Raw genomic sequence first — 46,764 nt, 5'->3', positions numbered from 1 at the left:
CCCCCCCCCCCCCCCCCCCCCCCCCCCCCCCCCCCCCCCCCCCCCCCCCCCCCCCCCCCCCCCCCCCCCCCCCCCCCCCCCCCCCCCCCCCCCCGGGGGAGTCAGCCGCCCCAGGGGAAGCGCGGGGCGCGGCGCTCGGTGAAGGCGGCGACGCCCTCGGCGAGCTCGCCCGCGGCCGCGGTCTCCCGGTACCAGCGGCCGGCGAGCTCCTCGACCCGGTCCTCGTCGTCCCGGTCGGCGAGCGCGGCGGTGATCTCCTTGGCCGCCCGCTGGGTCAGCGCCGAGCGGGCGGCCAGCACCTCGGCGAAGCGCCGCACCTCGCCGGCGAGGTCACCGGCGGGCAGCAGCCGGTCGACCAGGCCGGTGCGCAGTGCGGTCTCGGCGTCGACCAGCTCGCCGGAGTAGAGGAGGTAGCGGGCCGTCGCCGGTCCCACCAGCCGGACGAGCTGGCGGGTCGACGTCGGGGTGAAGACGATGCCCACCTTCGCCGGGGTCACCCCGAAGACGCCGGTCGGGTCGGTGAACCGCAGGTCGCAGCAGGTGGCCAGCTCCACCCCGCCGCCGATGCAGTAGCCGCGGATCATCGCGATCGTCGGCTTCGGGAAGTCGCGCAGCGCGGCCTGCGCGGCGAGGTTGGCCTCGCGCACGTGCGCCATGGGGTCGCCGGCGTCGGGCCCGCCCAGCAGGTCGGCGATGTCGGCGCCGGCGCAGAAGACGGGCCCGGTCCCGGTGACGACGAGGACCCGCACCTCCGGGTCCTCGGCCAGCCCGGCCAGGATGCCCGGCAGCGCCGCCCACATCTCCGCGGTGAGCGCGTTGCGCTTCTCGGGACGGTCGATGGTGAGGGAGGCGACCGCGCCGTCGCGGCCGGTCCGCAGGGTCCCGGTCACCGGCTCAGCCCAGGTCGTCGGTGGCGAAGGTGTCGCACTGCGCCGGGTCGCCGGTCTCGTAGCCGGTGGTGAACCAGCGCCGGCGCTGCTCGGAGGAGCCGTGGGTGAACGCGTCCTGGTCGACCGTGCCACCGCCCAGGTTCTCCTGGATGAAGTCGTCGCCGATGCGCCCCGCCGCGTCCAGTGCCGCGTCGATGTCGGCCTGGGTGATCTCCTCGATCAGCGGGGCGCCGGACTCGTCGGGCACCGTCTCGGCGTGGTTGGCCCACGCCCCGGCGAAGCAGTCGGCCTGCAGCTCCAGGCGCACCGTGCCGCTCGTGGGCCCGGTCTCGCCCGGGGTCACCTGCTGGTTGGTCCCGAGCAGGTTCTGCACGTGGTGGCCGTACTCGTGGGCGATGACGTAGGCGTTGACGAACAACCCGCCCTGGGCGCCGAACTGGGTGCGCAGGGTGTCGAAGAAGGTCAGGTCGATGTACACGAGCTGGTCGGCCGGGCAGTAGAACGGTCCCGAGCCGCTGGTCGCCCCGCCGCACCGGGTCTGCACCTGGCCGGAGAAGAAGACCGTGTCGGTGGGCACGTACCGGTCGCCCAGCGTCAGGGACCAGTAGTCCTGGATTGAGTCGATGTCGGCGACGACGGCGCACTCGACCGACTCGTTGGCGTCGCCGCTGTCGTCGCAGGACTGCTCGAGCGCGGTGTTGTCGGCCGTCTCGCCCTCGGCCAGGCCGCCCGAGAGCGCCCCGAGCCCGGCACCGGCGCCGCCGCTCCCGCCGCCGAGCACCTGGATCAGCACGATCACGAGGATGCCGACCAGGCCGAGCCCGCCGCCGCCGACGGCGATCCCGCGCCCGCCGCCGAGCCCGCCGCGTCCGCGCCGGTCCTGGACCGACGACGTGTCGAGCCGCCCACCCTCCCTGTACCGCATCGCTCGACCGTGCCACCGGCTCCCGGGCCCCGCGACCGGGGAGCGGCTCAGCGGCGACGCCGCCGCTCAGGCGCGCTCGGCCGGCTCCGCTCCGGTGCGCGGGGCGGCGTCGCGGTCCTCGCGCAGGAACAGGTACCAGTACGACGTCCCGACGAAGACCACCGCGCCGACCAGGTTGCCCAGGCCCGCCAGCAGCCAGTTGGTCAGGGTGTCACCCCAGTTGGCCCCCTCGACGCCGGCGAACTGCGCGGCCGGGAGGAAGAACATGTTGGCGACGACGTGGTCGAAGCCCATCGCGACGAAGGCCATGACCGGGAAGAAGACGGCGAGGATCTTCCCGGCGACGCTCGTGGCCGACAGCGACATCCACACCGCGAGGCAGACCAGCCAGTTGCAGCCGACGCCGCGCAGGAAGACCTCCCACGCGGTGTGGGAGGTCTTGCCCTCGGAGATCTCCGCCAGCCGAGCGAAGGTCAGCCCGGCGCTGCCGGTGCTGTCCGGGTCGCCGATGACGCCGGTGGAGACGGCGAGGAAGTAGGCCACGAACAGCGCGCCGAGCAGGTTGCCGCCCAGCACCAGCGTCACGTTCCGGACGACGTCGGCGACGGTGATCTTGCCGTTCATCGCGCTCAGCGGGACCAGCATCATGTTGCCGGTGGCCAGGTCGGAGCCGGCGATCAGCACCAACACCAGGCCGAGGGTGAACGCCGCGCCCATGAACAGGGTGGGCAGCGTGCCCCAGGTGTCGGCGTCCAGCCCCGAGGAGACGGTGATCGCGACCAGCGCCCCGAAGGAGATGTAGGCGCCGGCGAGGAAGGAGCTGACCAGCACCCGGTCCCAGCTGCGGTGCACCTTCTTGGCGCCGGTCGCGGCGGCGACCTTGGCGATCTCGGCGGGTTCCCTGGCGGTCATCGCGCCTCCCCGGGGACGACGGCGTCGGTGCCCGGACCGTAGCGGCACAGGACCGTCCGCGCCGCCCGGCGGCCGTGCGCGGGCACGACACGCCTAGGGTCGGGGCGTCCACCGACGCGGGAGGGGTCCATGGCGTTCTCGAACCGGGTGCGCAGCGCGTTGACGACGACGGTGCTCGCCACCGCCGCCACCGGGTTCCTCGCCGGCTGCGGCAGCGACGAGGCCGACGAGCAGGTCGCCTACTGCACCGACGAGGACGGCGAGATCGTCGACGACGACTACTGCGACGACGACTACCGCGGCCCGGGCCTGTTCTTCCTCTACCTCGGCGCCTTCCGCACCGGCCTGCCCGTGGGCACGGTGCTGCCCGCGGGCGGCACCCGCGTCGACCCGCGCGACACCGTCGCCCGCCAGCGCTACGGCCTGCCGGCCGCCGGCGCGGTGGTGGCCGGCACCCGGGTGGCCGGCGGCATCGGCTCGGGCACCGCCGGCACCGGCAGCTCGGGCTCCTGAGGCGCGGAGCGTGCGGCGCGTCGAGAGCGGCGTCGTCCGGCCCGGCTGGGAGGCCGAGATCGAGGCGCAGGGGCTGGTCTACAACCGCACCACCACCCCGGGCGGCGAGGTGCGCAGCTACTGGCGCGAGGGCCCGTACTACGACTTCACCTCCGACGAGATCGCCCGGCTCGAGGGCTGGGTCGCCCAGCTGTTCGAGATGTGCGTCGCCGCCGGCGACCACGTGATCGAGCACGACCTGTTCGACCGGATGGGCATCCCGCTCATCGCCCGGTCGGGCATCCGCGCCACCTGGGAGTCCGAGCCGCCGAGCGTCTACGGCCGCTTCGACCTGCGCTACGACGGCTCGGGACCTCCCCGGCTGCTGGAGTTCAACGCCGACACCCCGACCGGGCTGGTCGAGTCGGCGGTCACCCAGTGGAACTGGCACCTGTTCACCGGGCAGGGCCGCGACCAGTGGAACGCGCTGCACGAGAAGCTGGTCGCCGCCTGGCAGCGCAACCTCACCCGCTGGGAGCGGCGCACCGGGCTGCGCCCGCGGGTGCACCTGGCCTGGAGCAGCGCGGACGCCTCCGGCGAGGACCGGATGACCGTCGCCTACCTCATGGACACCGTGGTGCAGGCCGGCTACGAGGCCGTCGAGCTGGTCGTCGAGGACATCGCCCTGGACTCCGGCGACGGGCGCTTCTACGACCCGGCCGGCCGCCACCTCGACGTCGTCTTCAAGCTCTACCCCTGGGAGTGGCTGGTCGACGACGAGTTCGGCGCTGCCGTCCTCGCCGACGCGGCGCGGCCCGGCGGCACGACGTGGATCGAGCCGGTCTACAAGATGCTGTGGAGCACCAAGGCGCTGCTGCCGGTGCTGTGGCGGCTCTTCGGCGGCGACCCCGTGCTCTCCGAGCTGCTGCTGCCGGCCTACTTCGCCGACGAGATGCCCTCGAGCTGGCGGGACTACGTGCGCAAGCCGCTGTGGGGCCGCGAGGGCGCCAACGTGCAGATCGTGCGCGACGGGCAGGTGGTGACGGCGCTGCCCGGCCGCTACGGCACCGAGGGGTTCGTCGTCCAGGAGTTCGCGCCGCTGCCCGACTTCGCCGGCGTCGACGGCCCGCACCACCCGGTGCTCGGCGCCTGGGTGGTCGACGGCGAGCCCGCCGGCCTCGGCATCCGCGAGAGCGACGGGCTGATCACCGACAACCTCAGCTTCTTCGTCCCGCACACCGTCGACGCCCGCTGAGCCCCCGGCTCACGCCGGCCGGTAGGTCAGCAGCGTGACGCCCGAGCGGAACGTGCGGCTGCCGGTGGCGGTGAGCCGGACGTCGGTGCCCTCGGGGAACAGCCGCCGGCCGCGGCCGAGGACCCGCGGGAAGACGAACAGCCGGTACTCGTCGACCAGCCCGGCGGCGACCAGCGCGTGGCAGAGGGTGATGCTGCCGGTGACGCCCACCTCGCCGTCGCGCTCGGCCACCAGCCGGCGCACCTCCTCGACCGGGTCGCCCGACAGCACGGTGGTGTTCGCCCAGCCCGGCTCGGTGAGCGTCCGGGAGACGACGGCCTTCTCCACCGCGTCCAGGTGCACCGAGATGCCGGTGGTGTCACCGGTCTGCTGCGGCCAGAAGCCGCGCATCTCCTCGAAGGTGCGCCGGCCGACGAGGAACACCGACTGCCCGGCCATGTGCCCGCGCACGACGTCGAGCTGGTCGTTGGCGTCGGCGCCGTCGTCCTGCGGGGCGAACCAGCCGCCGGTGGCCTCCACGACGCCGTCGAGGGTGGTGTTCTGCGTGATGACGAGCCGGCCCACGGGGCCTCCTGTCGGTCGGGGTCTGCCGAGGGGGGACCGGCCCGGCGTCGCGGACTCATCGGTCCTACGGTCGCGGCATGCCACTCGAGGGGGAGTACGAGCCGAGCACGCAGGGCTGGGTCCGTGACCAGGTGGAGCGCTACGAGGCCACCGGTGGCCGGGAGGCGAACACGCTGCGCGACACCGGGCTGCCGGTGGTGGTCTTCTCCACCCGGGGCGCGCGGACGGGGAAGGTGCGCAAGCAGCCGCTCATGCGCGTGGAGCACGAGGGCGCCTACGCGATGGTCGGCTCCCAGGGTGGCGCGCCGAAGGACCCGGCCTGGGTGGCCAACCTGCGCGAGCACCCCGACCAGGTGACCGTGCAGGACGGCCCGGAGCCGTGGGACGGCGTGGCCCGGGAGGTCACCGGTGAGGAACGGGCGCAGTGGTGGGAGCGGGCCGTGGCCGCCTACCCGGCCTACGCCGACTACCAGCGCCGGACCGACCGGGTGATCCCCGTGTTCGTCGTCGAGCGGAAGCGGTGACGAGCCTTAGGTGAGGCTGCCCTAAGGTCCTTTCCCGGTGCCGGACGGTCCGGCGCCGGGAGGAGGGCAGTGGTGCTCTGGGGACGGACGGGACGCGGTCGGGTGGCCGGCGCGGTGCTGGCGGTGGCGGTGCTCAGCGGGTGCGGGTCGACGGGGGCCGTGGCGGGAGCCGAGGCGGCGCCCGCCGAGGAGACGCGCACGGTCGAGCACGCCATGGGCGAGACCGAGGTCGCCGGCACCCCCGAGCGGGTCGTCGTCCTGGACACCGGCGAGCTCGACGCCACCCTGGCGCTGGGCGTCACGCCGGTCGGCGCGGTCCGCACCGACGTCAGCGACGAGCTGCCCGGGTTCGTGACGGCGGCCGGTGCCGACCCCGCCGACATCGCCGCCGTGGGCACCATCGCCGAGCCGGACCTGGAGGCCATCGCGGCGCTCGAGCCCGACCTCATCCTGTCCAACTCGGTGCGGCACGCCGACGTCTACGAGCAGCTGGCGGGCATCGCCCCCACCGTCTTCGCCGAGACGATCGGGGAGAGCTGGCAGGAGAACCTGCTGCTGGCCGGCGAGGCGCTCGGTCGCGAGGAGCAGGCGCAGGAGCTGCTCGACGCCTACACCTCCCGGGCCGCGGAGGTCGGCGCCCTCTACGGGGACCCGGCGGCGACGGAGGTCAGCGTCGCCCGGTTCCTCGACGGCACGCTCGTCCGGCTCTACGGCGAGGGCTCGTTCATCGGGTCGGTGCTGGCCGACGTCGGCTTCGCCCGGCCGGAGGTGCAGCGCACCGCCGAGACCTTCGTCGAGGTCTCGCCCGAGCAGGTCACGCAGGCCGACGGCGACCTGCTGTTCCACGGCGCCTACGGGGAGGCGGGGGCGACGGCTGCCGCGCAGGTCACCGGCGGGCCGCTGTGGCAGTCGATCCCCGCGGTCGCCGAGGGGCGGTCCTTCGCCGTCGACGACGACCGCTGGTTCCTCGGCCTCGGCCCGCTCGGCGCCGGCCTGGTCCTCGACGACCTCGAGGAGCTGGCCGGCCGGCCGGCCTGACGCTCCCGCGCCGTCGCCGGCGGCTCAGAACCCGGCGACGGCGTGCGGGGTGTAGGGCTCCTCGAGGCGCGCGACCTCGTCGTCGGTGAGGTGCAGGTCGACGGCGGCGACGGCGTCGTCGAGGTGCCCGACCTGCGTGACACCGACGATCGGTGCGGTCACGACCGGCTTGGCGAGCAGCCAGGCCAGCGCCACCTGCGCCCGCGGGACGCCGCGCTCGCGGGCCACCTCGGCCACTCGCTCGACGATCGCGCGGTCGCTGCGCTCGTCGTAGAGGCGGTTGCCGAAGGCGTCGTTGCGCGAGCGGTGCGTCGTCTCGTCCCAGTCGCGGGCGAGCCGGCCGCGGGCCAGCGGGCTCCACGGGACCACGCCGATGCCCTGGTCGGCGCACAGCGGCAGCATCTCCCGCTCCTCCTCGCGGTTGAGCAGGTTGTAGTGGTCCTGCATCGACACGAAGCGGTGCCAGCCGTGCTCGCCGGCGGTGGACAGCGCCTTGGCGAACTGCCAGGCCCACATGCTGCTCGCACCGAGGTAGCGGACCTTGCCCGAGCGGACACACGCGTCCAGCGCCTCGAGCGTCTCCTCGACCGGTGTGTGCGGGTCCCAGCGGTGGATCTGGTAGAGGTCGACGTGGTCGACCTGAAGCCGCCGCAGGCTCGCCTCGAGCTCGCGCAGGACGGCCACGCGGGACAGCCCGCCGCCGTTGGGGCCCGGGCGCATCCGGCCGTGCACCTTGGTGGCCAGGACGACGTCGTCGCGGCTGGTGAACGCGCGGATCGCCCGCCCGGTGATCTCCTCGCTGGAGCCGGCCGAGTAGACGTTGGCGGTGTCGAGGAAGGTCACGCCGGCCTCGAGGGCGCGGCGGATGAGCGGCATCGCCTCGTCCTCGGGCAGGCTCCACGGGGTCATCCCGCGCTCCGGCTCGCCGAAGCTCATCATCCCGAGGCAGATCCGCGAGACCTCCAGGCCGGTGGCGCCCAGCCGCGTGTACTGCATGCGCCCACCCTGCTGCGGCGGCCGGTCGCCCGCGACCGCGCCCACGTGCGCCTTGCCGGGGTCGAGGGCGGCGCTCCTGCGGACATCCGTCGGCGCTCCTGCGGTGTTCTCGACACTCCTGCGGTGTCACAGCACCGCAGGAGTGCGCGCAGCACCGCAGGAGTCGGCGTGGACCCTGCGGCGGCCGGTCGCCTGCGACCGCGCCCGCCCGGGTGCGCGTTGCCGGTGTTCCTCGTGTATTGCCGGCCCTGCAGCGCCCGCAGTGCACGAGGAACGCGGGCAGTGCGGTGCTCAAGGCAACCGCCCGGGCAGTGCGGCGCTCCGGGCAGCTGCGCGGGCAGTGCGGTGCTCAGGGCAGCTGCGCGGCCAGCTTCGGCACCCGCTCGGCAACGCCGTCGGGGAAGGCGGTGAAGGGCTCGGCGGTCACCGTCCGCTTCGCGCCCGTGCCCGTCCACCGCCACGTGCCGACCGCGCAGCCGCCGGTGATCACGGTGGGGCGGAAGACACCGTTGCCGCCCGGGACGATCCGGTCGGCGTGCTCGGCGGGCACGGTGCAGGTGCGGTCGGCGTAGCCCAGCACCACCTCGTCGAAGCCGGGGAGCAGGTGCACGCCCTCGGCCTCGGCGCGACAGGCGGCCAGCCGGTCGGGGGTCTCGGGGTCCATCAGCATCTCGGTGCCGTCGACGTCGACCGCCGCCAGCCGGTCGCGCACCAGCGCGAGGCCGGCCCGGACGTCGCGCACCGTCGTCCCCGCCCAGCGGACCAGGTCGGCGACGGTGGCCGGCCCGTGCCCGGTGAAGAAGCGCAGCGCCAGCTCCCCCCGGGCCTCCTCGCCGGTGAGCCGCCGGGGCCGCGGCACCCACTCGTCGAGCAGCACGAACGCCTGGTCGCCGCCCTCGGGCGGGCCGAGGACCAGCGTTCCCGTCTGCGCGAGGTACCACAGCGTGTGGTAGCCCTTCTGGCCCGCGACGTCACAGCCGCCCTCGGCCAGCGCGGCCAGCAGCTCCCGCCGGCCCAGCCGCCGCCCGCCGGTGAGCGCGGCCACGGCCGTCCCCCGCGAGCGCTCGAGGTCGGCCTCGGTGAGCCCGACGACCGCCCGTCGCCTGGCCGCGCCCGCGAGCGGGCGGGCGCCGAGCAGGTCGAGCATCCAGTGCAGGTCCTCGGCGGCAGTGAGGTGCAGGGTGCCGCGCATCGGCCACGAGCGGACGACGGCGCCGGTCTCCAGCGCCGCCTCGACCCCGGCCCGCGACCGGTCGGCGGTGCGCAGCGCCACCGACGTCACCGCGCCCGGCCAGTCCTGCCCCTGGACGGCGAGCAGCCCGCGGACGGCGGCCGCGGCATCGGGGAACGGCGCACCGGCCACCCGCTGGGCCACCAGCCGCAGCAGCGCGACCTCGCTCAGCGGGACCGACGGCGTCGTCATGGCGCGACCCTGCCACGGGGCACCGACGCACCGGCGCGGTCAGCGCACGAGGTGCAGGTGGACCATGTCCTCCGCGTCGGGCTCGGTGGTCAGCGGCGTGAACCCGGCGGCGGCCGCCGCGCGCAGGCTGGCGGTGTTGTCCGGCTCGATGCCGAGGACGAACTGCTCGACGTCGGCGGTCGCAGGTGCTGCGACCAGGGCCCGCAGCGTGGCCGCGCCGATCCCGCGGCCGCGGCGGGACGGGGCGACGACGTAGGCCGCGCCCATCGTGCGCCGGGGGTCGGTGGACAGGACCCGCTCGGCCGCCGGGTCCCACTCCGTCCAGCGGTCGTAGACGTCGCCGCCGACCTGCGCGACCACCACGCCGTCGCCGTCGAGGGCGACGAAGGCGCACGAGCGCAGCACCCGCCGGCCGCGGAACTCGTCGGTCCACACGGTGCTGCGCAGCGCCAGCTCCCGGGCGGGCCAGTCCCGCCCGCCCAGCCGGCGCCGGGTCTCCGCGTCGTCGAACCACGGCAGCGCCCCGGGCAGGTGCTCCGGCTCGAACGGGACCAGCCGGACGGTGTCCACCCGTGCCAGCGTGGCCCGGGCCCGCACCGCCCGCACCCGCGGCGCTGACAGACTGCCGCCCGTGCAGGCGGAGGACTGGGACGCGCGCTACGCCGAGCGGCAGCAGTGGTCGGGGGAGCCCAACCCGCTGGTCGCCGAGCTCGTGGGGGACCTGCCGTCGGGCGACGCGGTCGACCTGGCCGCGGGGGAGGGGCGGCACGCGCTGTGGCTGACGCGGCTGGGCTGGCGCGCCACCGCCGTCGACTTCTCCGCCACCGGGCTGGCCCGCGGGCAGGCCCAGTCCGGCGCCGACCGGGTCACCTGGGTGATCGCCGACGTGACCACCTGGTCGGCGCCGCCCGGATCGACCGACCTCGTGCTGGTCGCCTACCTGCACCTGCCGGACCCGGCGATGACCGACCTGCTGCGGCGCGCCGTCGGCTGGCTGCGGCCCGGCGGGCGGTTCCTGCTGCTCGGCCACGACGTCGACAACCTCGCGCACGGCGTCGGCGGGCCGCAGGACCCCGCGATCCTGCACAGCGCCGCCCGGCTGGCGCCGGTGGCCGGGCTGCTCGACGTCGACCGGCTCGAGCAGGTGCGCCGGGAGACCCCGGCCGGCACCGCCCTGGACACCCTGCTGTGGGGCCGGCGACCGGGCCGATCCGTCGGCTCCGGCCGGTAGCGTCGCGGGCGTGATGGGGATGGGCGGGGCCGGCGGTCCGGGAGCCGAGCGGCGACGGCGGCTGGTGGCCATCGTCGTCGTCGTCGCGCTGGTGGTGGCCGCGGGCGCCACCGTGCTCAGCCTCGTCCTGCAGTGAGGAGGTCTGCCGTGACCGACCCGATCGAGGAGTGGTTCGCCGCGGCCGGTCCGCGGGCCGACGAGCTGCGCCGCGTCGACGCGCTCGTGCGGGAGGCCGCGCCCGGGCTCGACCGGCAGCTCGTGCCCGCGGGCTCCGGGCGGGTGCTCGGCTACGGGCTGATGCCCTACCGGCCGCGGTCGGCGAAGGAGACGACGTCGTGGCCGCTGGTCGCCCTCGCGGCGCAGAAGCGGCACCTGTCGCTGTACGTCTGCGCCGTCGTCGACGGGCAGTACCTGCCCGAGACGCGCGCCGAGCGGCTGGGGAGGGTCTCGTGCGGTCGCAGCTGCGTCCGGTTCACCTCCCTCGACCGCGTCGACGCGGGGGAGCTGAGCGCGCTGGTCCGCGACGCCGCGGCGGTCACCGCGGCCGGCGACAACGCCTACTTCTCGATCTGATCGCCGCCGGGTGGACCTTGGTCCCTGGTGCCGCTGGGACAGGAGGGCCAGTCTGGTCCCACGGGGAGTAACGGAACCGCAACGGACGAGAGGGCGCGCCTGCGCATGACCGCGAGCACCGAGCACGCTCCCGCCGTCGACACGTCCGTCGTCGAGGCGGTCGCCCGTCTCGTGGAGGAGTTCCGTCCGCGGGTGCGACCGCACGTCGTGGGCTCGGTCGTGGCGTCCTGCCGCCGCGACCTCAGCGGCGTCCCGGTCACCGCGCTGCCCGAGCTGGTCGAGCGGCTGGCGCGCACCCGCCTGGAATCGGTCCGCTGAGAGCCGTCGGCTGAATCCGCTTGCCCCGTCGCCGACGATGACCGGGTGGGTTCCGTCGACGTGAGCGGGGTCCGGCACACGCTGCCGGACGGCCGGGTGCTGCTGGACGACGTCTCCTTCCGCGTGGGGGACGGCGCCCGCGCGGCGCTGGTCGGGGAGAACGGCGCCGGGAAGACGACGCTGCTGCGGATCATCGCCGGGGACCTCGTGCCCGAGGCCGGGGCGGTCGCCCGCAGCGGCGGCCTGGGCGTCATGCGGCAGTTCATCGGCTCGGTCCGCGACGACACCACCGTGCAGCGCTTCCTCGTCGACCTGTCCGCCCCGGCCGTGCGCGAGGCCTGGCACGCCGTGGAGGCCGCCGAGCTGGCCCTCATGGAGACCGACGACGAGCCCGCGCAGCTGGCCTACGCCGACGCGCTGGCGCAGTGGGGCGACGCCGGCGGCTACGACGCCGAGGTCACCTGGGACACCGTGACCGTCGCGGCGCTCGGCGTGCCCTACGACCGGTGCAAGTACCGGGAGCTGTCCACGCTGTCGGGCGGCGAGCAGAAGCGGCTGGCCCTCGAGGCGCTGCTGCGCGGGCCCGAGCAGGTGCTGCTGCTCGACGAGCCGGACAACTACCTCGACGTCCCGGGCAAGCGCTGGCTGGAGGAGCGGCTGCTCGAGACCCGCAAGACGGTGCTGTTCGTCAGCCACGACCGCGAGCTGCTCGCGCGGGTCGCCGACCGGGTGGTCACCGTCGAGGGCGGGACCGCGTGGGTGCACGGCGGCGGCTTCACGACCTACCCGGAGGCCCGCGCGGCGCGGCACGAGCGGATGGCCGAGCTGCGGCTGCGCTGGGACGAGGAGCACCAGCGGCTGATCGACCTGGTGCGCACGCTGCAGCAGCAGGCGGCCAACTCGCCGGACATGGCCTCGCGCTACCGCGCCATGCAGACGCGGCTGGCGAAGTTCGAGGCCGCGGGCCCGCCGCCGGACCGGCCGCCGGAGCAGAAGGTGGCCATGCGGCTGCGCGGCGGCCGCACCGGGCAGCGCGCCGTCATGACCGAGCAGCTGGAGCTGACCGGGTTGATGCAGCCGTTCGACCTGGAGGTCTGGTACGGCGACCGGGTCGGCGTGCTGGGCGCGAACGGCGCGGGCAAGTCGCACTTCCTGCGGCTGCTGGCCGGCCAGGACGTCGCGCACACCGGGTCCTGGCGGCTCGGCGCCCGCGTCGTCCCCGGCTTCTTCGCCCAGACCCACGCGCACCCCGAGTGGCTCGACCGCACGCCGGTGGACCTGCTCTGGCACGGCGAGCCCGGCCGGCCGGGCGTCGACCGCGGCCGGGCGATGGCGGTGCTGCGCCGCTACGGGCTCACCGACTCCGCCGACCAGCCGTTCCGCACGATGTCGGGCGGGCAGCAGGCGCGGTTCCAGATCCTGGTGCTGGAGCTGTCGGGCGCCACGCTGCTGCTCCTCGACGAGCCCACGGACAACCTCGACGTGATCTCGGCGGAGTCGCTGGAGGAGGTGCTGGCCGCCTTCGACGGCACCGTGCTCGCGGTGACCCACGACCGGTGGTTCGCGCGCTCGTTCGACCGGTTCCTGGTCTTCGGCGCCGACGGCCGGGTGTACGAGTCGGCCGAGCCGGTGTTCGACGAGACCCGGGTCGTCCGCGCCCGCTGACCGCTGTCAGGCTGCCTGGACAGTCAGGGCAGCCTGACGGATGCTGGGGCATGGACGTCGACGAGCTCGAGCGGCAGCACACCCTCGCCAGCGCCGTCCGGCGGTACGACGAGCTGCGGGCCCGCGACTCGCTGGCCGACCCCGACGACCCGGCCGGCCCGCGCCCGCTCACCCGCGGGGAGGCGCTGGAGCTGCTGGCCCTGGGTGAGGTCATCGCCCGCCGGGCCGCCCAGGGCCGGCAGCTCACGGTGCGCACGGCGCGGGCCACCGGTGCGTCGTGGGCGCAGATCGGCCGGGCGTTGGGATCCACCCGCCAGTCGGCGTGGGAGGCGCACCGCCGGTGGATCGACACCCAGGTCCACCACCCCGAGGGCTCGGGCGGGTTCACCGAGGACGAGGCCGCCGAGGCGAGGGCCCTGCTGGCCAACGACGCCGATTGACGAAGGCGTCTCGTCGATCATCGGGTGTGTGCACGTCCGAGCGGCGTGTCCGGCCGTGTCGCGTGCACGCATCCGATGATCGACACGGAGGGCCACCCGCAGCGTCAGCCGAACGCGCGGCCCTCGCCCCGGTAGGTCGGGACGGCGCCGGTCAGCCGGTCGCCGGCCAGCGTGTGCAGGACGTCGACGTGCTCGCACAGCTCGCCGGCCTTGGCGTGCCGGAACCACACCCGGTCGCCGACCGCGAGCCCGCCGGCGCCCGGACCCCGCAGCGGCGTCTGCACCTCCCCGGCGCCCTCGGTGCCGAGCAGTCGCAGCCCCGCCGGGTGCACCGGGCGCGGGGAGCGGTCGGGGCCGGGCGGGCCGGACGCGATCCAGCCCCCCGCCGCCACGGTGACGATCCCGGGTGCCGGGCGGCGGGTGACCGGCAGCGCGAACAGCAGGGCCGGCTGGCCGCGGACGGCGCGGTAGCCGTCGAAGAGCGTCGGCTGGTAGAGCCCCGACCCGGCGGCCACCTCGGTCACCGACGGGTCGGCCGCGGTCCGTTCCAGGCTGCCGGTGCCGCCGCCGTTGACGAACTCGAGCGGCGCCACCGCCGACACGGCGGCCACCATCGCGGCGCGCCGCCGCACCAGCTCGCGCATCGACAGCGCCTGCACCCCGCGCACCGCCAGGGCGCGCACCGGCCGCCCGGGCGGGGCGTCGGGGACCCCGGCCACCTGCGCCTCGTAGGCCATCAGCCCCACCAGCGTGAACCCGGCCCGGCCGTGCACCGTGCGGGCCAGCGCCGCGGCACCGGCCGGGTCGTGCACCGGCGACCGGCGCACGCCGAGGTGGACCCGCCCGCCGCCGGCGCGCAGCGAGGCGTCGAGGTCGAGGCACACCCGCACCGGCGGGCGGGTCCCGGGGGCGGCGAGGGCGTCGACGAGGTCGAGCTGGTCGGGGGAGTCGACCACCAGCGTCACCCGGGCGGCGAGCGCCGGGTCGGCCACCAGCCGGCGCAGCGCGGCCCGGTCGGCCGAGGGGTAGCCGACGACGACGTCCTCGCACACCGGGTCCTCGCCGCCGGCCAGCCACAGGGCCTCGGCCAGCGAGTAGGCCAGCACGCCCGCGAAGCTCGGCCGCGCCAGCACCCGCCGCAGCACCGCGCGGCTGCGCACGGACTTGCTCGCCACCCGCACCGGCCGCCCGCCCGCCCGGCGGACCAGCGCGGCGGCGTTCGCGTCGAGGGCGTCGAGGTCGAGGACGGCGAGCGGCGGGTCGAGGTCGGCGGTCGCGGCGTCGAGCCGGGCCCGCGCCGGGGCGGTCACGGCACCGGAGCCTCCCGGGCGGGAGCGGAGCGGGGCAAGGCCCTCGACGGGTGGAGCCGGGCCGGACACACTGCCGCGGACACCGGAGGAGGACGACGTGGCGGGCAGCCGACGCACGGGCACCTGGCGCAACTGGGCGGGCGACCAGCGGGCGACCGGGCTCACCGTCGTCACCCCGGCCGACACGGAGGCGATCGCCGCGGAGCTGCGGGCGGCCGGTGGCGCGGGCCGCCGCGTGACCGCCCTGGGCAGCGGCCACTCGTTCAGCGGCATCGGCCGGCCCGAGGACGTCGCGCTGAGCCTGCGCCGGCACGCCGCGCTGCTCGACGTCGACGACGCCGGCCTGGTCACCGTGCAGGCCGGCATGTTGCTGCACCGGCTGGGCGCCGAGCTCGCCCGGCGCGGCTGGGCGCTGACCAACCTCGGCGACGTCGACCGGCAGACCGTGGCCGGCGCGGTGTCCACCGGCACGCACGGCACCGGCGCCCGCTTCGGCGGCCTGGCCACCCAGCTGCGGGCGCTCGAGCTGGTCACCGCCGACGGCGCCGTGCTGCGCTGCTCACCGGCCGAGCACCCCGACGTCTTCTCCGCCGCCCGCGTGGGGCTCGGCGCGCTGGGCGTGCTGAGCACGGTGACGCTGCAGGCCGTGCCGGCCTTCGCGCTGCGGGCCGAGGAGGGCCCGGCGCGGCTGCCGGACCTGCTGGCCGCCTTCGACGAGGTCATGACCTCGACCGACCACGTCGAGTTCTACTGGTTCCCGCACACCGACCGGTGCGTGACCAAGCGCAACACCCGGGTGCCACTGTCGGAGCTGGCGCCACCGTCCCGGGTGCGGGCGCTGTGGGACGGCGAGGTGCTGGCCAACGCCGGGTTCGCCGCCGTCGTCGCGACCGGTCGCCGGGTGCCCGCGCTGGTCCCGCCCCTCGCCCGCCTCTCGGCCGGCGCCTTCAGCAGGCGCCCCCGCACCGACCTCGCCCACCGGGTGTTCGTCGCGCGCCGGCGGGTCCGGTTCCGCGAGATGGAGTACGCCGTCCCGCGGGCGGCCGCCCCGGGGGTGCTCGCCGAGCTGCGCCGGGTGGTCGACGCCGGGCCGTGGCGCATCCCGTTCCCCGTCGAGGTGCGGGTCGCCGCCGCCGACGACGTCCCCCTGTCGACCGCGTTCGGGCGGGACACCGCCTACGTCGCCGTCCACGTGCCCGCCCGCAGCGAGCCCGGCGGTTACTTCTCGGCGTTCGAGGCGATCGCCGCCGCGGTCGGCGGACGGCCGCACTGGGGCAAACAGCACGGCCTGGACGCGGCCGCGCTGGCCGCCCGGTACCCGCGGTTCGGCGAGTTCACCGCGCTGCGGGCCCGGCTCGACCCCGCCGGCGTGCTCGGCAACGCGCACCTCGACCGGGTGCTCGGCCCGGTCGCGCAGCCCGCCGGGCGGACCTGAGCGCCTCAGAGGTCGACGTCGGGCTCGCCGGTGCCGCCGATCCGGTCGAGCTCCTCCATCTCGGCCGGCCCGAGCACCCGTGCCGCGGCCTGCAGGTCCTCCTCCAGGTGCGCCACCGACGAGGTGCCCGGCACGAGCAGCAGGTTGGGGGAGCGGGCCAGCAGCCACGCCAGCGCCACCTGCTCCGGCGTGGTCTCCAGCCGCCGGGCCACGGTCTCCAGCGCCGCCGTGCGCAGCGGCGGGGACCCGCCGAGCGGGCCGCAGGGCACGAAGGCGACGCCCTCGCGGGCCAGCGCGTCGACCATCGGGTCGTCGTCGCGGTGCAGCAGGTCGTAGCGGTTGTGCACGCACACCACCGGCGCGATCGCCCGCGCCTCGGCGAACTGCTGCGTCGTCACGTGGGAGACCCCCAGGTGGCGGACCAGGCCCTCCTGCTGCAGCTGCGCCAGCGCCCCGAACGGCTCAGCCAGCGAGCGCTCCACGGGCCCGGCGGAGCCGGGCATCCGCAGGACCACGACGTCGAGGACGTCGGCACCGAGGTGGTCGAGGTCGTCCTGCACGGCCGAGCGCAGCTCCTCCGGGGTGAGCGCCTCGTGCCACGCGCCGTCCGGGGTCCGCCGGGTGCCCACCGCGGTGACGATCGTCAGCTGCTCCGGGTACGGGTGCAGCGCCTCGCGGATGACCTCGTTGGCGACGTGCGGGCCGTAGGAGCCGCTGGTCGCGACGTGGTCGACGCCGAGCTCCACGGCCCGGCGCAGCAGGGCGACGGCGGCGTCCCGGTCCGCGGGCGGGCCCAGGGCATCCGGTCCGACCAGCCGCATCGCGCCGAGGCCGATCCGGTTGACCGTGCGGTCCCCCAGCGGGAACTGCCCTGACCTCTCGGCGTGGAAGACCGTCATGGCCCACGTCCTACCCGGTCGGCGCCGCCCGACCCGCGGTGCTCAGGCGGCCCGGTCGAGCCGGTCGCCCACCTCCTGGCGCCACCGCCGGACGTCGGCGGTCACCCGCGCGCGCTCGCGGCGGTCGGCCCGCCGGACCGCCAGCGCCAGGCCGCTGCCGACCAGCGCCAGCCCCGCCCCGACCCACATCGGCGCGGCGTAGCCGAGGTCGAGGGACAGGACGAGCGCGCCGAGGGCCGCTCCGAGCGCGTTGGCCACGTTGAACGCCGCCTGGTTGGCCGCGGACACCAGGCTGCCACCGCGCACCCGGGCCGCCTCGATGACGCCGTTCTGGACGACCGGGCCCATCGCGAAGGCCACGGTGCCGAAGAGCACCAGCAGGGCGATCGCCGCGGCGGGCGTGCGGGCGAGCAGCGCGAACGCCCCCAGCAGCACGGCGGTGACCAGCAGGCCGGCGGCGACGAAGGAGAACCCGAAGCGGTCGCCCAGCCGCCCGCCGGCCAGCGTGCCGACGGTCGTGCCGACGCCGAACAGGGCCAGCACCGGGGTCACCCAGCCCTCGGGCAGGCCGGCCAGCTCGGTCAGGATCGGGCTGACGTAGCTGTAGACGGCGAACAGCGCGGCGAACCCGACCATCGTCAGGGTCAGGACCAGCCACACCTGACCGCGGCGGAAGGCGGCCAGCTCCGAGCGCAGGTCGCCGCGCTCGCCGGTCCCGGCCGGCAGCCAGGCCAGCAGCCCGGCGATGGTGACCAGGCCGATCCCGGCGATGGCGCCGAGGACGAGCCGCCAGCTCAGCTGCTGGGCGACGAAGGTGCCCAGCGGCACACCGACGACGTTGGCCAGCGTCAGGCCGGTGATCATCAGGGAGATGGCCTGCGTCGCGCGCTCCGGTGGCACGAGGCGGCGGGCCGCCACCGCGCCGACGCCGAAGAACGAGCCGTGCGCCAGCGCGGTGACCACCCGGGCGGCGACCAGGGTCTCGTAGGTCGGGGCGAGCGCCGACAGGGCGTTGCCCACGACGAACACGCCCATCAGCGCGACCAGCGTCTGCCGGGGCGAGAAGCGCACCCCGAGCGCGGTGAGCGTCGGGGCGCCGAGGACGACGCCGACCGCGTAGGCGGAGATGAGCAGGCCCACCGCCGACACCGACACCCCGAGACCGTCGGCGATCTCGGGCAGCATGCCCATGACGACGAACTCGGTGGTGCCGATGCCGAAGGCGCCGATGGCGAGGGCGAGCAGGCCGCGGGGCACGGGAGGACTCCAGGGGACGACGGCGGGCGAGCGGGAACGTGCGGACGTCGTCGTCCGTGCGGGTCCTACCCGGGGACAAGGAACCGGCCGCGCGGGACATGCCCCGCGCGGCCGGTGGGTCCGGTCACAGGACCGGTCAGGGCTGCAGGAGCACCTTCACCGCGCCGTCCTTCTTCTCGCGGAAGTCGGCGTAGGCCTGCGGTGCCTGCTCCAGCGGCACCCGGTGGGTGGCGAAGTCGTCGACACCGAGCGGGTCGCCCTCGACCAGCAGCGGGAGGATGTCGGGCACCCAGCGCCACACGTTGGCCTGGCCCATCCGCAGCTGGATCTGCTTGTCGAACATCTTCGACAGCGGCATCGGGTCGGTGGCCCCGCCGTAGACGCCCGACAGCGAGATGGTCCCGCCGCGCCGGACCGCCTCGATGGCCGTGTTCAGCGCGGCCAGCCGGTCGATGCCGGCGACCTTCATCACCGGCGCCATGATCGCGTCCGGGACGACGGCGGAGGCCTTCTGGGCGATCTGCGCCAGCGGGGAGCCGTGCGCCTCCATGCCGACGGCGTCGATGACCGCGTCGGCGCCGCGGCCGTCGGTGCGGTCGCGGATCTCGGCGACGACGTCGTCCTGGTCGGTCGAGCGGATCACCTCGGTGCCGCGGGCGGTGGCGCGGGCGAGCCGCTCGGGGACGACGTCGACCCCGACGGCCCGGACGCCGAGGTGGGCGGCGATCCGGGTGCACATGTCGCCGATGGGTCCCAGCCCCAGCACCAGCACCGTGCCGCCGGGCGGCGTCGCGGCGTACTGCACCGCCTGCCAGGACGTCGGCAGCACGTCGGAGAGGTAGACGAACCGGTCGTCGGCCGGCCCGTCGGGGACCTTGATGGGCAGCGTGTTGCCGAAGGGCACCCGCAGGTACTCCGCCTGGCCACCGGGGACCTGCCCGTAGAGCTTGGTGTAGCCGAACAGCGAGGCACCGAAGCCCTGGTCGCGGTTCTGCGTGGTCTCGCACTGCGACTGCAGGCCCTGCGAGCACATCCAGCAGGTGTTGCAGGAGATGTTGAACGGCACGACGACGCGGTCGCCCGGCTTGACGGCGGTCACCGCGGACCCGACCTCGCGGACGACCCCCATCGGCTCGTGGCCCATGACGTCGCCCTTGGACATGAACGGCGCCATCACCTCGATCAGGTGCAGGTCCGACCCGCAGATCCCGCTGGAGGTGATCTCGACGACGACGTCGGTGTCCTCCTGGATCGTCGGGTCGGGGACGGTGTCGACCTGTACGTCGGCACGTCCGTGCCAGGTGACTGCGCGCATGAGTGGGCTCCTCAGTTCCTCGTCAAGGGGTTCCGCCACGGGCTCCTGCCCCACGTGAGGCTCGTCGCGCTGGTCGTGCAGCCTCGGCGGCGCGTCCCTCACCATCCGTAGAGGACCGGTACACCCTCCGTCGAACGACATCCGTGCGATCTCGTGACCCACGCCACCAAACCGAGTATCGATACCCCTCGACTCAGATCACGAAACCATCACGGCGTGTTTACATGGGCCCCGCCCGCTCCCCCGGGCACCGCACGACGACCCCGTCCCCGACGAGAGCCAGGTGTATGTCCGAGCGCCACCCCGACCGCCTCTCCGACGGAGGGACCCCGCGCGACCCCGCGGGCAGGCCCTCCCGACAGGCCGCAGCGGCATCGCCCTCCCGGCGACGCGCCCCGGCCGGGAAGGCCCAGCGGACGGCCCCGGAACGGCGTCAGGGGGAGACGTCGCCGGCCGGGAAGACCACCGCCACCCGTTCCGCCCGCCCCCGGCCCACATCGCGCCCGCGCTCCAGCGCCGCGGCCGGCTCCACTGCCACCGGCCTCGAGGTCCGCACGGTCGTCGTCACCGGCAACACGGTCGTCGACGACCGCGTCCCGGCGCCCGCCGACGTCGTCGAGGAGGTCCTCGCGGCCGAGCCGGTGACCGCCGTCGCCGACACCACGGAGCTCGTCGAGGCCGCCGACGCGCAGGCCCTGGCCGCCGTCGTCGTCCCCCGCGAGGAGTCCGGGCCCGAGACGGCCGGGTGCGAGACCGCCGAGTACGAGGCCGCCGAGCCCGAGGACGGCCGGCCCGCCGTGGTCGGCGGCCACACGAGGCGCCGTACCCTCCGCCGGCTCCGGCCGCCGCGCCGCCGCCCGGCCTTCTACCTGGCCGCCGCGCTCGTCGGTGCGGTCGGTCTCGGCACCTCCGCCACCGGTGACCGGGCGGCCCAGGCCGTCGGCACCGAGTCGGTGAGCTCCTCGGTGAGCGTCGCCCAGGAGCTCGGCCTGGACCGCGAGGAGTCCGCCGGGGCCGCTGAGCTGCGCTCCGATGCCGCCCTGCTCGGCGAGCTGGCCGCCAGTCGCACCGCGCGCGAGACCGAGGAGGCCGCAGCCGCCCAGGCGCAGGCCGAGGCGGAGCGGGTCGCCGCGGAGGCGGCCGCCGCCGCGGCGGCGGAGGCAGCCCGGCCCGAGGCGGTCCTGCCGGTGGAGGGCGGTCGGCTCACCAGCGGCTTCGGCGCGCGCTGGGGCAAGCTGCACGCCGGCATCGACCTGGCCGCCCCCATGCTCACGCCGGAGTACGCGGCGGCCGACGGCGTCGTCCTCGAGGCCGGCCCGGCCAGCGGCTACGGCAACGTGGTCTACATCCAGCACGACAACGGCGACGTCACCGTCTACGGGCACATGGAGGAGATCCTCGTGCAGCCCGGCCAGGTGGTCCGCGCCGGCGACACCATCGCGCTGCTGGGCAACCGCGGCCAGTCCACCGGGCCGCACCTGCACTTCGAGGTGCACGTCGGCGGCATCGACGGGCAGAAGATCGACCCGCTCCCGTGGCTGCGGGAGCGCGGCGTCGCCATCTGAGCGAGGACGCCTCGACACGCCCCCTCCCGGTAGGTCCGGGCAGGGGGCGTGCTCGTGCGGGGACACTGCCGGGGGAGGGGAGGTGGCGCCGATGGGAGCCGGGCACGCGCACGGCCACGGCACCGCTGCAGGCGCGTCCCGCGGCCGGCTCGCGCTGGTCCTCGCGCTCACCCTCGCGGTGGCCGGGGCCGAGGTCGTCGGCGCGCTGGTGTCCGGGTCGCTGGCGCTGCTCGCCGACGCCGGCCACATGGTCACCGACGCGCTCGGGATCGGTCTGGCCCTCGGCGCGGTCACCCTGGCCCAGCGCCCGGCCCGCGGCCGGCGCACGTTCGGCTGGCAGCGGGTGGAGATCCTGGCCTCCGTCGCCAACGGGCTGCTGCTCACCGGGGTCGCCGTCGTCGTCGTGGTCGAGGCCGTCCGCCGCATCGGTGACCCGCCCGAGATCGACTCCGCGGTGGTGCTCGCCGTCGCCGCCGCCGGCCTGCTGGCCAACCTCGTGGGGCTGGCGCTGCTGCACCGGCGCCGCGGGTCGCTCGCGGTCCGCGGCGCCCACCTCGAGGTGCTCGGCGACGCGCTCGGCTCGGTGGCGGTCCTGGTCGCCGGGGGCGTCGTCGCCCTGACCGGGTGGACGCCGGCCGACACCGTCGCCGCGCTGCTGGTCGGCTGCCTGGTGCTGCCGCGGGCCTGGGCGCTGCTGCGGGAGTCCCTCGACGTGCTGCTCGAGGCCGCACCGCGCGACGTCGACCTCGACCGGGTCCGCGCCCACCTGCTCGGGGTCGAGGGCGTCATCGGCGTCCACGACCTGCACGCCTGGACGATCACCTCGGGCCTGCCGGTGCTCTCGGCGCACGTCGTGGTCACCGACGAGGTGCTCGCCGACGGGCACGGCGGGCGGGTCCTCGATGCGCTGTGCGCCTGCCTCGGCGACCACTTCGACGTCCCGCACTGCACCTTCCAGATCGAGGCCGAGGCACATGCCGGCCACGAGGCCCCCGTCCACGATTGACGAAGGGCCCCGCTGCAGGGCCCGCCACTCGCACGCTCGCGGCGGGGCCCTGCAGCGGGGCCGTTCCATCCCGTCACCTGGTGGGACAGTGGGGTGGACGACCGCGGAGGACCGGAGGTACAGGTGGAGCACGGGCACCACTCGGGCATGTGGGTGCCCAGCGAGCCACCCACGTGGGGACGGCTGTTCCTGCCGCACCTCGACGCCTGGTCGGTGCTGCCGGTGCTCGCCCTGCTCGGGCTCGTGGTCTACCTGGTCGGCGTGGTCCGGCTGCGGCGCTCGGGCGTGGCCTGGCCGTGGTGGCGGACCGCGACGTGGGTGGCCGGCTGCCTGTCGCTGTTCGCCGTCACCGGGACGTGGCTGAACGGCTACGGCATGGTGCTGTTCAGCGTGCACATGGCCCAGCACATGGTGCTGTCGATGGTCGCGCCGCTGCTCCTGCTGCTCGGCCGCCCGGTCACCCTCGCGCTGCGGTCGCTGCCGCGGGGGAGGGGACTGGCCGGGGTGCCGCGGGCGCTGCTGCTCGACGCCCTGCACAGCAGGGTCGCTCGCTTCGTATCACACCCGCTGTTCACGCTGCCGCTGTTCCTGGTCAGCCTCTACGGCGTCTACTTCACGCCCGTGTTCGACGCCCTCATGGGCGACCCGCTCGGGCACCAGTTCATGCTCGCCCACTTCACCGTGACCGGGCTGCTGTTCTTCGGGCCGATCCTGGCGCAGGACCCGTGGCCCCGGCAGGTCGGCCACGCCGGCCGGATGCTCGAGCTGCTCATCCCGATGCCGCTGCACGCCTTCTTCGGCGTCGCGGTCATGATGTCGTTGTCCCTGGTGGTGCAGTCCTTCGCCGACCCGCCCGCCGGCTGGGGCGTCGACCCGCTCGCCGACCAGAACACCGCCGGCAGCATCGCCTGGTCCTTCGGCGAGCTGCCGACGGTCTTCGTCCTCGTCGTCGTCCTCTACAGCTGGATGGGCTCGGAGGAGCGCCGCGGCCGCCGCATCGACCGGGCCGCCGCGCGCACCGACGACGCCGAGCTGGAGGCCTACAACGCCCGGCTCCGGGCGATGGCCACCCGGCCCGGCTCCTGACGCGACACCGCCCGCGTCCCCGGGGTGGGGACGCGGGCGGTGTCCGCCGTGCCGCGGTTCAGCCGACGTGGACGACGGCGTCGCCGGCCGGGATGTCGTCCTTGGTCGCCTTGATCAGCAGCGCGGCCACGACCGAGCCGGCGACCAGCAGGGCGGCCGCCCAGGTGAACGCCGTCGTGTAGCCCTCGACCTGCCCCTGCAGGCCGACGGCCGGGTCCTGCGGGTCGGCCCCGGAGGTCAGCGCGTCGGCGGTGTAGGCGCTGATCGCGCCGACCGACAGCGAGGCGAGGACCGCGGTGCCGATCGAGGCGCCCACCTGCTGGGTGGCGTTGAGCACCGCGCTGGCGGCGCCGGCGTCGTGCTCCCCGGCGCCCACGAGCGCCAGGTTCGACAGCGGTACGAACGTGAAGCCCAGGCCCAGCCCCAGCAGCAGCTGCCCGGGGAAGGGCAGCGTCCAGAAGCTCGTGTCGAGCCCGACGAACGACAGCGTGAACAGCCCGGCCGCGGCCAGCAGCCCGCCGACCACCATCAGCGGCTTGGGCCCGGTCCGTGGGGTCAGCGCGCTGGCCGCGCCTGCGGAGACCAGGATGCCCAGTGTCGTCGGGAGTGAGGCCAGACCGGCGATGACCGGCTCGTAGCCGAGCACCTGCTGGAAGTACAGGCTCAGGAAGAAGAAGGCGCCGATCAGCCCGGCGCCCACCAGCGTCGAGGTGAGGTAGGCCCCGCCGCGGTTGCGGTCGAGGACGATGGGCATCGGCAGCAGCGGGTTGCGGGTGCGCAGCTCCAGCAGCACGAAGAGGACGACCAGCACCAGTCCGCCGACGATGAACACCCAGGCCAGGCCGTCGGTCCAGCCGCTCTCGGGCGCGACGAACGTCGTGCCGCCCTGTGCCGCCGCCGCGTTGGCGGCCGCCGCCTCCGCGGCGTTGGTCTGCGAGGCCTCCGCGACCCGGGTGAACCCGTACACGATCGACGCCAGGCCGAGGGTCACCAGCACGGCACCGGGGATGTCGTACCTCGTGTCCCCGGGGGCCTTGCTCTCCGGGACGATCGGGACGGCCAGGACGACGGCCAGCAGGGCTACCGGCAGGTTCACCCAGAAGCACCAGCGCCAGTCGGCGTACTCGGTGAGCACCCCGCCGAGCAGCAGGCCGACCGCCGACCCACCGGCGGCGATGGCGCCGTAGACGGCGAAGGCCTTGGCCCGCTCCCGGGCGTCGGTGAACAGCACGGTGATCAGTGCGAGCGACGCGGGCGCGAGCAGAGCCCCGAAGACGCCCTGCAGCGCCCGGGCACCGAAGAGCATCGCCTCGTTCTGCGCGATGCCGCCCAGCGCCGAAGCGAGGGCGAAACCGCCCGCGCCGACGAGGTAGGTGCGCTTGCGGCCCCAGAAGTCGGCGATGCGGCCGCCGAGGAGGAGGAAGCCACCGAAGGTCAGGGTGTAGGCGGTGACGATCCACTGCTGGGTGGCGGCGCTGATGTCCAGCCCGCCCTCGGACTCCGGCGCGGAGACGGCGGGCAGCGCGATGTTGACGATCGTCGCGTCGAGGATGACCAGCAGCACGGTCATCGCGATGACGCCGAGGGCCAGCCAGCGCTTCTCGTAGGGCTCCGCCGCCGCGGCGTCCGGGCGCGGGGGAGTGGACGGGTGGGTCATGGGGGTCCTCGGGGACTCGAGCGGGAGGCGGCCGAGGTCGTCGGCCGGGACGCAACGTAACGCCCTGCGACGATGGGATGGTGCCCCTCTCGCTGGTGGTGACGGCCGACACGCACTGGCCCAAGCGTGCACGTGACCTACCTCATTCCCTGTGGGCCGCCATCGACGCCGCGGACCTCGTCGTGCACGCCGGCGACTGGGTCGACGTCGCCCTGCTCGACCGGTTCGAGGCGCGGGCGCGGCGGCTGCTCGCCGTCCACGGCAACAACGACCACGGGCCCCTCCGCGAGCGCCTGCCCGAGGTCGCCCGCGCCGAGGTGGAGGGGCTGCGCGTCGCCGTCGTCCACGAGACCGGTGACGCGAGGGGCCGCGAGCGCCGCTGCGCCGCCCGGTTCCCGGACACCGACGTGCTGTTCTTCGGCCACAGCCACATCCCGTGGGACACCGTGGCCCCCGCGGCCGGCACCCCGGCCGGCCTGCGGCTGCTCAACCCCGGCTCGCCCACCGACCGCCGCCGGCAGCCGCACGGCACGTTCCTCACCGCCGTCGCCGACGGCGGGGTCCTCACGCGGGTGACCCTCCACCCCGTCCCCCGGTGACCCGGCGGCCCTGGCCACCGCGGGCGGTCGCGCTGCTGGCCTGCCCGGTGTGCGGGGCGCCGCTGTCGGCGCTGCCCGGCGACACCGGCCTGCGCTGCCCGGCCGGGCACGCCTTCGACCGGGCGCGGCAGGGGCACGTGACGCTGCTGCCACCGGGACACACGCCGCCCTCGGGCGACAGCGCGCAGATGGTGGCCGACCGGGCCGAGGTGCTGGCGGCCGGCACCTACGCCGGGCTGACCCGCGTGCTGGCCGACGCGGTCGCCGCGGGCGGGGGGCCGGTCGGCTCCGTGCTCGACCTCGGCGGCGGCACCGGCCACCACCTGGCCGGAGTGCTCGAGCGGCTGCCGGACGCCGTCGGGGTGGTGCTCGACTCCTCGCGCTACGCGGCGCGCCGCGCGGCCGGCGCCTCACCGCGCGCGCTCGCCGTCGTCGCCGACACCTGGGCGCGACTGCCCGTGCGCGACGGCGCCGTCGACCGGGTGCTGGTGGCCTTCGCCCCGCGGAACGGTCCCGAGACCGCCCGGGTGCTGCGGCCCGGCGGCCGGCTGGTGGTGGCGACCCCGGCCCCGGACCACCTCGCCGAGCTGGTGGGGCCGCTCGGGCTGCTGCGGGTCGACCCCGACAAGGCCACGCGGCTGGCGGGGTCGCTGGAGCCGCACCTGGCGCCGGCCGGGGCGGGAGCGCACCGCGAGGAGCTCGAGCTCGACCACCGGGCCGTGGCCGCGGTGGTGGGCATGGGACCGCACGCCCGGCACCTGTCACCCGGGCAGCTGGCCGAGGCGGTCGCCGGTCTGCCGCCGCGCGTGCGGGTCACCCTGGCCGTCGACGTCACCACCTGGACGGTCTGACCCCCCCGCGCACGACGGAGGGGCCCGGCCGACACGGCCGGGCCCCTCCGCACACCGCACCACCGGGCGTGGAGCCCCCAGGGGTCGGGAGCCCCTCGCCCGGTCAGATGCGCGAGCGGGTGCGTCCCCGGGTGGCGAACACGTAGACCAGCAGCACGATGATCGCGCCGACGATCGAGCCGATGATCCCGGCGGTGCCGAGCTCGAAGCCGCGGCCGCTGATCAGGCTCCCGAGCAGGTTGCCGACGAACGAGCCGATGATGCCGAGGACGATCGTCATGCCGACGCTCATCGACTGCTTGCCGGGGACGACGGCACGTGCGATGAAGCCGGCGATGGCGCCGACGACGATCAGCACGATGATGTTCCAGAGGATCTCCACGGTGGACCTCCCACGAGGGCTGGCCGAGGCGGCCGGGGTTCCTGGGATCTCCAGGGCCAGACGGTCCTGTTCCCCCTCTGAGCAGGGCGGAAACCCGGAGTGATCATGATGTGATCCGGGCGTGCCCTGGCCCGGGTCCCCGGGCACCGGCGCGCCCACCGGTGGGCCCCGACGCACCCGGCGTGCACGGTCTAAGCTGCGGCCGTGACGATCGCGCCTGCACCGATCGTGAGCCGGCCGAGCCCGGCTCGCGAGGTCCAGCGGGGTGCGCGGCTCTCGAACCTGCTGCGGACCACGGACCACAAGACCATCGGCCTGATGTACATGGCCACCTCGTTCGCCTGGTTCGTCGTGGGTGGCTTCATGGCCATGCTGATCCGTGGCGAACTGGGGCAGCCCGGCCTGCAGTTCCTCTCGCCGGAGCAGTACAACCAGCTGGTGACCATGCACGGCACGGTCATGCTGCTGATGTTCGCGACGCCGCTGTTCTTCGCGTTCTCGAACCTGATCATGCCGCTGCAGATCGGTGCGCCCGACGTCGCCTTCCCGCGGCTGAACGCCTTCTCCTTCTGGCTGTTCTTCTTCGGCAGCCTGATCGCGGTCTCGGGCTTCCTCACCCCCGGCGGAGCCGCCGACTTCGGCTGGTACGCCTACGCCCCGCTCTCCGACGTGGTGCACACCCCCGGCGCCGGCGTGAACATGTGGTTCACCGGCCTGGCGGTCAGCGGTCTGGGGACCATCCTCGGCGCGGTCAACTTCACCGCCACGATCGTCTGCCTGCGGGCGCCGGGCATGACCCTGTTCCGGATGCCGATCTTCACCTGGAACACGCTGGTCACCAGCCTGCTGGTGCTGCTGGCCTTCCCGATCCTCACCGCCGCCCTGCTGGGCATGCTGGCCGACCGCAACCTCGGCGCCCTCGTCTTCTCCGACGAGAACGGCGGCCCGATGCTGTGGCAGCACCTGTTCTGGTTCTTCGGCCACCCCGAGGTCTACATCATCGCGCTGCCGTTCTTCGGCATCATCACCGAAGTCATCCCGGTGTTCTCGCGCAAGCCGCTGTTCGGCTACAAGGGCATGGTCGGCGCGACGCTGCTCATCGGTGGCCTGTCGCTGACGGTGTGGGCGCACCACATGTACGCCACCGGCGCGGTGCTGCTGCCGTTCTTCGCCTTCCTGACCTACCTGATCGCCGTGCCCACCGGCATCAAGTTCTTCAACTGGATCGGCACCATGTGGCGCGGCCAGCTGACGTTCGAGACGCCGATGCTGTTCTCGATCGGCTTCCTCGTCACCTTCCTGCTCGGTGGGCTCACCGGTGTGCTGCTGGCCAGCCCGCCGCTGGACTGGCACGTCAACGACAGCTACTTCGTCGTCGCCCACTTCCACTACGTCGTCTTCGGCACCGTGGTGTTCGCCGCCTACGCCGGCATCTACTTCTGGTTCCCGAAGATGGCCGGCCGGATGATGGACGAGCGGCTGGGCAAGCTGCACTTCTGGCTGACCTTCATCGGCTTCCACGCCACGTTCCTGGTGCAGCACTGGCTGGGCACCGAGGGCATGCCGCGGCGGTACGTCGACTACCTGCCCACCGACGGGTTCACCACGCTGCACGTGATCTCGACCATCGGATCGTTCATCCTCGGCGCGAGCACCATCCCGTTCTTCTACAACGTGGTGAAGTCGTGGAAGTACGGTCGGCTGGCGCTGCGCGACGACCCGTGGGGCCACGGCAACTCGCTCGAGTGGGCCACGTCCTCGCCGCCGCCGCGGCACAACTTCACCGAGATCCCGAAGATCCGGTCGGAGCGCCCGGCGTTCGAGGCGCACTACCCGCACCTCATCGAACGGCTGCAGCGCGAGGCCCACGTCGGCAAGCGGCACGAGCCCTACGGCGGCGTCAGCGAGCTGGCCGGCGGGACCGGACCCCGGCAGGGCCCGAACGACCCCGACCCCTTCTGAGTCCAGCGCGACAGCACCTCTCGGCGATGCCCCGCCGGCCTCGGGCCGGCGGGGCATCGCCGTGTCCGGGGTCGGGCTCCGCACCGGTCGCCGGACCGGCCGGGGCGGTGCGGCACGATGGCCGCCGTGTCGCTCGACCCCGCGCCCCGTGTCTCGCCGCAGCCCGTCGGGGAGGGGCCCCGCGCGCTGCTCACGGTCACCGGCGCCGACCGGCCGGGGGTGACCGCCCGGCTCTTCGGCGCGCTGGCCGACGGGAGCGCGGGCGTCCCGCCGGTGGAGGTGGTCGACGTCGAGCAGGTCGTCGTGCACGGCCACCTGGTGCTCGGCGTCGTCGTCGGCGCCGCGCCGGTCGAGGGCCGTGCCGCCGGCCCGCTCGACGAGCCGGCCTTCCTGGCCGGCCTGTCCCGGCTGGGCGCCGACGTCGCCGCGGCCACCGGGGTGCGGGTGGCGGTCGAGTCGGCCTCCGACCGGCGTCCCGACCACGGCCGCCCGGGCCGGCCGCACCACGTCATCCTGCTGGGGCGCCCGGTGCCGCCGGGCGCGGTCGCCGGAGCGGCCACCGCCATCGCCGGCGTCGGGGGCAACATCGACGCGATCCGGCGGCTCTCCGACTACCCCGTCACGAGCCTGGAGCTGACCGTCTCGGGCGCCGAGGCGACCGCACTGCGCACCGCGCTCGCCGTCGTCGCCAGCACCACGGGCGCCGACATCGCCGTCGAGCAGGTCGGGCTGGCCCGGCGCAGCAAGCGGCTGATCGTCCTCGACGTCGACTCGACGCTGGTCCGCGGCGAGGTCATCGACGAGCTGGCCGCCCGCGCCGGCCGGGCCGCCGAGGTCGCCCGCATCACCGCCGCCGCGATGAACGGCGAGCTGGACTTCGCCGAGTCCCTGCGCGCGCGGGTGGCCACGCTGGCGGGGCTGCCCGTCGAGGTGCTCGACGAGGTCCGCGAGCACCTCGAGCTCACCCCGGGGGCGCGCACGCTGATCCGCACGCTGCAGCGGCTGGGGTTCCGCTGCGGGATCGTCAGCGGCGGGTTCACGCAGGTCACCGACCCGCTGGCCGAGTCCCTGGGTCTCGACTTCGCCGCGGCCAACACCCTCGAGGTGGCCGACGGCCGGCTGACCGGGGGGCTGGTCGGCGAGATCGTCGACCGCCCCGGCAAGGCCCGCGCGCTGGCCCGCTTCGCCGCCGAGCACGGCATCCCGCTGGAGCAGACGGTCGCCGTCGGCGACGGCGCCAACGACCTGGACATGCTCAACGCCGCGGGCCTGGGCATCGCCTTCAACGCCAAGCCGGTGGTGCGCGAGCAGGCGCACGCCGCGCTGAACCAGCCCTACCTCGACGCCGTCCTGCAGGTCCTCGGCTTCACCCGGGACGAGGTCCTCGACGCCCTGTGACCTGTCGGCCTACCGGCCGACACCGCGTCCCCGGCTCACCTCGCGGGACGGCTCACCTCGCGGAGCGGCTCACCTCGCGGGGCGGTGGACCTCGCCCTCCAGCTCGACGCCGGCGGTGCGGAGCTGCTCGAGCGCGGCGGTGGTGGAGGCCTCGGCGACGCCGGCGGTCAGGTGCAGCAGCACCCTGGCGGCGAAGCCCTCCGCGACGGCGTCGAGCGCGGTCGCCCGCACGCAGTGGTCGGTGGTCAGGCCGGCGATGTCCACGGCGTCCACCCCGCGCTCGCGCAGCCAGTCGGCCAGCGCGACGCCGTCGGCCCGGCCCTCGAAGCCGGAGTAGGCCGCCGCGTACTCGCCCTTGTCGAAGACCGCCTCGAGCAGCGACCGGTCCAGCGCCGGGTGCAGCTCCACGCCCCCGGTGCCGACCACGCAGTGCGCCGGCCAGGTGTCGAGGTAGTCCGGCTCGTCGGAGAAGTGGCCGCCGGGGTCGACGTGGTGGTCGCGGGTGGCGACCACGTGCGCGTAACCGCCGGACCGGACGTGCTCCGTGATCGCAGCGGCCACCACGGAGCAGCCCGACACGGCCAGGCTGCCTCCCTCGCAGAAGTCGTTCTGCACGTCCACCACCAGCAGCGCGCGCCTCACCGCGGACCCCCGATCACGAGCTCACCGTCTCCAGCGCCGGTTCCCCGCGGGAGAGCGCCCACGCCTCGGCCGGCAGCGCCTCGCGCACCCGCCGGTGATGTGCGGCGGCCGCCGACAGCGCGTCGGCCGGCGACGACGGCGCCACCACCGCACCGGCGCGCACCAGCGGGACCACCAGCTGCCGGTCGCCCTCGCGCGGCTCGATCGGCCCGCTGCTGACCACCTCGGCCACGGCCGTGCCGTCGGCGTCGTGCCGGCGGACGGCGGACTTGCGCCCGCCGGTGGAGTTCTTGCCCTCCGAGCGCTTGGCCACCGGCACGCCGTCGCGCTCGACCAGCTTGTACACCATCCCCGCCGTCGGCGCCCCCGAGCCGGTGACCAGCGCGGTGCCCACGCCGTAGCCGTCGACCGGTGCGGCCATGAGCCCGGAGATCGCGAACTCGTCGAGGTCGCTGGTCACGAGGATCCGCGTCCGCTCGGCGCCCAGCTCGTCGAGCTGCTGCCGGGCGGCGGTGGCCAGCGTGGGCAGGTCGCCGGAGTCCAGCCGGATGGCGCCGAGCCCGGGCCCGGCCACCTCGACGGCGGTGCGGATGCCCTGCACGACGTCGTAGGTGTCCACCAGCAGCGTGGTGCCGACGCCGAGGGTGTCGACCTGCGCGCGGAAGGCGGCGGCCTCGTCGTCGTGCAGCAGGGTGAAGGCGTGCGCGCTGGTGCCCGTCGTCGGCACGCCGTAGCGCCGGCCGGCCTCCAGGTTCGACGTGGAGTCGAAGCCGACCAGGTGGGCGGCCCGGGCCGCCGCCACGGCGGCCTGCTCGTGCGTGCGCCGCGAGCCCATCTCGATGCACGGCCGCTCGCAGGCGGCGGCCACCATGCGCGCGGCCGCCGAGGCGATCGCGCTGTCGTGGTTGAGCACCGAGAGCACCAGCGTCTCGAGCAGCACGCCCTCGGCGAAGGGCGCGCGCACGGTGAGCACCGGCGACCCGGGGAAGAACAGCTCGCCCTCGGCGTAGCCGTCGACGTCACCGGAGAAGCGGAAGTCGGCCAGCCAGTCCAGCAGCCGGGTGTCGGTGAGCCCCTGCTCCCGCAGGGTCGCGAGCTCGGCGTCGCCGAACCGGAACCGGGGGAGCAGCTCGAGCAGCCGGCCGGTGCCGGCGACGACGCCGTAACGCCGGCCGTGCGGCAGCCGGCGGGCGAAGACCTCGAAGACGCAGTCGCGGGAGGCGGTGCCGTCGGCCAGCGCGGCGGCGACCATCGTCAGCTCGTACCGGTCGGTGAACAGCGCGGGACCCGTCGGCATGGGACGGGAGCCTAGGTCGGCCGCCGCGACCTCACCCGGGATGACGGGGGCCGGCCGTCCTATGGTGGTCGCGTGGCCGGACCACTCGCCCCGAGCCGGACGACCGAGCCGACGGTCGACGAGGTCGAGGACCTCGACCGTCCGTGGGTGACCATCGTCTGGAACGACCCCGTCAACCTCATGACCTACGTCACCCACGTGCTGCGGGAGCTGTTCGGCTACGACGAGCCGACGGCGACCACCCTCATGCTGCAGGTGCACAACGACGGCAGGGCGGTGGTCAGCTCCGGGCCGCGGGAGCGCATGGAGCACGACACCAGCCGGCTGCACGCCTACGGGCTGTGGGCCACCTACCAGCAGGACGCATGAGGCCGTTCCGGAGGAAGGGCGGCGACGTCGTCGCCCGGCTGGAAGCGGCCGAGTCCGGCGTCCTCGGGCTGCTGCTCGACCAGCTCGAGCAGCTGCTCGCCGCCGACCCCGACGACGTCGAGGGCGACCCGGTGATGACCCGGCTGCTGCCCGCCGGGCACCGCAGCGACCCCGGGCTGGCCGCCGACTACCGGGAGCTCACCGAGGCGGCGCTGCGCAGCGGCAAGACCGACGACCTGGCCGCCGTCCGCGCGACCCTGCCCGACGGCGGCGGGGAGGTGCGCCTGGACCCCGAGCAGGCCGGTGCGTGGCTGCGGACCACCAACGACCTGCGGCTGGCGCTGGGGGAACGGATCGGCGTCACCGAGGAGACCGAGCCGCCGGAGGACCCGACCGGCGACGAGGGCCAGCAGCTGGCCGTCTACTACTGGCTCACCGGGCTGCAGGGGTCGCTGGTCGACGCGGTCGCCGCCGTCCGCGACGCCCGAAGGTGAGCAGCACCAGCACGGCCAGCAGCAGGTCGAGCAGGAAGAACACCGGCACCAGGCCGGGCAGCTCCAGGTCGCGGACGATCGCCCCGACGGCGGACACGAGCGTGACCGCGGTGAGGGCGAACACCAGCAGCAGCACCAGCAGGCGGAGGGTGACCAGCAGCACGAGCGAGGCGCGGTCGGCGGAGGCGTCGCTGCTGTAGTGCCCGGTGCGCAGCGTCAGCCCGCGGACGCCCAGCCACAGCGCCGGCAGTGCGACGAGCAGCAGACCGGCGACGATGAGCAGCTCGAGCAGCACGGGTCGGCACGTTATCGGTCGGCGAACGGGGGGTGTCGGCCCCGGTCGGGCGACCGTCGCCGGGGCCCTCCGCGGCGCCGCCTAGACTGGATCCGTGCTGCGCATCGACCGCGCGACCTACGACGCCATCGTGGCCCACGCCCGGGAGGACCACCCGGACGAGGCCTGTGGCGTCGTCGCCGGACGCGAGGGCAGCGACCGCCCCGAGCGGTTCATCCCGATGCTCAACGCCGCGCGGTCGCCCACCTTCTACGAGTTCGACTCGGCCGACCTGCTGCGCCTGTACCGGGAGATGGACGACCGGGGCGAGGAGCCGGTGGTCATCTACCACTCGCACACCGCCACCGAGGCCCACCCGTCGCGCACCGACGTCAGCTACGCCTCCGAGCCGAACGCGCACTACGTGCTCGTCTCCACCCGGCACCACGGCGGCCGGACCGGGCTCGAGGGCGACGACGTGGAGTTCCGCAGCTTCCGCATCGTCGACGGCGAGGTGAGCGAGGAGGACGTCGAGGTCGTCGAGTCCTACCTGTTCGGCCACTCGCCGACCACCGTCGTCTACGACTGAGACAGGACCCCGTCCTGCCCACCCCTCGCGAGCTCGGGGCGGTGCCCTGGACGGGGCCGCCCGCGGAATGGCCCGTCACCAGCGGGCGTTGCCCGCCACAGACACGCTCACCGAGCGTCCCCGCACGTCCCGTCCTCCCGAGGAGAACCGCACGCCATGGCCATCGAGGTCCGGATCCCGACCATCCTGCGCACCCACACCGGCGGCAACAAGACCGTCGAGGGCAGCGGGGACACCCTGGCCGCCCTCGTCGACGACCTCGACGCCAAGCACCCCGGCCTCAAGGGCCGCCTGGTGACCGAGGAGGGCAAGCTGCACCGCTTCGTCAACGTCTACGTCAACGACGAGGACGTGCGGTTCACCGGCGCCCTCGACACCCAGGTCAAGGACGGCGACCAGGTCACCATCCTCCCGGCGGTCGCCGGCGGCTGCTGACGCCGCACCCCCCGTCCCTCCCGATCTCCCGGAAGAGCTCTGGCATGGCCCGCTTCGCCTCCCTCGTCGACTCGCTCGGCGGCACCCCGCTCGTGGGGCTGCCGCACCTGTCGCCGACCCCCGACGTGCGCCTGTGGGCCAAGCTCGAGGACCACAACCCGACCGGGTCGATCAAGGACCGCGCCGCGATCTCGATGATCGAGGCGGCGGAGAAGGAGGGGAAGCTCGCGCCGGGCGACACCATCCTCGAGCCCACCAGCGGCAACACCGGCATCTCGCTGGCGATGGTGGCCCGGCAGCGCGGCTACCGGCTGGTGTGCGTCATGCCGGAGAACACCTCGATCGAGCGCCGGCAGCTGCTGCAGATGTACGGGGCGCAGATCATCAGCTCGCCGGCCGCGGGCGGCTCCAACCAGGCCGTGGCGATGGCCAAGGAGCTGGCCGCCGAGCACGACGACTGGGTGATGCTCTACCAGTACGGCAACCCGGCCAACGCCGAGGCGCACTACACCGGCACCGCGCCGGAGATCCTCGCTGACCTGCCCTCGATCACCCACTTCGTCGCGGGCCTGGGCACCACCGGCACGCTCATGGGCTGCTCGCGCTACTTCCGCGAGCACAAGCCCGGCGTCCAGGTGATCGCCGCCGAGCCGCGCTACGGCGAGCTCGTCTACGGGCTGCGCAACATCGACGAGGGGTTCATCCCCGAGCTCTACGACCCCGAGCTGCTCGACTCGCGGTTCTCCGTGGGACCCGAGGACGCCCTGCACCGCACCCGCCAGCTGGTCGAGCGCGAAGGCATCTTCGCCGGCATCTCGACCGGGGCGATCCTGCACGCCGCCCTGGGCGTCGCCGACCGCGAGGTCGCCGCCGGGCGCCGGGCCGACATCGTGTTCATCGTCTGCGACGGCGGCTGGAAGTACCTGTCCACCGGCGCCTACGCGGGCACGCTGGAGGAGGCCACCGCGGCGCTGGAGGGCCAGCTCTGGGCATGACGCTGCCCGCCCGCGGGCTGCTGTTCGACAACGACGGCGTGCTCGTCGACTCCGACGCCGCGGTCACCACCTCGTGGTCGCGGTGGGCGCTCGAGCACGACCTGGTGCCGGGGGAGGTGCTGGCCGTCGTCCACGGCCGTCGCGCCGCCGACACCGTCGCCGCGCTGCTGCCCGAGGAGCGGCGGGCCGTCGCGTCGGCGCTCATCGACCGCTACGAGCTCGAGGACGCCGGGGAAGTACCCGCCGTCGCGGGCGCGGCCGACCTGCTGGCGTCGCTGCCGGCCGGCGTGTGGGGCGTGGTCACCTCCGGTACGCCCGCCCTGGCCGCCGCCCGGCTGGCCGCAGCCGGGCTGCCGCTGCCCGGGGTCCTGGTCACCGGACACGACGTGCGCACCGGCAAGCCCGATCCCGAGGGCTACCTGCTCGGCGCCCGCCTGCTGGGCGTGCCGCCGGAGGAGACCGTCGTGGTCGAGGACAGCCCGGCCGGCATCGCCGCGGGCCGGGCCGCGGGCGCGCGGGTCCTGGGCATCGGCGCGCGGGCGCTCGGCGCCGGCGCCGACGCCGTCGTCGCCGACCTCACCGGGCTGTCCTGGGCCGACGGCGTCCTGTCGGTGCCCGCGGACCGCCTGCTCGAGCCCGGCGGCTAGCCTGGCCCCCGCCATGGCGAGCACGCCGGGGACCGTCGGGCGGGAGAGTGTGGAGTGAGGCTCACGGTGGTCGGCTGCTCGGGCAGCGGACCCGGTCCCGCGTCGGCGGCCTCCTGTTACCTCGTCGAGCACGACGGCTTCCGGCTGCTGCTCGACCTCGGCAGCGGCGCGTTCGGGCCGCTGCAGGCGCTGGCCGATCCCGACACCGTCGACGCGGTCTTCCTCTCCCACCTGCACGCCGACCACTGCCTCGACGTGGCCCCGTTCGTGGTCTGGCACCGCTACTCGGGCCGCGCCTCTGGCCGGCGGGTGCCGCTGATCGCCCCCGAGGGTGCGTCCGAGCGGCTGGCGAGGATCTACGACGCCGGCGGCGCCCCGCTGACCGACGTCTTCAACTTCGCCGTCACCCCGGTCTCGGCCGTGCTCGGGCCCTTCCGGGTGCAGACCGCGCGCACCGCACACCCGGTCGAGTGCCATGCCATCCGGCTCACCGCCCACGGCTCCTCGCTGGTCTACACCGGCGACACCGGACCGTCGCAGACCGTCGTCGACCTGGCGTACGGCGCGGACGTGCTGCTGGCCGAGGCCGCCCATCCCGAGCAGGACGGACTGCCGCCGGACCTGCACCTGACCGGCCGGGAGGCCGGTGCGGCCGCGGCCGCTGCGCGGGTGCGCCGGCTGCTGGTCACGCACGTCCCGGCGTGGGTGGACCCGGCCGCACAGTTGGCTGCCGCCCGGTCGGTGTTCCCGGCCGCCGAGCTGGTGCGCCCGGGCGCCACCTACGACGTCTGACGGGCGGGGCGCGCCGGGATCAGGTGACCTGATCGTCGGGCGTCCTCCCTCACGTCCCACCGCGGGGGAGGACGCCCTGCGGTGAGGGAGGACGGCGGGATGCCCGCGCTGCCGGCCCGCGCTTGCCCGGCGCCGCGTCGACCGGCACGGTGGGCCGGTGGTCGACGACGAACGGGACGGCGTCCGGCTGACCAGCCTCGACGCGCCGCTGGGCGACGGGCTCGAGGTCACCAAGGGCGACCTGGTCGAGCACCTCGACGCGTTCGCCGACCGGCTCGTGCCCCAGTTGGCCGGCCGGCCGCTGTCGGTCAAGCGCGTGCGGCCGGGCCAGGAGCCGTTCATGCAGCGCAACGTCGCCAAGGGCGCGCCCGAGTGGGTGCGCACCGTCCCGGTCTGGTCGTTCGGCGCCCACCGCGAGGTGCGCCAGGTGCTCTGCGACGACCGCCGCACGCTGCTGTGGCTGGCCAACCAGCGGGCGGTGGAGTTCCACGTCCCCTTCTTCCGGGCCGGCGCCGAGACCGAGCCGACCGGCATCGTGCTCGACCTCGACCCGCCGGAGGGGGCCGGGTTCGACGTGGTGGTGCGGGCCGCAGACCTGGTGCGGCGGGCGCTGGCCGACGCGGGCCTCGCCGGGGCGGTCAAGACCAGCGGGTCGAAGGGGGTGCACGTCGTCGTCCCGGTGCGCGGCGTGGGACCCGAGGACGCCGCCGCCGCGACCCGCGCGCTGGCCGCCCGCGCGGCCGCGCTCGACCCCGACCTGGCCACCACCGCCTACATCAAGGAGGACCGGCACGGCCGGGTCTTCCTCGACTCCACCCGCTCGGGCTCCTCGACGATCGTGGCCGCCTACAGCCCCCGGATCCGCCCGGACCTGCCGGTGTCGGCACCGGTCGCCTGGGAGGAGCTCGCCGCGATCCGGCCCGGCGACGTCACCGTGCGGACGGCGCCGCAGCGGCTGGGCGACGGCGACCCGTGGACGGCGCTGCTGCCCGACCCGCAGGAGCTGCCGTCCGACGTGGTCAGCGAGGGGCACACCATCCCGGTCGCGCGGGTGGCCGCGATGCACGAGGGCAAGCGGCGGGCGCGGGCGAAGCGGGCCGCCGAGGACTGAGGGGCCGACGATCCGGGCGCCGCCGTCCACAGCCGGTCCCGCCGTCCACCGCCGGGGAACCGCCGCGGCGTCCTGTCGGTGCCCGGCCGCAGGCTGCCGGCATGACGCCCGATCCCCAGACCACCGCCTGGCTCGACCAGGAGGACGCCCACCTGGCCGCGGTCATCCGCCGCGCCCGCTACGCCGTGCAGTACGTGGGGCCCGGTGACCTGCCCGGCGAGCCACCCTTCGGCTACACCATCGGGCTGTTCGGGCTGGGCCACCCGGAGCTGGTGGTCGTCGGGCTGGGTGCCGTGGCCACCCACGCGCTGCTCGACGCGGTCGCCGGCGAGGTCGTCGGCGGCCGGTCCCTGGTGCCCGGCGAGATGCTCGAGGGAGCCGGGGACCGCTGGGACCTCGTGGTCGAGGAGTGCCCGAACCCCGGCGAAGTGCTGCTGGGGGCCAACCGGTGGTACCAGCGACCGGTGGAGCACTCGGTCCCGGCGCTGCAGCTGACGTGGGCCTCCCCGCCCGGGTGCTACCCCTGGGACCCGGGCTGGGACGGCGGGCGCCACGACCAGCCCCGCCCGGGCACGTGGACGGCCTGAGCCGTCCCCGCTGCGCGCGTCCCCGTGCCGGCCGGCGCTCAGGCCAGCCCGAGGTCGCGGCGCAGCTTGGCGACGTGCCCGGTCGCCTTGACGTTGTAGGCGGCGCGCTCGACCCGGCCCTCGGCGTCGATCACGAAGGTCGAGCGGATCACGCCCTGCACCTCCTTGCCGTACATCTTCTTGGTGCCGAACGCCCCGTAGGCGGTGAGCACCCGCTTGTCCGGGTCGGACACCAGGGTGATGCCCAGGCCCTCCTCCTCCCGGAAGCGCTGCAGCTTCTCCGGCGGGTCGGGCGAGATGCCGATGATGTCGAGCCCCGCCTCGGCCAGCTCCCCGGCGGCGGCGGTGAAGTCGACCGCCTGGGTGGTGCAGCCCGGCGTCAGCGCCGCGGGGTAGCAGTAGACGATCACCCGGCGGCCGCGGTGGTCGGCGAGGGAGACCGGTCGGCCGTCGGCGTCGGCCAGCGTGAAGTCCGGCGCCGGGTCACCGGGCGCCAGGCGGACGGGTGCGGGCGCGGTCTCGGTCATGCCCGGCATCCTGCCGTGCCCCGGCGGCGGGTCACAGGCGGGGGCGCGTCAGCCGCGGAGGAAGGACAGCCGCACCTGCCGCTGCGGGTTGTCCCGGTTGGGGTCGACCAGGCAGATGCGCTGCCAGGTGCCCAGCTGCAGCCGCCCCCCGAGGACGGGCACCGTCGCGTGCGGGGGCACGAACGCCGGCAGCACGTGGTCGCGGCCGTGCCCGGGGCTGCCGTGCCGGTGCCGCCAGCGGCCGTCGCGCGGCAGCAGCTCGTCGAGCTGGGCGAGCAGGTCGTCGTCGCTGCCCGCGCCGGTCTCGATGACCGCCAGCCCCGCCGTGGCGTGCGGGACGAACACGTGCAGCAGGCCGTCGCCCTCGTCCCGGACGAACTCCTCGCACTCGCCGGTGAGGTCGACCACCACCGGCTCCCCGCCGGTCCGCACCGTCAGCAGCTCCGATCGCATGACGGCATCGTCGTCCTACCGGACGACACCGCGGCCACGTGCCCTCCCCGGCCGCCGTGGAGCCGGACAGCCGCCTCGTCGCGGGACCCTCCGGGCCCCACTCCTCGACGGCACCGCGCGACCTCGACAGGGGGAGCGGTCACCGCTGGCGTCGATAGGCTCGGCGTCCGTGACCCGCCCCGACGGCCGCGCGGCCGACCAGCTCCGTCCGGTGACCATCACCCGCAACTGGCTCGACCACGCCGAGGGCTCCGTGCTCGTCGAGTTCGGCCGCACCCGCGTGCTGTGCGCCGCCAGCGTCACCGAGGGCGTCCCGCGCTGGCGCAAGGGGTCGGGGCTGGGCTGGGTGACCGCGGAGTACGCGATGCTGCCGCGCGCCACGCACACCCGCGGCGACCGCGAGTCGGTCAGGGGCCGCATCGGCGGGCGCACCCACGAGATCAGCCGGCTCATCGGCCGCTCGCTGCGCGCCGCGGTCGACCTCGGCGCCCTCGGGGAGAACAGCATCGCCATCGACTGCGACGTCCTGCAGGCCGACGGCGGCACCCGGACGGCGGCGATCACCGGCGCCTACGTCGCCCTCGTCGACGCCGTCTCGTGGCTGGGCGACCGCAGGAAGCTGGCGAAGAAGACCCCCATCGTGCAGTCGGTCGCCGCGGTCAGCGTCGGCGTCGTCGACGGCGAGCCGCGCCTGGACCTGGCCTACGAGGAGGACGTGCGGGCCGGCACCGACATGAACGTGGTGTGCACCGGGGACGGCGGGTTCGTCGAGGTCCAGGGCACCGCCGAGGGCGCGGTGTTCGACCGGGCCACCCTCGACCGGCTGCTGGACCTCGCCGTCGCCGGGTGCGCCGAGCTCACCCGCGTCCAGACCGAGGCCCTCGCGCGATGAGCACCCGCCTTCTGCTCGCCACCCGCAACGCCGGCAAGCTCGCCGAGCTGCAGCGGCTGCTGGCCAGCGCCGTGCCCGGCGTCGAGGTGGTCGGCCTGCGCGACGTCCCCGAGTACCCCGAGGCCCCCGAGACCGGCGCGACGTTCACCGAGAACGCGTTGCTCAAGGCCCGCGAGGCGGTCCGGTACACCGGCCTGCCCGCCGTCGCCGACGACTCGGGCATCACCGTCGACGCCCTCAACGGCATGCCGGGTGTGCTGTCGGCGCGGTGGTCGGGCCGGCACGGCGACGACGCCGCCAACACCGCGCTGCTGCTGGCCCAGATCGCCGACGTCCCCGACGAGCGGCGCGGCGCGGCCTTCGTCTGCGCCGCCGCACTGGTCACCCCCGACGGCGCGGAGTCGGTGCTCGAGCGGCAGTGGCGCGGCCGGGTGGTCCGCGAGCCGCGCGGGCGCAACGGCTTCGGCTACGACCCGGTCTTCCTGCCCGACGGCCTCGAGGTCACCTCGGCCGAGCTGGAGCCCGCGGAGAAGGACGCCCGCAGCCACCGCGGGCAGGCCTTCGCCGCGCTGGTCCCCGAGGTCGCCCGGCTGCTCACCCCCGGCTGACCGCCACCGGCCGCACGGCGCTCGGACGCGGCCCGGGAGGTCCCCCCTCGACGTAGGGTGCCGCCCGCGACGGGCAGCGGCGTCCGCGGCAGGAACGGGGGACACGTGGACCGGCGGGTGTGGATCGGGGCGCTGCGCCCGGGGCCGGTCGGCTACCGGCGCACCGAGGTGCTGCGCGGCGGCCTGGGGGCGCTGCTGGGCATCGCGCTGGCCGGGGCGACCGCGCACGCCGTCCCGGGCGGTCCCGCGGGCCTGCCGTGGATCGTCGCGCCCATGGGCGCCACCGCCGTCCTGCTGTTCGCCGCGCCAGCCAGCCCGCTGGCCCAGCCGTGGCCGGTGCTCGCGGGCAACACGGTGTCCACGCTCGTCGGCGTCGGCGCCGGGAAGCTGGTCGACGACGTCACGCTGGCCGCCGCCGTCGCCGTCGGGGTGGCGATCCCGGTGATGATGCTGCTGCGCTGCGTGCACCCGCCGGGCGGGGCGTGTGCGCTGTTCGCCGCCGTCGGCACGGCCGCGGTCGCCGACCACGGCTGGGCGTTCGCGTTGTGGCCGGTCGGCGTCGACACCGTCGTGCTCCTCGCGGTCGCGGCACTGGTCAACAACCTCACCGGCCGGCCCTACCCGCACGTGCCCGAGCCCCCCGCGCCGCCGCCGGGCACCGACGCCCCGCCGACCAGCCGGGTCGGGCTGCAGACCGAGGACGTCCGCGCCGCGATGGACCGCCTCGACCGCGGCCTCGACGTCATGCCCGGCGACGTCCTCGCGCTGGTCCGCGACGCCGAGGCGCACGCGCTCGACCGCCGGCTCGGGCAGCTGCGGGTCGGCGCGCTCATGGCCCGCGACGTACGCACCGTGCAGCCGCAGGAGACCCTCTACCGGGCGCGGATGCTGATGAACCAGCACGCGGTCAAGGCGCTGCCGGTGGTCACCGACGACGCCCGCGTGGTCGGGATCGTCACCGTGCACGACCTGTTCAACACCGACATCGTGGCCTTCACCCCAGTGGCGGAGGTGATGACCAACCCGGTGGCCACCGTCGGCGTCGACACGCCCGTCTCCGAGCTGGTCGGCCTCATGGCCGACCGCGGGCTGCGCCACCTGCCGGTGGTCGACGAGGACGGCCGGCTGGCCGGGATCGTGACGCGCGCCGAACTGGTCGCCGTCCTGCACCGGGCGCTGGTCGGCTCCTGACCCGATCGGGTGGTCCCGCCCGGCCGGGCTCCACCGCGGCCGGGCGGCTGCCGAAGCCATCCCGACGACCGACGTCGGAGGGACCGGGCATGGCGGAGGACAGCGGGACGGCGAGCACCCGCCTGGTGGTGCTGATCCCGGCGCACGACGAGGCCGCGAACATCGGGGTCACCCTGACCGCGCTGCGGCAGCAGACCCGGCGCCCCGACCGGGTGGTGGTCATCGCCGACAACTGCACCGACGACACCGCCGGGATCGCCCGTGCGCACGGCGCCGAGGTCTACGAGACGGTCGGCAACACCGACAAGAAGGCCGGCGCGCTCAACCAGGCGATCGTGCAGCGCTTCCGCCGCACCGCCGACACCGACCGCCGCGGGACCTCCGAGGACCCCCGGCGCGGTCCCGACCGCCGCAGCCGGCCGACCTGGACGGCGGCGGACGACGACGTCCCGGCCGGCCCCTCACCCGACCTGCGCGACGACGACTTCGTGCTGGTCATGGACGCCGACACCGAGCTGGCCCCGCGCTTCCTCGAGGCGGCCGCGGCCAGCCTGGAGAGCTCCCCGCGGATCGGCGCGGCCGGCGGGCTGTTCTACGGCCACCCCGGCAGCCGGGTGCTGGGCCAGCTGCAGCGCAACGAGTACCTCCGCTACAGCCGCGACGTCTCCCGCACCGGCCGCGTCATGGTGCTCACCGGGACCGGGACGCTGTTCCGGGTCCGGGCGCTGCGGGAGGTCGCCGCCGCCCGCGGCAGCACGCTGCCGGGCGCCCGCGGCCAGGTGTACGACACCCTCGCCCTCACCGAGGACAACGAGCTCACCCTCGCGCTGAAGACCCTCGGCTGGCGGCTGACCAGCCCGTCGGCGTGCGCGGTGGTCACCGAGATCATGCCGACCTGGGGCGACCTGTGGCGGCAGCGGATGCGGTGGCAGCGCGGTGCGCTGGAGAACCTGCGGCACTACGGCCTGACCCGGGTCACGCTGCGCTACTGGGGGCAGCAGGTCGGCATCGGTCTCGGTGTGCTCGCCTTCCAGGCCTACCTGCTGCTCACCGTGCTGGTCCTGGCCCGCGACGGCGGCCTGACCCTCGACCCGTTCTGGGGCGCGGTGGGCCTGGTCTTCCTCGCCGAGCGCCTGGTCACCGTCCGCCGCGGCGGCCCGCGCGCGGTGCTGCTGGCCCTGCCGCTGGTGGTCGAGCTGGTCTACGACCTGTTCATCCAGGCCGTCTTCGTCCGCTCGCTGGTCGACGTCGTCCGCCGCCGCGAGGCGACCTGGCACCACGTCGCCGCACCGGCGGCGGCCTGACCCCGCCGCCCGTGGCGGCCCGACCCCCCGGAGGGAGGTGCACGTGTACAGCAAGGCGGGTTACGTGACCGCCAGCGGCGTGGGCGGCTCGACCGCCCTGGCCTACACCGGCTTCAACGCCCTGGCGTGGGTGGTCGCCGGCGTGACGCTGGTCTTCGCGGGGATGGCGCTGCTCAAGCTCGTCCCGCGGCGGTCGAGGGGCTGACCGGGTCAGCCGCCGGAGGCCGCCCCGGCGGCTGACCCGTTGTCCGCGCCGGCCTGCGGCTCGGCGCCCGAGCCGGTCTGCGGCTCCTCCGCCGAGGTCTCCGCGGGCGCGGTCGGCTCGGTCCCCCCGGTCCCGTCCTCACCGGAACCCTCCCCGGAGCCGTCCTCACCGGAGCCGCTCTCGGTGGCCGGCGCCGACTCCTCGGGCGCGTCGCTCGGCGTCGCGGACCCGTCGGCGTCGTCCCCGGGCTGCGGCGTCTCCGACGCCGGGGCCTCGGTGGGCGTGCCGTCGGCCGGGTCGGTCTCCGCCGGGGTGGACGGCGTGGTGTCCCGCGACGACGACGCCGGCGACAGCTCACCGATCGTGGTGGACGACGACGAGCTGTCGTCGCCGCCGACGAGCGCCGAGACCGGCTGCTTGCCGACCAGCTCGATGCCGGTGACGACGGCCATGGCCACGGCGAAGACCGCGACGGCGTACACGGCGACCCGGGACCAGCGCGGGCGCCGGCGCCGGGCCGGCGCGCGGCGCGGGTCGAGGGCGGGGGGCAGCTCGCGGGTGGCGGTGTCGCCGGCGGCGGGCGCGGGGTCCTGCGTGCCGCGGGTCCGCCGCAGCCGCGCGCTGGTGCGGTCGAGGGAGGCGCTGTAGAGGGCCGACCCGACGGTGCTCACCACGCTGACGAGCGCGGCACCGATGACGGTCCCGGCGACGCCGAAGAACGAGGCCAGCACCGCGGCGGACACCGCCGCCAGGGCGCCGGCCACCACCTGCTTGACGGAGAGGGTCGTCCGCGGCGTCTCGGCGGTCTTGTCGGTGGTCTTGTCGGCGGCCTCGTCGGCGGGCTCGTGGCCGGGACGCGGGAGGACTCGGGTGCGTGGGGAGGTCATGGGCTCCGACGGGGTCGTGGCGTGCGCGGGAAGAGGGCTCCCGGCGACCTCGTCGTAGCACCGGGCAACCGGGCCGACCCTACGTGTCCCGCCGGGCCCCCGCAGGTGCCTTCTCGGGGGTCCAGCGTGCCGACCAGCGGGAACGCGATCGTGTGATCTGCGCCTCCCCGCCGCCGGCGTGGGCCGGTGCGGCGCTGGGCACCGGTGCGGCATGCGGGTGGAGACCACCGGGGTGCGCGGGCTCCGGTTCGACGACGGGACGCCGGTGACCGCGGCGTCGGGCATCGCACCGCTGGGCGACGGGCTGCTCGTGGTGCAGGACGACGCCACGCACGCGGCCTGGCAGCGCCCTGGCGGTACCAGGCCGGTGCGGCTGCTGCCGCCGGTCGAGGGGCACGACCGCTTCTCGGAGGCGGCGGGGACCAAGTCGCTCAAGCCCGACCTGGAGGTGGCCTGCCCGGTGGAGGCCGACGGGCGCCCGGCGGTGCTGGTGCTCGGCTCGGGGTCGGGGCCGCGGCGGATGCGCGGTGTGCTGGTCACCGCCGACGGCGACCGGCTCGACGTGCGGGCCGCGGACCTCGCGCCGCTGTACGCCGAGGTCGGCCGGCGGCTCGCCGTGCCGGCCGGGCAGCTCAACCTCGAGGGTGCGAGCCGCTCCGGCGACGTGCTGCGCTGGTACCAGCGCGGCAACGGGCTGGCGGGCGTGGCCAACGCCGCCGTCGAGGTCCCCCTCGAGGCGCTCGTGGCGGTCCTGCTCGGCCGGGCCGACCCCGCCTCGGTGCCGTTGGGCGCGACGCACGTCCTGGAGCTCGGGGAGGTGGCCGGCGTCGGGCTGGCGGTCACCGACGCCGTCGCGCTGCCCGACGGCCGCGAGCTGCTCTCGGCCGCCGCGGAGGACACCCCCAACGCCGTCGACGACGGCCCGGTGGTGGCCACCGCGCTCGTGCACGCCGAGGGCGGCCGGGTGCTCGACGTGGCACCCGTGCCGGAGGTGGCGGGCCGGGTCGCGAAGGTCGAGGGGCTGGCGCTGACCGGCGTCGAGGGCCCGACGGTGCGGCTGGTGGCGGTGGTCGACGCCGACGACCCGGAGCTGCCCTCGCCGCAGGTGGACCTCACCGTCACGGTGGGCTGACGCGCGGCCCGGTCAGGCGGCGGCGCGACCGGTCAGGCGGCGGCCCGGCCGCCGTACATGGAGCCCGCGACCCGCGGCACGCCGTCCTCGTACCAGGTCCGCAGCTCGGTGACCGTCAGCGGCGAGGCGGCCAGCAGCCCCGCCACGTCGGTGTCGAGCGAGCAGCCGGCCAGGACCCGGTTGACCGGGTTGCCCCGCCGCTGCCAGCGCAGGACGCCGGGGTCGGGGGCCGCCCCGTGCTCGACGAAGTGCAGGGTGCCGCCGGGCTTGAGCACCCGGGCCACCTCTGCCAGCACCCGGCCGGCGTCGTGGATGCCGCAGAGGACCCAGGTGCACAGCGCCGAGTCGAAGCGGTCGTCGGGGAGGGGCAGGGACCGGGCGTCGTCCCCGGCGACCACGACCGGCACCGGGGACGCCGCGCGTCGTTCCCCGGACATCCGCAGCGCCGTGGCCGACGGCTCGACCGCCCACACGCTGGTGACCGCGGGCGGCAGGTGGGGCTGGTTGAGCCCCGAGCCGTACCCGATCTCGAGCACGTCGCCGGTCAGCCCGGCGCAGGTCCGCTCCCGGATCGGCCCGGTCAACCGCGGCCCCAGGGACCGGTCGAGGAGCCGGGGACGGATGCACCGGCCGTAGACGCCCACGGGGTCGCAGGCTCCTCCCGGCGACCGCCCGGGGCAAGGGGCCCCGGGGAGGTCGTCGAGTGCGGGAGGCGGGAGTCGAACCCGCACGCCCGGAGGCACCAGATCCTAAGTCTGGCGTGGCTGCCGTTACACCACTCCCGCGTGGCCGCAGAGTGTAGGTCGCATCGCCCGGCCGGGTGCCCCGGTTTCCCGGAACGGGCCGGTCGGGGCCGCGTCTGGCAGGCTGTCGCCCGTGCCTCCTCGCGACCCCCGAGAGATCCAGCTGGAGATCGACGCCGCCCGCGAGTCGCTGGCGGCCACCCTGGACACGCTGGCCTACCGGGGGTCGCCCACCCGGCTGCGGGCCGACGGCCAGGCCGCCGTCGTGCGGTTCCTGCAGTCGCCGGCCGGCCGGGCCACCGTGGGCGGCCTCGGCCTGCTGGTGTCGCTGGTCCTCGTCCAGAAGGTCCGGCACCGCAGGGCCGCGAAGCGGCCGGTCCAGCGCCGCACGCGCTGACGTGCGCCCGCCGCGGCGCGACCCGGTCGGCCCCGGCCAGGAGTCGGTGTGGGACTACCCGCGTCCGCCCTCGGCCGAGGTGACCCCGCGCCGCGTCGTCGTGGAGATCGGCGGGCGGGTCGTCGCCGACACCACCCGCGCGGTCCGGGTCTGCGAGACCAGCCACCCGCCGGTTTACTACGTGCCCCGCGAGGACGTCGCCGCCGGGGTGCTCGAGCGGGCGGC

At 75.4% G+C, this 46,764-nt stretch carries 55 protein-coding genes and 1 tRNA gene (1 of these 56 cut by a window edge); 35 read left to right on the top strand and 21 right to left on the bottom strand.

The window, feature by feature from the left end:
- Window positions 1-101: 101 nt before the first annotated feature.
- The 3 genes from ACI79V_RS12820 to ACI79V_RS12810 form a co-directional block, all read right to left on the bottom strand.
- Complete coding sequence (locus ACI79V_RS12820) at window positions 102-890, bottom strand: enoyl-CoA hydratase/isomerase family protein (RefSeq protein WP_456889793.1); 789 nt, start codon at window positions 888-890, stop codon at window positions 102-104.
- Window positions 891-894: 4 nt separating this feature from the next.
- Window positions 895-1,815, bottom strand: coding sequence for a KPN_02809 family neutral zinc metallopeptidase (ypfJ, locus tag ACI79V_RS12815; RefSeq protein ID WP_456889789.1), 921 nt, complete (start codon window positions 1,813-1,815; stop codon window positions 895-897).
- 66 nt (window positions 1,816-1,881) lie between these two features.
- The gene (locus ACI79V_RS12810) at window positions 1,882-2,727 is read right to left on the bottom strand and encodes a formate/nitrite transporter family protein (RefSeq protein WP_456889785.1); all 846 of its coding nucleotides are present in this window, start codon (window positions 2,725-2,727) and stop codon (window positions 1,882-1,884) included.
- Window positions 2,728-2,856: 129 nt separating this feature from the next.
- Here ACI79V_RS12810 and ACI79V_RS12805 point away from each other — a divergent pair, with 129 nt between their 5' ends.
- Window positions 2,857-3,240 (top strand): hypothetical protein, encoded by a 384-nt coding sequence (locus ACI79V_RS12805; protein WP_456873540.1) that lies wholly within the window; start codon window positions 2,857-2,859, stop codon window positions 3,238-3,240.
- A gap of 10 nt (window positions 3,241-3,250) precedes the next feature.
- Window positions 3,251-4,474: a glutathionylspermidine synthase family protein gene (locus ACI79V_RS12800; protein WP_456889783.1), complete on the top strand. Its 1,224-nt coding sequence runs from the start codon at window positions 3,251-3,253 to the stop codon at window positions 4,472-4,474.
- A gap of 9 nt (window positions 4,475-4,483) precedes the next feature.
- Here ACI79V_RS12800 and ACI79V_RS12795 read toward each other — a convergent pair whose 3' ends face one another.
- Window positions 4,484-5,038, bottom strand: coding sequence for a dihydrofolate reductase family protein (locus ACI79V_RS12795; RefSeq protein ID WP_456889781.1), 555 nt, complete (start codon window positions 5,036-5,038; stop codon window positions 4,484-4,486).
- Between the two features lie 77 nt (window positions 5,039-5,115).
- Between ACI79V_RS12795 and ACI79V_RS12790 the strand changes: the two genes are divergently transcribed.
- The gene (locus ACI79V_RS12790) at window positions 5,116-5,562 is read left to right on the top strand and encodes a nitroreductase family deazaflavin-dependent oxidoreductase (RefSeq protein ID WP_456889779.1); all 447 of its coding nucleotides are present in this window, start codon (window positions 5,116-5,118) and stop codon (window positions 5,560-5,562) included.
- Window positions 5,563-5,634: 72 nt separating this feature from the next.
- Entirely contained in the window at window positions 5,635-6,600 is a 966-nt protein-coding gene (locus ACI79V_RS12785) for an ABC transporter substrate-binding protein (protein ID WP_456889777.1), read from the top strand.
- A gap of 24 nt (window positions 6,601-6,624) precedes the next feature.
- Here ACI79V_RS12785 and ACI79V_RS12780 read toward each other — a convergent pair whose 3' ends face one another.
- From ACI79V_RS12780 to ACI79V_RS12770, 3 genes are all read right to left on the bottom strand, one after another.
- Window positions 6,625-7,596 (bottom strand): aldo/keto reductase, encoded by a 972-nt coding sequence (locus ACI79V_RS12780; RefSeq protein WP_456889774.1) that lies wholly within the window; start codon window positions 7,594-7,596, stop codon window positions 6,625-6,627.
- A 349-nt stretch (window positions 7,597-7,945) separates the two neighbouring features.
- Complete coding sequence (locus ACI79V_RS12775; protein ID WP_456889772.1) at window positions 7,946-9,019, bottom strand: winged helix DNA-binding domain-containing protein; 1,074 nt, start codon at window positions 9,017-9,019, stop codon at window positions 7,946-7,948.
- Between the two features lie 39 nt (window positions 9,020-9,058).
- Window positions 9,059-9,589: a GNAT family N-acetyltransferase gene (locus ACI79V_RS12770; RefSeq protein ID WP_456889771.1), complete on the bottom strand. Its 531-nt coding sequence runs from the start codon at window positions 9,587-9,589 to the stop codon at window positions 9,059-9,061.
- A gap of 61 nt (window positions 9,590-9,650) precedes the next feature.
- Here ACI79V_RS12770 and ACI79V_RS12765 point away from each other — a divergent pair, with 61 nt between their 5' ends.
- The 6 genes from ACI79V_RS12765 (at window position 9,651) to ACI79V_RS12740 (ending at window position 13,246) form a co-directional block, all read left to right on the top strand.
- Complete coding sequence (locus ACI79V_RS12765) at window positions 9,651-10,250, top strand: class I SAM-dependent methyltransferase (RefSeq protein WP_456889769.1); 600 nt, start codon at window positions 9,651-9,653, stop codon at window positions 10,248-10,250.
- Between the two features lie 10 nt (window positions 10,251-10,260).
- Complete coding sequence (locus ACI79V_RS12760) at window positions 10,261-10,386, top strand: hypothetical protein (protein WP_456889767.1); 126 nt, start codon at window positions 10,261-10,263, stop codon at window positions 10,384-10,386.
- Between the two features lie 11 nt (window positions 10,387-10,397).
- Window positions 10,398-10,823: a DUF1801 domain-containing protein gene (locus ACI79V_RS12755; RefSeq protein WP_456889766.1), complete on the top strand. Its 426-nt coding sequence runs from the start codon at window positions 10,398-10,400 to the stop codon at window positions 10,821-10,823.
- Window positions 10,824-10,928: 105 nt separating this feature from the next.
- Window positions 10,929-11,141: a three-helix bundle dimerization domain-containing protein gene (locus tag ACI79V_RS12750; protein ID WP_456873529.1), complete on the top strand. Its 213-nt coding sequence runs from the start codon at window positions 10,929-10,931 to the stop codon at window positions 11,139-11,141.
- 45 nt (window positions 11,142-11,186) lie between these two features.
- Entirely contained in the window at window positions 11,187-12,806 is a 1,620-nt protein-coding gene (locus ACI79V_RS12745) for an ABC-F family ATP-binding cassette domain-containing protein (protein ID WP_456889764.1), read from the top strand.
- Window positions 12,807-12,856: 50 nt separating this feature from the next.
- Complete coding sequence (locus tag ACI79V_RS12740) at window positions 12,857-13,246, top strand: hypothetical protein (RefSeq protein ID WP_456889761.1); 390 nt, start codon at window positions 12,857-12,859, stop codon at window positions 13,244-13,246.
- A 104-nt stretch (window positions 13,247-13,350) separates the two neighbouring features.
- On the opposite strand, the gene ACI79V_RS12735 is transcribed toward ACI79V_RS12740, so the two are convergent.
- Window positions 13,351-14,556, bottom strand: coding sequence for an alanine racemase (locus tag ACI79V_RS12735; RefSeq protein WP_456889759.1), 1,206 nt, complete (start codon window positions 14,554-14,556; stop codon window positions 13,351-13,353).
- Between the two features lie 97 nt (window positions 14,557-14,653).
- On the opposite strand from ACI79V_RS12735, the gene ACI79V_RS12730 reads away from it, so the two are divergent.
- The gene (locus ACI79V_RS12730; protein ID WP_456889757.1) at window positions 14,654-15,991 is read left to right on the top strand and encodes a D-arabinono-1,4-lactone oxidase; all 1,338 of its coding nucleotides are present in this window, start codon (window positions 14,654-14,656) and stop codon (window positions 15,989-15,991) included.
- A 5-nt stretch (window positions 15,992-15,996) separates the two neighbouring features.
- Here ACI79V_RS12730 and ACI79V_RS12725 read toward each other — a convergent pair whose 3' ends face one another.
- The 3 genes from ACI79V_RS12725 to ACI79V_RS12715 all read right to left on the bottom strand — a co-directional run bounded on the left by ACI79V_RS12725 (window position 15,997) and on the right by ACI79V_RS12715 (window position 19,462).
- On the bottom strand, window positions 15,997-16,890 hold the full coding sequence (locus ACI79V_RS12725; RefSeq protein ID WP_456889755.1) for an oxidoreductase: 894 nt from the start codon (window positions 16,888-16,890) through the stop codon (window positions 15,997-15,999).
- Between the two features lie 42 nt (window positions 16,891-16,932).
- On the bottom strand, window positions 16,933-18,147 hold the full coding sequence (locus tag ACI79V_RS12720; protein WP_456889753.1) for an MFS transporter: 1,215 nt from the start codon (window positions 18,145-18,147) through the stop codon (window positions 16,933-16,935).
- A 136-nt stretch (window positions 18,148-18,283) separates the two neighbouring features.
- Window positions 18,284-19,462, bottom strand: a complete 1,179-nt coding sequence (locus ACI79V_RS12715; protein WP_456889752.1) for an alcohol dehydrogenase catalytic domain-containing protein — start codon at window positions 19,460-19,462, stop codon at window positions 18,284-18,286.
- 287 nt (window positions 19,463-19,749) lie between these two features.
- On the opposite strand from ACI79V_RS12715, the gene ACI79V_RS12710 reads away from it, so the two are divergent.
- The 3 genes from ACI79V_RS12710 to ACI79V_RS12700 all read left to right on the top strand — a co-directional run bounded on the left by ACI79V_RS12710 (window position 19,750) and on the right by ACI79V_RS12700 (window position 23,119).
- On the top strand, window positions 19,750-21,027 hold the full coding sequence (locus ACI79V_RS12710) for a peptidoglycan DD-metalloendopeptidase family protein (protein ID WP_456889751.1): 1,278 nt from the start codon (window positions 19,750-19,752) through the stop codon (window positions 21,025-21,027).
- A gap of 91 nt (window positions 21,028-21,118) precedes the next feature.
- On the top strand, window positions 21,119-22,033 hold the full coding sequence (locus ACI79V_RS12705) for a cation diffusion facilitator family transporter (protein WP_456873520.1): 915 nt from the start codon (window positions 21,119-21,121) through the stop codon (window positions 22,031-22,033).
- Window positions 22,034-22,126: 93 nt separating this feature from the next.
- A complete protein-coding gene (locus ACI79V_RS12700; protein ID WP_456889748.1) occupies window positions 22,127-23,119 on the top strand; it encodes a cytochrome c oxidase assembly protein in 993 nt (330 codons plus the stop codon).
- 58 nt (window positions 23,120-23,177) lie between these two features.
- On the opposite strand, the gene ACI79V_RS12695 is transcribed toward ACI79V_RS12700, so the two are convergent.
- Window positions 23,178-24,776, bottom strand: coding sequence for an MFS transporter (locus tag ACI79V_RS12695; RefSeq protein ID WP_456889746.1), 1,599 nt, complete (start codon window positions 24,774-24,776; stop codon window positions 23,178-23,180).
- A gap of 77 nt (window positions 24,777-24,853) precedes the next feature.
- On the opposite strand from ACI79V_RS12695, the gene ACI79V_RS12690 reads away from it, so the two are divergent.
- Both ACI79V_RS12690 and ACI79V_RS12685 read left to right on the top strand, forming a co-directional pair.
- Window positions 24,854-25,375 carry a metallophosphoesterase family protein gene (locus tag ACI79V_RS12690; protein ID WP_456889745.1) on the top strand — a complete coding sequence of 174 codons (522 nt, stop codon included), beginning with the start codon at window positions 24,854-24,856 and terminating at the stop codon, window positions 25,373-25,375.
- Window positions 25,372-26,226, top strand: coding sequence for a putative RNA methyltransferase (locus ACI79V_RS12685; RefSeq protein ID WP_456889743.1), 855 nt, complete (start codon window positions 25,372-25,374; stop codon window positions 26,224-26,226). Before ACI79V_RS12690 ends, ACI79V_RS12685 begins: the two co-directional genes overlap by 4 nt.
- 103 nt (window positions 26,227-26,329) lie before the next feature.
- Here the strand turns inward: ACI79V_RS12685 and ACI79V_RS12680 are convergent, their stop codons facing one another.
- Complete coding sequence (locus ACI79V_RS12680) at window positions 26,330-26,608, bottom strand: GlsB/YeaQ/YmgE family stress response membrane protein (RefSeq protein WP_456873515.1); 279 nt, start codon at window positions 26,606-26,608, stop codon at window positions 26,330-26,332.
- A 204-nt stretch (window positions 26,609-26,812) separates the two neighbouring features.
- Between ACI79V_RS12680 and ctaD the strand changes: the two genes are divergently transcribed.
- Both ctaD and serB read left to right on the top strand, forming a co-directional pair.
- Window positions 26,813-28,570, top strand: a complete 1,758-nt coding sequence (ctaD, locus tag ACI79V_RS12675; protein ID WP_456873514.1) for an aa3-type cytochrome oxidase subunit I — start codon at window positions 26,813-26,815, stop codon at window positions 28,568-28,570.
- A 126-nt stretch (window positions 28,571-28,696) separates the two neighbouring features.
- The gene (gene serB, locus ACI79V_RS12670) at window positions 28,697-29,968 is read left to right on the top strand and encodes a phosphoserine phosphatase SerB (RefSeq protein WP_456889741.1); all 1,272 of its coding nucleotides are present in this window, start codon (window positions 28,697-28,699) and stop codon (window positions 29,966-29,968) included.
- A 69-nt stretch (window positions 29,969-30,037) separates the two neighbouring features.
- On the opposite strand, the gene ACI79V_RS12665 is transcribed toward serB, so the two are convergent.
- Together ACI79V_RS12665 and ACI79V_RS12660 are read right to left on the bottom strand one after the other, a co-directional pair.
- The gene (locus ACI79V_RS12665) at window positions 30,038-30,610 is read right to left on the bottom strand and encodes an isochorismatase family protein (protein ID WP_456889739.1); all 573 of its coding nucleotides are present in this window, start codon (window positions 30,608-30,610) and stop codon (window positions 30,038-30,040) included.
- Between the two features lie 13 nt (window positions 30,611-30,623).
- Entirely contained in the window at window positions 30,624-31,907 is a 1,284-nt protein-coding gene (locus ACI79V_RS12660; protein WP_456889737.1) for a nicotinate phosphoribosyltransferase, read from the bottom strand.
- A gap of 72 nt (window positions 31,908-31,979) precedes the next feature.
- Here ACI79V_RS12660 and clpS point away from each other — a divergent pair, with 72 nt between their 5' ends.
- Together clpS and ACI79V_RS12650 are read left to right on the top strand one after the other, a co-directional pair.
- Entirely contained in the window at window positions 31,980-32,276 is a 297-nt protein-coding gene (gene clpS / locus ACI79V_RS12655) for an ATP-dependent Clp protease adapter ClpS (RefSeq protein WP_456873510.1), read from the top strand.
- On the top strand, window positions 32,273-32,770 hold the full coding sequence (locus tag ACI79V_RS12650) for a DUF2017 family protein (protein ID WP_456873509.1): 498 nt from the start codon (window positions 32,273-32,275) through the stop codon (window positions 32,768-32,770). The genes clpS and ACI79V_RS12650 overlap by 4 nt, the downstream gene beginning before the upstream one ends.
- Here ACI79V_RS12650 and ACI79V_RS12645 read toward each other — a convergent pair.
- Window positions 32,709-33,065 (bottom strand): hypothetical protein, encoded by a 357-nt coding sequence (locus ACI79V_RS12645; RefSeq protein WP_456889736.1) that lies wholly within the window; start codon window positions 33,063-33,065, stop codon window positions 32,709-32,711. The two genes, ACI79V_RS12650 and ACI79V_RS12645, sit on opposite strands and share 62 nt — an antisense overlap.
- Before the next feature lie 94 nt (window positions 33,066-33,159).
- Between ACI79V_RS12645 and ACI79V_RS12640 the strand changes: the two genes are divergently transcribed.
- The 7 genes from ACI79V_RS12640 (at window position 33,160) to ACI79V_RS12610 (ending at window position 38,200) form a co-directional block, all read left to right on the top strand.
- Window positions 33,160-33,633 (top strand): Mov34/MPN/PAD-1 family protein, encoded by a 474-nt coding sequence (locus ACI79V_RS12640; protein ID WP_456889730.1) that lies wholly within the window; start codon window positions 33,160-33,162, stop codon window positions 33,631-33,633.
- Window positions 33,634-33,789: 156 nt separating this feature from the next.
- Window positions 33,790-34,068: a ubiquitin-like small modifier protein 1 gene (locus tag ACI79V_RS12635; RefSeq protein WP_456873506.1), complete on the top strand. Its 279-nt coding sequence runs from the start codon at window positions 33,790-33,792 to the stop codon at window positions 34,066-34,068.
- A 44-nt stretch (window positions 34,069-34,112) separates the two neighbouring features.
- A complete protein-coding gene (locus ACI79V_RS12630) occupies window positions 34,113-35,063 on the top strand; it encodes a PLP-dependent cysteine synthase family protein (protein WP_456889728.1) in 951 nt (316 codons plus the stop codon).
- Complete coding sequence (locus ACI79V_RS12625) at window positions 35,060-35,710, top strand: HAD-IA family hydrolase (protein WP_456889726.1); 651 nt, start codon at window positions 35,060-35,062, stop codon at window positions 35,708-35,710. Before ACI79V_RS12630 ends, ACI79V_RS12625 begins: the two co-directional genes overlap by 4 nt.
- Before the next feature lie 54 nt (window positions 35,711-35,764).
- Entirely contained in the window at window positions 35,765-36,502 is a 738-nt protein-coding gene (locus ACI79V_RS12620; protein ID WP_456889723.1) for an MBL fold metallo-hydrolase, read from the top strand.
- A 157-nt stretch (window positions 36,503-36,659) separates the two neighbouring features.
- A complete protein-coding gene (locus ACI79V_RS12615; RefSeq protein WP_456889720.1) occupies window positions 36,660-37,613 on the top strand; it encodes a DNA polymerase domain-containing protein in 954 nt (317 codons plus the stop codon).
- Between the two features lie 101 nt (window positions 37,614-37,714).
- Complete coding sequence (locus ACI79V_RS12610) at window positions 37,715-38,200, top strand: DUF4262 domain-containing protein (RefSeq protein WP_456889718.1); 486 nt, start codon at window positions 37,715-37,717, stop codon at window positions 38,198-38,200.
- A 38-nt stretch (window positions 38,201-38,238) separates the two neighbouring features.
- On the opposite strand, the gene bcp is transcribed toward ACI79V_RS12610, so the two are convergent.
- Window positions 38,239-38,727: a thioredoxin-dependent thiol peroxidase gene (bcp, locus tag ACI79V_RS12605; protein ID WP_456889716.1), complete on the bottom strand. Its 489-nt coding sequence runs from the start codon at window positions 38,725-38,727 to the stop codon at window positions 38,239-38,241.
- A gap of 48 nt (window positions 38,728-38,775) precedes the next feature.
- A complete protein-coding gene (locus tag ACI79V_RS12600; RefSeq protein WP_456889714.1) occupies window positions 38,776-39,180 on the bottom strand; it encodes a YjbQ family protein in 405 nt (134 codons plus the stop codon).
- 169 nt (window positions 39,181-39,349) lie between these two features.
- Here ACI79V_RS12600 and rph point away from each other — a divergent pair, with 169 nt between their 5' ends.
- The 5 genes from rph to ACI79V_RS12575 all read left to right on the top strand — a co-directional run bounded on the left by rph (window position 39,350) and on the right by ACI79V_RS12575 (window position 43,380).
- The gene (rph, locus tag ACI79V_RS12595; protein WP_456889711.1) at window positions 39,350-40,072 is read left to right on the top strand and encodes a ribonuclease PH; all 723 of its coding nucleotides are present in this window, start codon (window positions 39,350-39,352) and stop codon (window positions 40,070-40,072) included.
- On the top strand, window positions 40,069-40,680 hold the full coding sequence (rdgB, locus tag ACI79V_RS12590) for an RdgB/HAM1 family non-canonical purine NTP pyrophosphatase (RefSeq protein ID WP_456889710.1): 612 nt from the start codon (window positions 40,069-40,071) through the stop codon (window positions 40,678-40,680). Before rph ends, rdgB begins: the two co-directional genes overlap by 4 nt.
- A gap of 105 nt (window positions 40,681-40,785) precedes the next feature.
- Window positions 40,786-41,871, top strand: coding sequence for an HPP family protein (locus ACI79V_RS12585; RefSeq protein WP_456889708.1), 1,086 nt, complete (start codon window positions 40,786-40,788; stop codon window positions 41,869-41,871).
- Window positions 41,872-41,960: 89 nt separating this feature from the next.
- Window positions 41,961-43,175 (top strand): glycosyltransferase, encoded by a 1,215-nt coding sequence (locus ACI79V_RS12580; protein WP_456889705.1) that lies wholly within the window; start codon window positions 41,961-41,963, stop codon window positions 43,173-43,175.
- Between the two features lie 43 nt (window positions 43,176-43,218).
- Complete coding sequence (locus ACI79V_RS12575; RefSeq protein WP_176450154.1) at window positions 43,219-43,380, top strand: hypothetical protein; 162 nt, start codon at window positions 43,219-43,221, stop codon at window positions 43,378-43,380.
- 5 nt (window positions 43,381-43,385) lie between these two features.
- Here the strand turns inward: ACI79V_RS12575 and ACI79V_RS12570 are convergent, their stop codons facing one another.
- A complete protein-coding gene (locus ACI79V_RS12570) occupies window positions 43,386-44,267 on the bottom strand; it encodes a hypothetical protein (RefSeq protein WP_456889702.1) in 882 nt (293 codons plus the stop codon).
- Window positions 44,268-44,478: 211 nt separating this feature from the next.
- Here ACI79V_RS12570 and ACI79V_RS12565 point away from each other — a divergent pair, with 211 nt between their 5' ends.
- Entirely contained in the window at window positions 44,479-45,399 is a 921-nt protein-coding gene (locus ACI79V_RS12565) for a DUF6910 family protein (protein WP_456889698.1), read from the top strand.
- Between the two features lie 32 nt (window positions 45,400-45,431).
- Here the strand turns inward: ACI79V_RS12565 and ACI79V_RS12560 are convergent, their stop codons facing one another.
- Entirely contained in the window at window positions 45,432-46,043 is a 612-nt protein-coding gene (locus ACI79V_RS12560) for a class I SAM-dependent methyltransferase (RefSeq protein ID WP_456889694.1), read from the bottom strand.
- Between the two features lie 60 nt (window positions 46,044-46,103).
- Window positions 46,104-46,184 (bottom strand) — tRNA-Leu (locus tag ACI79V_RS12555).
- 91 nt (window positions 46,185-46,275) lie between these two features.
- Between ACI79V_RS12555 and ACI79V_RS12550 the strand changes: the two genes are divergently transcribed.
- Both ACI79V_RS12550 and ACI79V_RS12545 read left to right on the top strand, forming a co-directional pair.
- On the top strand, window positions 46,276-46,539 hold the full coding sequence (locus tag ACI79V_RS12550) for a DUF3618 domain-containing protein (protein ID WP_456873491.1): 264 nt from the start codon (window positions 46,276-46,278) through the stop codon (window positions 46,537-46,539).
- 1 nt (window position 46,540) lies between these two features.
- A protein-coding gene (locus ACI79V_RS12545) for a DUF427 domain-containing protein (RefSeq protein WP_456889691.1) crosses the window boundary here: on the top strand, window positions 46,541-46,764 show its beginning. 274 nt of this gene lie beyond the right edge of the window; only the first 224 of its 498 coding nucleotides appear in the window; the start codon lies at window positions 46,541-46,543; its stop codon lies off the right edge, out of view.

Source organism: Geodermatophilus sp. SYSU D00700 (genome assembly GCF_054050255.1).
The sequence above is the reverse complement of the archived record's forward strand: the minus strand, read 5'-3'. Positions and strand labels throughout refer to the sequence as shown.

Coding starts and splice junctions, on each gene's coding strand:
- ypfJ (WP_456889789.1), bottom strand. CDS start 1,815: ATGCGGTACAGGGAGGGTGGGCGGCTCGACACGTCGTCGGTCCAGGAC.
- ACI79V_RS12810 (WP_456889785.1), bottom strand. CDS start 2,727: ATGACCGCCAGGGAACCCGCCGAGATCGCCAAGGTCGCCGCCGCGACC.
- ACI79V_RS12805 (WP_456873540.1), top strand. CDS start 2,857: ATGGCGTTCTCGAACCGGGTGCGCAGCGCGTTGACGACGACGGTGCTC.
- ACI79V_RS12790 (WP_456889779.1), top strand. CDS start 5,116: ATGCCACTCGAGGGGGAGTACGAGCCGAGCACGCAGGGCTGGGTCCGT.
- ACI79V_RS12780 (WP_456889774.1), bottom strand. CDS start 7,596: ATGCAGTACACGCGGCTGGGCGCCACCGGCCTGGAGGTCTCGCGGATC.
- ACI79V_RS12775 (WP_456889772.1), bottom strand. CDS start 9,019: ATGACGACGCCGTCGGTCCCGCTGAGCGAGGTCGCGCTGCTGCGGCTG.
- ACI79V_RS12750 (WP_456873529.1), top strand. CDS start 10,929: ATGACCGCGAGCACCGAGCACGCTCCCGCCGTCGACACGTCCGTCGTC.
- ACI79V_RS12740 (WP_456889761.1), top strand. CDS start 12,857: ATGGACGTCGACGAGCTCGAGCGGCAGCACACCCTCGCCAGCGCCGTC.
- ACI79V_RS12725 (WP_456889755.1), bottom strand. CDS start 16,890: ATGACGGTCTTCCACGCCGAGAGGTCAGGGCAGTTCCCGCTGGGGGAC.
- ACI79V_RS12715 (WP_456889752.1), bottom strand. CDS start 19,462: ATGCGCGCAGTCACCTGGCACGGACGTGCCGACGTACAGGTCGACACC.
- ACI79V_RS12710 (WP_456889751.1), top strand. CDS start 19,750: ATGTCCGAGCGCCACCCCGACCGCCTCTCCGACGGAGGGACCCCGCGC.
- ACI79V_RS12705 (WP_456873520.1), top strand. CDS start 21,119: ATGGGAGCCGGGCACGCGCACGGCCACGGCACCGCTGCAGGCGCGTCC.
- ACI79V_RS12695 (WP_456889746.1), bottom strand. CDS start 24,776: ATGACCCACCCGTCCACTCCCCCGCGCCCGGACGCCGCGGCGGCGGAG.
- ACI79V_RS12690 (WP_456889745.1), top strand. CDS start 24,854: ATGGTGCCCCTCTCGCTGGTGGTGACGGCCGACACGCACTGGCCCAAG.
- ACI79V_RS12660 (WP_456889737.1), bottom strand. CDS start 31,907: ATGCCGACGGGTCCCGCGCTGTTCACCGACCGGTACGAGCTGACGATG.
- ACI79V_RS12650 (WP_456873509.1), top strand. CDS start 32,273: ATGAGGCCGTTCCGGAGGAAGGGCGGCGACGTCGTCGCCCGGCTGGAA.
- ACI79V_RS12635 (WP_456873506.1), top strand. CDS start 33,790: ATGGCCATCGAGGTCCGGATCCCGACCATCCTGCGCACCCACACCGGC.
- ACI79V_RS12630 (WP_456889728.1), top strand. CDS start 34,113: ATGGCCCGCTTCGCCTCCCTCGTCGACTCGCTCGGCGGCACCCCGCTC.
- ACI79V_RS12625 (WP_456889726.1), top strand. CDS start 35,060: ATGACGCTGCCCGCCCGCGGGCTGCTGTTCGACAACGACGGCGTGCTC.
- ACI79V_RS12610 (WP_456889718.1), top strand. CDS start 37,715: ATGACGCCCGATCCCCAGACCACCGCCTGGCTCGACCAGGAGGACGCC.
- bcp (WP_456889716.1), bottom strand. CDS start 38,727: ATGACCGAGACCGCGCCCGCACCCGTCCGCCTGGCGCCCGGTGACCCG.
- ACI79V_RS12600 (WP_456889714.1), bottom strand. CDS start 39,180: ATGCGATCGGAGCTGCTGACGGTGCGGACCGGCGGGGAGCCGGTGGTG.
- rdgB (WP_456889710.1), top strand. CDS start 40,069: ATGAGCACCCGCCTTCTGCTCGCCACCCGCAACGCCGGCAAGCTCGCC.
- ACI79V_RS12580 (WP_456889705.1), top strand. CDS start 41,961: ATGGCGGAGGACAGCGGGACGGCGAGCACCCGCCTGGTGGTGCTGATC.
- ACI79V_RS12570 (WP_456889702.1), bottom strand. CDS start 44,267: ATGACCTCCCCACGCACCCGAGTCCTCCCGCGTCCCGGCCACGAGCCC.
- ACI79V_RS12565 (WP_456889698.1), top strand. CDS start 44,479: ATGCGGGTGGAGACCACCGGGGTGCGCGGGCTCCGGTTCGACGACGGG.